The organism is Bradyrhizobium sp. MI1.3 (assembly GCF_055811695.1).
The window spans coordinates 1-55,646 of the sequence record NZ_JBVVPQ010000027.1; the positions used below are offsets into that span (position 1 = coordinate 1).

At 64.2% G+C, this 55,646-nt stretch carries 52 protein-coding genes, 3 tRNA genes and 2 pseudogenes (1 of these 57 running past the window's edge); 30 read left to right on the plus strand and 27 right to left on the minus strand.

Annotated elements, in window-relative coordinates; all coding sequences use genetic code 11:
* Nucleotides 1-111 precede the first annotated feature (111 nt).
* The 3 genes and pseudogenes from AC0L3A_RS20490 to AC0L3A_RS20500 all read left to right on the plus strand — a co-directional run.
* Nucleotides 112-453 (plus strand): annotated as a pseudogene (locus AC0L3A_RS20490) (SRPBCC family protein); the annotation flags it as partial.
* A 60-nt stretch (nt 454-513) separates the two neighbouring features.
* Nucleotides 514-1,809, plus strand: coding sequence for a spinster family MFS transporter (locus AC0L3A_RS20495; RefSeq protein ID WP_473255080.1), 1,296 nt, complete (start codon nt 514-516; stop codon nt 1,807-1,809).
* A gap of 141 nt (nt 1,810-1,950) precedes the next feature.
* Complete coding sequence (locus AC0L3A_RS20500) at nt 1,951-2,154, plus strand: hypothetical protein (RefSeq protein ID WP_026232877.1); 204 nt, start codon at nt 1,951-1,953, stop codon at nt 2,152-2,154.
* A 91-nt stretch (nt 2,155-2,245) separates the two neighbouring features.
* On the opposite strand, the gene AC0L3A_RS20505 is transcribed toward AC0L3A_RS20500, so the two are convergent.
* Together AC0L3A_RS20505 and AC0L3A_RS20510 are read right to left on the minus strand one after the other, a co-directional pair.
* Nucleotides 2,246-3,079 carry an FkbM family methyltransferase gene (locus tag AC0L3A_RS20505; RefSeq protein ID WP_219682218.1) on the minus strand — a complete coding sequence of 278 codons (834 nt, stop codon included), beginning with the start codon at nt 3,077-3,079 and terminating at the stop codon, nt 2,246-2,248.
* A gap of 201 nt (nt 3,080-3,280) precedes the next feature.
* A tRNA-Asp gene (locus tag AC0L3A_RS20510) sits at nt 3,281-3,357 on the minus strand.
* Between the two features lie 234 nt (nt 3,358-3,591).
* On the opposite strand from AC0L3A_RS20510, the gene AC0L3A_RS20515 reads away from it, so the two are divergent.
* From AC0L3A_RS20515 to AC0L3A_RS20525, 3 genes are all read left to right on the plus strand, one after another.
* On the plus strand, nt 3,592-3,921 hold the full coding sequence (locus AC0L3A_RS20515) for an HU family DNA-binding protein (protein WP_007603525.1): 330 nt from the start codon (nt 3,592-3,594) through the stop codon (nt 3,919-3,921).
* Nucleotides 3,922-4,023: 102 nt separating this feature from the next.
* Nucleotides 4,024-5,274, plus strand: a complete 1,251-nt coding sequence (gene pepT, locus AC0L3A_RS20520) for a peptidase T (protein WP_473255081.1) — start codon at nt 4,024-4,026, stop codon at nt 5,272-5,274.
* A gap of 84 nt (nt 5,275-5,358) precedes the next feature.
* Nucleotides 5,359-6,174, plus strand: coding sequence for an alpha/beta fold hydrolase (locus tag AC0L3A_RS20525; protein WP_473255082.1), 816 nt, complete (start codon nt 5,359-5,361; stop codon nt 6,172-6,174).
* 22 nt (nt 6,175-6,196) lie between these two features.
* Here AC0L3A_RS20525 and AC0L3A_RS20530 read toward each other — a convergent pair whose 3' ends face one another.
* Entirely contained in the window at nt 6,197-7,090 is an 894-nt protein-coding gene (locus AC0L3A_RS20530; RefSeq protein ID WP_007603523.1) for a hypothetical protein, read from the minus strand.
* A gap of 352 nt (nt 7,091-7,442) precedes the next feature.
* Between AC0L3A_RS20530 and AC0L3A_RS20535 the strand changes: the two genes are divergently transcribed.
* The 6 genes from AC0L3A_RS20535 (at nt 7,443) to AC0L3A_RS20560 (ending at nt 14,642) form a co-directional block, all read left to right on the plus strand.
* Complete coding sequence (locus AC0L3A_RS20535) at nt 7,443-7,667, plus strand: protein-tyrosine phosphatase family protein (RefSeq protein ID WP_219682221.1); 225 nt, start codon at nt 7,443-7,445, stop codon at nt 7,665-7,667.
* A gap of 120 nt (nt 7,668-7,787) precedes the next feature.
* Entirely contained in the window at nt 7,788-8,150 is a 363-nt protein-coding gene (locus tag AC0L3A_RS20540) for a hypothetical protein (protein ID WP_219682222.1), read from the plus strand.
* 55 nt (nt 8,151-8,205) lie between these two features.
* Nucleotides 8,206-9,480 (plus strand): divalent metal ion exporter subunit IhpA, encoded by a 1,275-nt coding sequence (gene ihpA / locus AC0L3A_RS20545; protein ID WP_473255083.1) that lies wholly within the window; start codon nt 8,206-8,208, stop codon nt 9,478-9,480.
* The gene (gene ihpB, locus AC0L3A_RS20550; protein WP_473255084.1) at nt 9,477-10,466 is read left to right on the plus strand and encodes a divalent metal ion exporter adaptor subunit IhpB; all 990 of its coding nucleotides are present in this window, start codon (nt 9,477-9,479) and stop codon (nt 10,464-10,466) included. Before ihpA ends, ihpB begins: the two co-directional genes overlap by 4 nt.
* The gene (locus AC0L3A_RS20555; RefSeq protein WP_473255085.1) at nt 10,459-13,677 is read left to right on the plus strand and encodes an efflux RND transporter permease subunit; all 3,219 of its coding nucleotides are present in this window, start codon (nt 10,459-10,461) and stop codon (nt 13,675-13,677) included. Before ihpB ends, AC0L3A_RS20555 begins: the two co-directional genes overlap by 8 nt.
* Nucleotides 13,678-13,679: 2 nt before the next feature.
* Nucleotides 13,680-14,642: a cation diffusion facilitator family transporter gene (locus tag AC0L3A_RS20560; RefSeq protein WP_354128708.1), complete on the plus strand. Its 963-nt coding sequence runs from the start codon at nt 13,680-13,682 to the stop codon at nt 14,640-14,642.
* Between the two features lie 121 nt (nt 14,643-14,763).
* Here the strand turns inward: AC0L3A_RS20560 and AC0L3A_RS20565 are convergent, their stop codons facing one another.
* The gene (locus tag AC0L3A_RS20565) at nt 14,764-15,624 is read right to left on the minus strand and encodes a class I SAM-dependent methyltransferase (protein ID WP_354128709.1); all 861 of its coding nucleotides are present in this window, start codon (nt 15,622-15,624) and stop codon (nt 14,764-14,766) included.
* A gap of 128 nt (nt 15,625-15,752) precedes the next feature.
* On the opposite strand from AC0L3A_RS20565, the gene AC0L3A_RS20570 reads away from it, so the two are divergent.
* A tRNA-Val gene (locus AC0L3A_RS20570) sits at nt 15,753-15,829 on the plus strand.
* 8 nt (nt 15,830-15,837) lie between these two features.
* Here the strand turns inward: AC0L3A_RS20570 and AC0L3A_RS20575 are convergent.
* From AC0L3A_RS20575 to AC0L3A_RS20600, 6 genes are all read right to left on the minus strand, one after another.
* Nucleotides 15,838-16,242, minus strand: coding sequence for a GFA family protein (locus AC0L3A_RS20575; RefSeq protein ID WP_219682260.1), 405 nt, complete (start codon nt 16,240-16,242; stop codon nt 15,838-15,840).
* A gap of 73 nt (nt 16,243-16,315) precedes the next feature.
* Entirely contained in the window at nt 16,316-18,739 is a 2,424-nt protein-coding gene (gene lon, locus AC0L3A_RS20580; protein WP_007603504.1) for an endopeptidase La, read from the minus strand.
* 323 nt (nt 18,740-19,062) lie between these two features.
* A complete protein-coding gene (clpX, locus tag AC0L3A_RS20585) occupies nt 19,063-20,334 on the minus strand; it encodes an ATP-dependent Clp protease ATP-binding subunit ClpX (protein WP_007603503.1) in 1,272 nt (423 codons plus the stop codon).
* Nucleotides 20,335-20,775: 441 nt separating this feature from the next.
* A complete protein-coding gene (locus AC0L3A_RS20590; protein ID WP_007603501.1) occupies nt 20,776-21,411 on the minus strand; it encodes an ATP-dependent Clp protease proteolytic subunit in 636 nt (211 codons plus the stop codon).
* A gap of 318 nt (nt 21,412-21,729) precedes the next feature.
* On the minus strand, nt 21,730-23,091 hold the full coding sequence (gene tig, locus AC0L3A_RS20595) for a trigger factor (RefSeq protein WP_219682229.1): 1,362 nt from the start codon (nt 23,089-23,091) through the stop codon (nt 21,730-21,732).
* Between the two features lie 173 nt (nt 23,092-23,264).
* Nucleotides 23,265-23,349: transfer RNA gene (locus AC0L3A_RS20600), tRNA-Leu, on the minus strand.
* A gap of 152 nt (nt 23,350-23,501) precedes the next feature.
* Here AC0L3A_RS20600 and AC0L3A_RS20605 point away from each other — a divergent pair.
* Complete coding sequence (locus tag AC0L3A_RS20605; RefSeq protein ID WP_354128908.1) at nt 23,502-24,818, plus strand: multicopper oxidase family protein; 1,317 nt, start codon at nt 23,502-23,504, stop codon at nt 24,816-24,818.
* A 10-nt stretch (nt 24,819-24,828) separates the two neighbouring features.
* On the opposite strand, the gene AC0L3A_RS20610 is transcribed toward AC0L3A_RS20605, so the two are convergent.
* The 4 genes and pseudogenes from AC0L3A_RS20610 to AC0L3A_RS20625 form a co-directional block, all read right to left on the minus strand.
* Nucleotides 24,829-25,116: an addiction module antidote protein gene (locus AC0L3A_RS20610; RefSeq protein WP_007603498.1), complete on the minus strand. Its 288-nt coding sequence runs from the start codon at nt 25,114-25,116 to the stop codon at nt 24,829-24,831.
* Nucleotide 25,117: 1 nt separating this feature from the next.
* A pseudogene (locus tag AC0L3A_RS20615) lies at nt 25,118-25,402 on the minus strand (type II toxin-antitoxin system RelE/ParE family toxin); the annotation flags it as partial.
* A 32-nt stretch (nt 25,403-25,434) separates the two neighbouring features.
* Nucleotides 25,435-25,884 carry a GNAT family N-acetyltransferase gene (locus tag AC0L3A_RS20620; RefSeq protein WP_354128907.1) on the minus strand — a complete coding sequence of 150 codons (450 nt, stop codon included), beginning with the start codon at nt 25,882-25,884 and terminating at the stop codon, nt 25,435-25,437.
* On the minus strand, nt 25,884-27,383 hold the full coding sequence (locus AC0L3A_RS20625; RefSeq protein ID WP_354128906.1) for an NAD(P)H-hydrate dehydratase: 1,500 nt from the start codon (nt 27,381-27,383) through the stop codon (nt 25,884-25,886). The genes AC0L3A_RS20620 and AC0L3A_RS20625 overlap by 1 nt, the downstream gene beginning before the upstream one ends.
* A 381-nt stretch (nt 27,384-27,764) precedes the next feature.
* Here AC0L3A_RS20625 and AC0L3A_RS20630 point away from each other — a divergent pair, with 381 nt between their 5' ends.
* Both AC0L3A_RS20630 and glnA read left to right on the plus strand, forming a co-directional pair.
* Entirely contained in the window at nt 27,765-28,103 is a 339-nt protein-coding gene (locus tag AC0L3A_RS20630; RefSeq protein WP_007603495.1) for a P-II family nitrogen regulator, read from the plus strand.
* Nucleotides 28,104-28,252: 149 nt separating this feature from the next.
* Entirely contained in the window at nt 28,253-29,662 is a 1,410-nt protein-coding gene (gene glnA / locus AC0L3A_RS20635) for a type I glutamate--ammonia ligase (protein ID WP_007603494.1), read from the plus strand.
* 264 nt (nt 29,663-29,926) lie between these two features.
* On the opposite strand, the gene AC0L3A_RS20640 is transcribed toward glnA, so the two are convergent.
* Nucleotides 29,927-30,700: a gamma-glutamyl-gamma-aminobutyrate hydrolase family protein gene (locus AC0L3A_RS20640; protein WP_007603493.1), complete on the minus strand. Its 774-nt coding sequence runs from the start codon at nt 30,698-30,700 to the stop codon at nt 29,927-29,929.
* 256 nt (nt 30,701-30,956) lie between these two features.
* On the opposite strand from AC0L3A_RS20640, the gene AC0L3A_RS20645 reads away from it, so the two are divergent.
* Nucleotides 30,957-32,090, plus strand: a complete 1,134-nt coding sequence (locus AC0L3A_RS20645) for an AI-2E family transporter (protein ID WP_473255086.1) — start codon at nt 30,957-30,959, stop codon at nt 32,088-32,090.
* Between the two features lie 6 nt (nt 32,091-32,096).
* Here AC0L3A_RS20645 and AC0L3A_RS20650 read toward each other — a convergent pair whose 3' ends face one another.
* The 6 genes from AC0L3A_RS20650 to AC0L3A_RS20675 form a co-directional block, all read right to left on the minus strand.
* Nucleotides 32,097-32,393, minus strand: a complete 297-nt coding sequence (locus AC0L3A_RS20650; protein WP_007603488.1) for an antibiotic biosynthesis monooxygenase family protein — start codon at nt 32,391-32,393, stop codon at nt 32,097-32,099.
* Between the two features lie 101 nt (nt 32,394-32,494).
* Nucleotides 32,495-32,731 carry a hypothetical protein gene (locus tag AC0L3A_RS20655; RefSeq protein ID WP_007603487.1) on the minus strand — a complete coding sequence of 79 codons (237 nt, stop codon included), beginning with the start codon at nt 32,729-32,731 and terminating at the stop codon, nt 32,495-32,497.
* Between the two features lie 57 nt (nt 32,732-32,788).
* The gene (locus AC0L3A_RS20660; RefSeq protein WP_219682237.1) at nt 32,789-34,021 is read right to left on the minus strand and encodes a GGDEF domain-containing protein; all 1,233 of its coding nucleotides are present in this window, start codon (nt 34,019-34,021) and stop codon (nt 32,789-32,791) included.
* A 229-nt stretch (nt 34,022-34,250) separates the two neighbouring features.
* A complete protein-coding gene (gene rpsI, locus AC0L3A_RS20665; RefSeq protein ID WP_007603485.1) occupies nt 34,251-34,730 on the minus strand; it encodes a 30S ribosomal protein S9 in 480 nt (159 codons plus the stop codon).
* A gap of 1 nt (nt 34,731) precedes the next feature.
* Nucleotides 34,732-35,196: a 50S ribosomal protein L13 gene (gene rplM, locus AC0L3A_RS20670; RefSeq protein WP_007603484.1), complete on the minus strand. Its 465-nt coding sequence runs from the start codon at nt 35,194-35,196 to the stop codon at nt 34,732-34,734.
* 156 nt (nt 35,197-35,352) lie between these two features.
* Nucleotides 35,353-35,781 carry a PaaI family thioesterase gene (locus tag AC0L3A_RS20675; RefSeq protein ID WP_007603483.1) on the minus strand — a complete coding sequence of 143 codons (429 nt, stop codon included), beginning with the start codon at nt 35,779-35,781 and terminating at the stop codon, nt 35,353-35,355.
* A gap of 72 nt (nt 35,782-35,853) precedes the next feature.
* Between AC0L3A_RS20675 and AC0L3A_RS20680 the strand changes: the two genes are divergently transcribed.
* From AC0L3A_RS20680 to AC0L3A_RS20695, 4 genes are all read left to right on the plus strand, one after another.
* Complete coding sequence (locus AC0L3A_RS20680; protein WP_007603482.1) at nt 35,854-36,678, plus strand: enoyl-CoA hydratase; 825 nt, start codon at nt 35,854-35,856, stop codon at nt 36,676-36,678.
* A 122-nt stretch (nt 36,679-36,800) separates the two neighbouring features.
* Nucleotides 36,801-37,385, plus strand: a complete 585-nt coding sequence (locus AC0L3A_RS20685; RefSeq protein ID WP_219682238.1) for a CoA-binding protein — start codon at nt 36,801-36,803, stop codon at nt 37,383-37,385.
* Between the two features lie 138 nt (nt 37,386-37,523).
* Entirely contained in the window at nt 37,524-38,804 is a 1,281-nt protein-coding gene (locus AC0L3A_RS20690) for an O-acetylhomoserine aminocarboxypropyltransferase (RefSeq protein ID WP_219682239.1), read from the plus strand.
* 182 nt (nt 38,805-38,986) lie between these two features.
* Nucleotides 38,987-39,331 carry a hypothetical protein gene (locus AC0L3A_RS20695; RefSeq protein ID WP_007603479.1) on the plus strand — a complete coding sequence of 115 codons (345 nt, stop codon included), beginning with the start codon at nt 38,987-38,989 and terminating at the stop codon, nt 39,329-39,331.
* Between the two features lie 13 nt (nt 39,332-39,344).
* Here the strand turns inward: AC0L3A_RS20695 and AC0L3A_RS20700 are convergent, their stop codons facing one another.
* Nucleotides 39,345-40,427: a COX15/CtaA family protein gene (locus tag AC0L3A_RS20700; RefSeq protein ID WP_473255087.1), complete on the minus strand. Its 1,083-nt coding sequence runs from the start codon at nt 40,425-40,427 to the stop codon at nt 39,345-39,347.
* A gap of 93 nt (nt 40,428-40,520) precedes the next feature.
* On the opposite strand from AC0L3A_RS20700, the gene AC0L3A_RS20705 reads away from it, so the two are divergent.
* Complete coding sequence (locus AC0L3A_RS20705; protein WP_007603477.1) at nt 40,521-40,742, plus strand: DUF2842 domain-containing protein; 222 nt, start codon at nt 40,521-40,523, stop codon at nt 40,740-40,742.
* Nucleotides 40,743-40,763: 21 nt separating this feature from the next.
* Here the strand turns inward: AC0L3A_RS20705 and AC0L3A_RS20710 are convergent, their stop codons facing one another.
* On the minus strand, nt 40,764-41,807 hold the full coding sequence (locus tag AC0L3A_RS20710; protein WP_473255088.1) for a polysaccharide deacetylase family protein: 1,044 nt from the start codon (nt 41,805-41,807) through the stop codon (nt 40,764-40,766).
* A 123-nt stretch (nt 41,808-41,930) separates the two neighbouring features.
* On the opposite strand from AC0L3A_RS20710, the gene AC0L3A_RS20715 reads away from it, so the two are divergent.
* Entirely contained in the window at nt 41,931-43,112 is a 1,182-nt protein-coding gene (locus AC0L3A_RS20715; protein WP_007603475.1) for a GNAT family N-acetyltransferase, read from the plus strand.
* Between the two features lie 201 nt (nt 43,113-43,313).
* On the opposite strand, the gene AC0L3A_RS20720 is transcribed toward AC0L3A_RS20715, so the two are convergent.
* Nucleotides 43,314-45,584, minus strand: coding sequence for a GumC family protein (locus tag AC0L3A_RS20720; RefSeq protein ID WP_473255089.1), 2,271 nt, complete (start codon nt 45,582-45,584; stop codon nt 43,314-43,316).
* Nucleotides 45,585-45,787: 203 nt separating this feature from the next.
* Between AC0L3A_RS20720 and AC0L3A_RS20725 the strand changes: the two genes are divergently transcribed.
* The 3 genes from AC0L3A_RS20725 to AC0L3A_RS20735 all read left to right on the plus strand — a co-directional run bounded on the left by AC0L3A_RS20725 (nt 45,788) and on the right by AC0L3A_RS20735 (nt 50,009).
* Nucleotides 45,788-46,921, plus strand: a complete 1,134-nt coding sequence (locus AC0L3A_RS20725) for a glycosyltransferase family 4 protein (RefSeq protein WP_473255090.1) — start codon at nt 45,788-45,790, stop codon at nt 46,919-46,921.
* 120 nt (nt 46,922-47,041) lie between these two features.
* Nucleotides 47,042-48,592: an undecaprenyl-phosphate glucose phosphotransferase gene (locus tag AC0L3A_RS20730; protein WP_473255092.1), complete on the plus strand. Its 1,551-nt coding sequence runs from the start codon at nt 47,042-47,044 to the stop codon at nt 48,590-48,592.
* A gap of 160 nt (nt 48,593-48,752) precedes the next feature.
* Nucleotides 48,753-50,009, plus strand: a complete 1,257-nt coding sequence (locus AC0L3A_RS20735; protein WP_354128899.1) for an O-antigen ligase family protein — start codon at nt 48,753-48,755, stop codon at nt 50,007-50,009.
* On the opposite strand, the gene AC0L3A_RS20740 is transcribed toward AC0L3A_RS20735, so the two are convergent.
* On the minus strand, nt 49,978-50,454 hold the full coding sequence (locus tag AC0L3A_RS20740; RefSeq protein WP_473255119.1) for a MarR family winged helix-turn-helix transcriptional regulator: 477 nt from the start codon (nt 50,452-50,454) through the stop codon (nt 49,978-49,980). The two genes, AC0L3A_RS20735 and AC0L3A_RS20740, sit on opposite strands and share 32 nt — an antisense overlap.
* 146 nt (nt 50,455-50,600) lie before the next feature.
* On the opposite strand from AC0L3A_RS20740, the gene AC0L3A_RS20745 reads away from it, so the two are divergent.
* The 3 genes from AC0L3A_RS20745 to AC0L3A_RS20755 all read left to right on the plus strand — a co-directional run bounded on the left by AC0L3A_RS20745 (nt 50,601) and on the right by AC0L3A_RS20755 (nt 53,787).
* Entirely contained in the window at nt 50,601-51,797 is a 1,197-nt protein-coding gene (locus tag AC0L3A_RS20745) for an FAD-dependent monooxygenase (protein WP_473255094.1), read from the plus strand.
* Nucleotides 51,798-51,930: 133 nt separating this feature from the next.
* Complete coding sequence (locus AC0L3A_RS20750; protein WP_473255095.1) at nt 51,931-52,827, plus strand: SDR family oxidoreductase; 897 nt, start codon at nt 51,931-51,933, stop codon at nt 52,825-52,827.
* 3 nt (nt 52,828-52,830) lie between these two features.
* Nucleotides 52,831-53,787 (plus strand): quinone oxidoreductase family protein, encoded by a 957-nt coding sequence (locus AC0L3A_RS20755; RefSeq protein ID WP_219682246.1) that lies wholly within the window; start codon nt 52,831-52,833, stop codon nt 53,785-53,787.
* A gap of 67 nt (nt 53,788-53,854) precedes the next feature.
* Here the strand turns inward: AC0L3A_RS20755 and AC0L3A_RS20760 are convergent, their stop codons facing one another.
* Nucleotides 53,855-54,328, minus strand: coding sequence for a MarR family winged helix-turn-helix transcriptional regulator (locus AC0L3A_RS20760; protein ID WP_219682247.1), 474 nt, complete (start codon nt 54,326-54,328; stop codon nt 53,855-53,857).
* 117 nt (nt 54,329-54,445) lie between these two features.
* Between AC0L3A_RS20760 and AC0L3A_RS20765 the strand changes: the two genes are divergently transcribed.
* A complete protein-coding gene (locus tag AC0L3A_RS20765; protein WP_007603463.1) occupies nt 54,446-54,919 on the plus strand; it encodes a hypothetical protein in 474 nt (157 codons plus the stop codon).
* Here AC0L3A_RS20765 and AC0L3A_RS20770 read toward each other — a convergent pair.
* On the minus strand, nt 54,903-55,646 hold the 3' portion of the coding sequence (locus tag AC0L3A_RS20770) for a saccharopine dehydrogenase family protein (protein ID WP_473255097.1). Its footprint extends 432 nt past the window's final position; only the last 744 of its 1,176 coding nucleotides appear in the window; its start codon lies beyond the right edge, outside the window; the stop codon is at nt 54,903-54,905. The genes AC0L3A_RS20765 and AC0L3A_RS20770 overlap by 17 nt on opposite strands.

The following is a 55,646-nucleotide window of genomic DNA, read 5'->3' on the forward strand; positions in this document are numbered from 1 at the left end:
GGTTTTTTTACCCGCGCCCCGGGGGGGGGGCCCCCCCCGTGGGGGGGGGGCCCCACCCCGGGGGGGGGGTTTTGCCCCCGGGGCTTGTCTTGGGGGGGCCGGCGGCCTACCCACGACACCTCGTTCCGCATCTACGTCGCAGGCCGAGTCAGGAGCGCCGGCGACATCGGCCGCATGCGTTCGAAGTTCAACGGCAAATTCTGGTGGGACATGACCGAGGAAGAGCACCAGCAATTTCCGGGCGATTACGAAGCCCAGGTCGGCCAGGGACCGCAGACCATCCATTCCGAGGAGCATTTCGGCCAGAGCGACCGCGGCATCCTCATGATCCGGCGCATGCTGAGCGAGCAGCTCGAAGCGATGGAAGCAGGCCGCAATCCGATCGGAATCTCATTCGATGTGAACGCGCCTCCGGTCGAATTCGAAGCGGGGAATTACATCCGCGAAGGCTGACATGCCAGCTCCAATCAGGGCTGGACCGACAACGAGAACAACGACAAATTGGGGGAAGCGATGGTCGATGTGACGTCACAGATGTCGGTGCAAACGGCCGCCGCGGCAAAGCCCTCGGCGCGGCGCTATTACGTGCTAGGCCTGCTCACCATCATCTACGCGCTGAACTTCCTCGACCGCACGATCTTCAACGTCCTGATCGAGCCGATCAAGAAGGAGTTCCAGCTCAGCGACACCATGATGGGCCTGCTCGCGGGCTTCGGCTTCGCCCTGTTCTATTCCCTGCTCGGCATTCCCATCGCGCGCGTCGCCGACCGGCTCAACCGGCGCAACATCGTCGCCGCTGCGTTCGCGTTCTGGAGTGCGATGACGGCGTTGTGCGGCGCCGCTTCGAGCGTCACTTCGCTGGCGCTGGCGAGGATCGGCGTCGGCATCGGCGAATCCGCGGGCTCGCCCGCCTCGCAATCCATCGTCGCCGACCTCTTCGCCAAGAATGAGCGTCCGCGCGCTCTCGGCATCTACGCCGTCGGCACCTATCTCGGCGTCTTCCTCGGCTATTTCGTCGGCGGCTACGTCAACCAGCACTGTGGCTGGCGGATGGCGTTCTACGTCGCGGGCCTGCCCGGCATCCTGCTCGCCTTGATCCTGTGGCTGACGATCTCCGAGCCGAAGCGCGGCGCCATGCAGGAGAATTTCGTGCCTGAGCCGCTCGGGCCGACCCTGCGCTTTCTGGCTTCGCAACAGAGCTTCATCATCGTGCTGATCGGCTTCTGTCTCACCACATACACGAACTACGCGACCGCGGCCTGGATCCCGCCGTTTCTGGCGCGCGTGCACCATCTGTCGAGCGCCGAGATCGGCACCTATGCCGGCACCTTCAAGGGGCTCGCCGGCATGGCGGGCACCCTGCTCGGCGGCTTCGTGGTGGCGCAGATCAGCCGCCGCGACGACCGCTGGAAGCTGTGGGCCCCCGCCATCACCTCGGGCCTTGCCGGCCCGGCGTTTGCGCTGTGCATGCTGACGCAGGACTTTGCGATGATGGTGGCCACGCTGGCGCTGACCTCGTTCCTGGTCGGCTTCCATCTCGGGCCGATCTTCGCGATCGCGCAGACGGTGGCCAAGCCGAGCATGCGGGCGCTGGCCTCCGCCCTGATCGCGCTCACCGCCACCTGCTTCGGCCAGGGCGTCGGGCCGCTCGCGGTAGGCGTGGTCAACGATGCCCTGAAGGGCGCTTACGGCGCCGAGGCCGTGCGCTATTCCCTGCTTTCGGCGGCGGTCACGACCACGCTGGGGGCGCTCCTGTTCGTCTGGGCGGCGCGCTCGATCCGGGACGATATCGGCCGGGCGGCCGTCTGAGGCCGGTGCAGACCGCAAGCCCGGCGAAACCAACCGGGCGTATTCATGAAACCATTTTGCGGAACCCGCGAAACCATCCGGAAACAGACGGTCCTTACAAGAAGAGCCATAGACGGCGGCAAAGCCCGTCGGGAGGCTCAGATGAACCACTCCATTCACTCTGCTGATCGTGCGACCCACCTGAAGATCGTGGTGGTGGCGCTGGTGGCCGGCATCACGGTGGCCGGCTTCGGGATCGCAGCCCGCACCAATGCCGATTACAGCCAGACCGCCCAATCCGCCCACGTGATCAAGGCCGGCAAGCCGGTCGTGGTGACCAGCGCCGGGACGTCGGAGATCCGCTGAGGATCAAAAAGGTCCGGTTTGATACCGAACGGCCGCCTTCGGGCGGCCTCTTTGATTCAGGCGATGGGGTGATGCTCCGATATGGATCGGGTCAATAGCTGCCGCAGCAGTGCTTGAATTTGTCGCCTGAACCGCAGGGACAGGGATCATTGCGGCCGACACCGCTCTGCCCATAACGCAGCCGGTTGAGGGCCTTCCTGTTCTGCTCCAGGATCATCTTGCGGCGCGTCTCCTGCACGCCGATCACGGCAGCATTGTCGCCGGCGTCCCAGAACGCCTGCGGCTTCAGATGGGCGAGCTTGCCGCTGACATAGACCGGGTAGAACCAGCCGAGCGTTCCGTCGCGCAGGCGCTGCAGCGTCGTCAAATCGTAGAGGAAGAAACCTGCGTCCAGCAGCATCGCGTTGATGTCCTGGAAGTCGTCAACGTCAGTCTCGCAGACGACAACGCTGCAATTCTCGAGCACGTACCGCGCGCCCTTCAGTGCGGCCTGTTCCGCGCCCTGCACATCGAGCTTGAGCAGGAACGGCGGCTTGAGCGACAGCTCCTCGACCAGCGCATCAAGCGTCGTCGCCGGCACTTTCACCTTGCTGGTGGAGAGGTCGTTGACCCGCGACCAGTAGACGTCGCCGGCGGGGCGCAGCGATGACCAGTAGGGATGCACCGATTCCGTGATCTCGATCTCGCCCTCGTGGTCGGTGATGGCGCAAATGCGATAGTGCCCGCCAAGCACCTCCTTGATCGCCTTGAGGGAGTCCTCGTAGATCCTGTTAGCATCGACGTTCAGTGGCACCGCACCGCCGAGGCACGACTGATGGTTGAGCACGAAGTGCCCATCGGCGCAGCCCAGATCGATGACGGTGCCGTAGCGCACGCCCTTCGCGAACAAATTCTGCAACGTCGCGCTGAAATCGGCTGCCTGCATCAAATCGATCCGAACAATCCCGGATTGAGCGGTACCATGCGATCGACGGCGCGATCAATCCGGCGCCTGACGGCCGTGGCGCGGGCGAGAGATTTTGCGTGGGTCAAAGACCAAAAAGCACGCGGAAGTCGGGGCGCGCCGGACCCGGGATCGAAGCGAGATCAGGATTTGAAGGTAAGGGTATGAAAGGATTGCCAAAAATGGCGCGAGAGACGGGGCTCGAACCCGCGACCTCCGGCGTGACAGGCCGGCGCTCTAACCAACTGAGCTACTCCCGCGTGACACGCAAATGTCTGCGGAACGAGGGGGGACTTAAAGGCCGGACCTGTTGAAGTCAAGGATGTTGCATCCACAGCCGGAACGATCGGTTTTCCGCTGAGAGCGCGCACGAACGTGACCCTCGCCCGCGGGCCTGACGTGTCAGTCCAGCCCCGAATCGTCTACCCCTCCGGGAACTTGCGGGGTTTGGGGGCCGTCATCCCGACCACCGGCAGGAATCGAGGAGGCCAGACATGGCTAAGAAAGACTCGGCCAAGAAGGATTCGGCGAAGAAGGCAGCCGCGCCCGCCACCATCACGCTCAAGCACCTCGCCGCCGACATTGCGGAGAGCCAGGACCTGTCGAAGAAGCGCGCCGAGGCCGTTCTGACCGATATGGTCGACCTGATCACCAAGCATCTGAAGAAGGGCGACCGCGTCCGCATCGTCGGGCTCGGCATCCTCCAGGTCCGCAAGCGCGCCGCCCGCACCGGTCGCAATCCCGCCACGGGCGAGCCCATCCACATCAAGGCCAGCAAAAAGGTCGCCTTCCGCCCGGTCAAGGAGCTGAAAGAGGCGATCTGACCACTCACGTTTCGTTAAGCCTGATCAGCGTCGTCCGGCCGCAACGCGGCCCAGTTTTCTGGTATACCGCCTCTCTCCCCTCACCCGGCGGTTTGACCAGAAATGTCCTCCCTCACCTTTTCGCACACCGTGACCGAGCGCTTCCTGCGCTACGTCGCCATCGACACCCAGTCCGATCCGGAATCCCCGAGCTCGCCCTCGACGGAGAAACAGAAGGATCTCGGCCGTGTGCTCGCCGCCGAGCTCAGGGAAATGGGCGTCGAGGACGCTCATCTCGACGATTACGGCTACGTCTACGGAACGATCCCGGGCAACACACCCAAGAAGGTGCCGGTGATCTGCTTCTGCTCGCACATGGACACCTCGCCCGACGTCACCGGCAAGGACGTCAAACCGCAAATGGTGAAGAACTATCGCGGCGGCGATATCACCCTCCCAGGCGACACCAGCCAGGTGATCCGCTTCGCCGAGCATCCGGCGCTGAAGAACCAGATCGGCAACGACATCATCACCACCGACGGCACCACGCTGCTCGGCGCCGACAACAAGGCCGGCGTCGCCGAGATCATGGATGCCGCGCATTTCTTCATCAACAACCCGCAAGTGAAGCACGGCACCATCAAGATCCTGTTCACGCCTGACGAGGAGATCGGCCGCGGCGTCGACAATGTCGACATCAAGAAGCTGGGCGCCGAGTTCGGCTACACCATGGACGGCGAGAGTGCGGGCAGCGTCGAGGACGAGACCTTTTCGGCGGACGGTGCCACCATCACCATCAACGGCGTCAGTGCCCACCCCGGCTACGCCAAGGGCAAGATGGAGCATGCCATCAAGATCGCCGCCGCCATCGTCGAGCGCCTGCCCCGGGAAGGCTGCTCGCCCGAGACGACATCAGGCAAGCAGGGCTTTCTGCATCCGATCGGCATCGAGGGTGCGCTGGAGCAGGCGACGCTCTCCTTCATCGTGCGCGACTTCACCGAGGAAGGGCTGAAGGAAAAGGAGATCCTGCTCGAGAACATCGTCAAGGACGTGATGAAGGATTTTCCGCGCTCGACCTACACATTCGAAGTGCGGGAGCAGTACCGCAATATGAAGCAGGTGATCGATCGCCACCCGCACATTCTCGAATACGCCATCGAAGCGATCCGCCGCGCCGGCCTGCGCCCGATGCGCACCGCGATCCGCGGCGGCACCGACGGCTCCCGCCTCTCCTTCATGGGCCTGCCCTGCCCCAACATCTTCGCCGGCGAGCACGCATTTCACTCCCGGCTCGAATGGGTCAGCCGGCAGGACATGGAGAAGGCGGTGCAGACGATCGTCCACCTCGCCATGATCTGGGAGGAGAAGGCCTAGCGCCTCTCGTCAAAGCACCATGGCCGGGATCGCTCCCGGCTATCGGTTGGGCGCGACCCGTCGTCGGTCTTGGACATGCAATCGATGCAACACATTGTGTCTGGTCGCGCCAGGCTTGCAACCGAGGTTGCAGGCAGCGGCACTGCGACGGTCTTTCTTCATGCCAACGTGTGCGACCGTCGCATGTGGCGCGCCCAATTGAATGGAATGAGCGCCACTCACAAGACGGTCGCGTATGATCGACGGGGGTTCGGCGAAACTCGCGCCGAGCCGGAGGACTTTTCCGCACTCGCAGACCTGGTCGCGGTGCTGGAGGCTACCGCAGACGACCAGCCCGCAATCCTCGTTGGCTGCTCCCTCGGCGGCCGCATCGCGCTCGACGCCGCCCTCCGGCATCCGTCGCGTGTTCGGGCCCTCGTTCTGATCGCGCCGAATGTCGCAGGCGCAGCCGATCCGGTCTACACCCCTGACATCGAGACGCTGATAATCCAATCGAGGCAGGCCGAGGCATCCGGCGATCTCGGTCGGTTGAACGCCATGAAGGCGCGCCTCTGGCTTGATGGACCGCTGGCGCCCGAAGGCCGCGTAGTCGGTGCCGCTCGCGATTTGCTCCTTGATATGACCGGCATAGCGCTCCGGTGCCCGCCATTCGGATCGGAGGTCGACATTCGCCCCTTCTTCCACCGGCTTCATGAAATCGCGGTACCAACCCTGGTTGTATGGGGCGACCTGGATTTCCCCTACGTCCAGGAACGCTGTCGCCAAGTCGTCGCGTCAGTCCCAGACGCAGAGAGCCACGAAATGCCGGGCGTGGCACATCTCCCTAACCTGGAGCGCCCGGCGGAAATCACAACTCTCATTGCCGAGTTTATCCGCCGGCGCGCCGGGACCGACAGGTAGACAGCAACAACGCCCGATCCGCTTACGGCACCGGCATCGCGCGCGGATTGCGATGGAAGCGGTTCGAGCTTGCCATCCAGTTCGGCAGCGGCTCGCCGTCGCGATGGCGACCGCCGGCCACCGCCGCAGCCCAGGCCACCGCAGCGCCGATCAGGGTTGCTGCCGCAACGGAGAAGGCGACGATGATGGAGTTACGCCGCGCCCGATTGATCGCCGTCCTTGAATCCGCGATCACGGCGTCGACCCGTCGTTCCGAGTCGGGTGCCGCGAGTCCCGTCAGCGCGGCCACCTGCTGCACGAGGTAGGCCCGATCATCGGTGCTGACGCCGCTGTGGCTCGATGACGTCATCAGGATGCGTCCTGCTTCGGCACGAGGTTCCCTGAGGTCGGTGTTGGGGGGCCGCCGCGCTACGCGAAACAGCTTATCCAGCTCGTAACTCAACAAGGGCTCGGCGGCGGAGGTATTGCTGGCCGAACTGCGCATCGGCGAGCGGTCAATCGCTGCTGCGCCGAGCATCGCGAGCAGAGCGGCACCAAGCAGCACGGCAAGCGCCCAGGACATCAGCCCATGCACGCCATCCCGTCGTTCGCCATCGTCTTCGATCGTCGCAATCGCCGGCGCTGGTCTTGCTGTACGGCCGGCGACATAGCCGCCAAAGCCGAAGCTGATAATCGCCTGGATGATCAAATAGAAGCCGGACAGCAGCGCAAGCGCCGCCGATGCATCGCGCCATGTCGGCGAGGCTGAACTGACGCCCAGGCCGACGGCGACTCCAAAGCCGACCAGGATGAACGACATTGCGCCGGCAGCCAAAGCGCCTGCGATGACCGAGCTCCACTGGATGGTGCGCCGGTCATCGGCAGCGACGCCGCCGCCTTCCATGATGTCTTCCCGTATGAGAGTTTCCATCGTCATCACCGCCCTCTCAACGCAGGCCGAAGAACGACAGGATCGCCATGATCACGACGATCAAGCCGATGAGATAAATCAATCCGTCCATGGTCCGTCCTCCTCAATGTCTCCTCGTCGCTAATCACAACGAATAAGGAAGGTTCCAAATTGGACCGAGCCTGCGGGAACGAACCGGCGCGATGCGGATTATTTGTCCAAGTCCCAAGGATGAAGTTTGTGAGCACGAAAGCCCCAGCCGGTCGGTCCCGGCTGGGGCTTTGTTTTTGGGCGGCGGTTCCTGTCCTATGTTAACGACGCCGGCTCTCCGATCATCAAGGATGCGATCGGGGCGGAACCTCTGGATTGGGAGAGCCGCGTGGATCGCAGAACCGCGTGCCTTCATCAGGCAGATGCATTCCGGGAAAAGGCAATCGCCGATCCCGAGCACCACGACCAGTGGATCGACGAAGCCATCAAATGGCTGGAACGCGCCATGGAAGCCGGCTGTCGCGCCGTCGTCACGGTCGAAGCCGGCGATGTGCCGAACGTGGCAGGCGGAGCGTCAGCCGATGCTCAGCTCAGCTTGATCACGCGCCAATGAGAAGAGCTGCCGTCTTCGCGACCGCTGCGGCAATTGTTCCAGGGACGTAACAATGTTGCGGGTCGACACTGTTCCCGCCCCCATGCTAGGCCGGACGCAGACCGCAACCAGAGTGAAATCGTGCTCGCGAACCGCCAGCCCTCAGGATCATGCCGGCCGCGCAACTGGCGCGGGCTGCTGTCTGTGCTGATCGCGGTTGTCTACCTGCTCGCGGGAGCGCTGCATGGCCTGCACGACATCGACGTCACCACGCCCGGTGGCGGCTCGGAGATCAGCGCGGTCCTTGACGGCTCCGCAGATCACAACGACCACAAGGCCATCGGCGGACATCATTGCCATGGCTGCTTCTCGGTGACGGTGGCGCAGCCGGCGCCACCGGCCGCATCGATCGGGCTCGTGTCCGTATCGCGCCCACAACGCGCACCCCGGCTCGCCGGAATTGTTCCCGACACCGACTCCCCGCCTCCCAAACATATGACCTGAATGAATGGGTCGGGCGCTCCGCGCCCATGAGGTTCATCCTTCACAGGTCGGTTTCATGTTTTACAGGGGAATGGCCGCGCGCCTGGCGTGCGCGGTAGCGTGTCTGATTGTCGGATTGGCGCTTGCGCCGTCTCACGCCCAGACTCTGACGATGCGGAGCGCACTCTCGCGCGCGCTGGCCACGAGCCCGCGACTGACCGCGGCGGAGCGCGATGTCGGCATCGCCACGGGCCAGCGCATCCAGGCCGGTGCGCTCCTCAATCCGGAGCTGAGCTACGAACAGGACAATTCGTTCGGGTCCGGCATCTATCGCGGCACGCGATCGGCGGAGACCACGCTTCAGATCAGCCAGGCCTTCGAGCTGTTCGGCAAACGCGACGCGCGGATTGCGGCGGGTGTCGCCGGCATCGAGGTGGCCGCGATCCAGCGCAAGGCCGTCAGGCTGGAGGTGCTGTCGGAGACCGCGATTGCCTTCCTTGGCGTACTCGGCGCGCAGCGGCGCATCCAGATCCTCGACGAGCAGATCACCGCCATCGATCGGCTGACGCCGCTCTTGCGCCGCCGCGTCGAGGCCGGCGCCTCCTCGCCGGCCGAGACCGGCCGTGCGGAAGTGGCATCCGCCCTGGTGAGGGCCGACCGCGAGCGCTTCAAGGCGACGCTGGCCAGCGCCCGGCGCGAGCTGGCGGTACTGATGGGCGACGCGGCACCGAAATTCGGCGAGGTCTCCGGACGGCTCGACACGATGGGACGGCCGCCGACATTCCAGTCCGTCGTCGCCGCGATCGATGCCAATCCGCAGCTGGTGCGCTGGACCGCGATCTATGCCCAGCGCAATGCCGAGCTGTTGCTGGCGCGGCTGCGGCCCTACCCCGACGTGCGGATCGCCGCCGGCTGGCGCCATTTCAACGAGACCAATGACGACGCGGCGCGCCTCACCGTCTCGGTGCCGATCCCCGTGTTCGACCAGAACCAGGGCAATATCCTCTCGGCGCAGGAGAGCCTTGCCAAGACCAAGGCCGAGCGCGAGGCCAACCGCAACACGCTGATCGTGGTCGCCGGCCGCGCCTACGACTCGCTCCAGGGCTCGCTGCGCGAGCTTGCGGTGCTGCGCGAGAGCGCCATTCCCAAGGCCACCGAAGCGTCTGACGCCATTGCTCAAGGCTACGGCCAGGGCCGTTTCAGTCTGCTCGAAGTGCTCGATGCGCAGGCCAGCGTCACCCAGGCGCGGCTGCGCGAGCAGGAGGCGCTGCAGAATTTCCACGCGGGGGTGGCGACCATCGAAGGCCTCGTCGGCAACCCCTTCACGCTGGCGCGGGAGAGCGCACGATGAAGACGTCCTCCACCATCCTCGTCGCATTCGTTGCCGCCGCGCTTGGCACCGCACTTGGCGCTTACGGCTATTCCCTGCTCGGCCCGGCCAGGGTCGAGCATGCCGAACACGCCGCAGACAAGAAGCCGGAGAAGCCGAACGACCATGTCGAGCAGGACGAGCACGGCGCCGACCGGATCCGCATCTCCGACATCAAGCTCGCAGCCGCCGGCGTAACGTTGGCGGAAGCCGCGAGCGTCACGCTGACCGACACGCTCGCCTTCAACGGCATCCTGCGCGCCAACCAGGAAGCCGTGGTGCAGGTGACGCCGCGCTTTCCCGGCGTCGCCAAATCGATCCAGAAGCGCATCGGCGATAGGGTCGGCAAAGACGATCTGCTCGCCGCAATCGAGAGCAACCAGAGCCTCACCGTCTACGAGCTCAAGGCGCCGCTTGCCGGCACCATCATCGAGCGGCAGATCTCGCTCGGCGAATACGCCTCCGAGCAGAAGCCGGCTTTCGTCGTCGCCGATCTCTCGACCATCTGGGTCGACCTGTCGATCTACCGGCAGGATCTGCGGCGCGTTCGCCTCAACGACGAGGTGCTGATCGATCCCGACGACGGCCGCGGCGAGATCAAGGGCACCATCTCCTACATGGCCCCGATCGGCTCGAGCGAGACCCAGACCGCGCTGGCGCGCGTGGTGCTGCCAAATCCCGACGGGCGCTTGCGTCCCGGCCTGTTCGTCACTGCACGGCTGATCCTCGCCGCGCGCGACGTCGCGGTCGCCGTGCGCAAAAGCGCGATCCAGACGCTGGAGAATAGGACCATCGTGTTCGTCCGCGAGGACGGCGACAAGATCGAGGCGCGCCCCGTGGAGCTTGGCGATTCCGATTCCCGCCATGTCGAGATCAGGGCCGGACTATCGGCCGGCGAGCATTACGTCGCGGAAAACAGCTTCGTCGTGAAGGCGGAGATGGGCAAGGGCGAGGCCGAGCATGATTGAGCGCCTCATCGCGGTCTCGCTGCAGCAGCGCTGGCTGGTCCTCTTGCTCGCATTCGGCGTCGTCGCTTTCGGCGCCTGGAATTTCCAGCGCCTGCCGATCGACGCCGTTCCTGACATCACCAACGTCCAGGTCCAGATCAACACCCGTGCCCCCGGCTATTCGCCGCTGGAAACCGAGCAGCGCATCACCTTCCCCGTCGAGACCGCGATGGGCGGGCTGCCCAAGCTCGACTACACCCGCTCGCTCTCGCGCTACGGCCTGAGCCAGGTGACGGTCGTCTTCAAGGACGGCACCGACATCTATTTTGCCCGCCAGCTCGTCGGCGAACGGATTCAGCAGGTAAAGGACCAGCTTCCGGCCGGCGTCGAGGTCGCGATGGGACCGGTCTCGACCGGGCTCGGCGAAATCTTCATGTACACCGTCGAGGCCAAGGCGGGCGCGAAGACGCAAGGCGGCCACGACTATTCGCTGACCGATTTGCGCACCGTGCAGGACTGGATCATCAAGCCGCAGCTTCGCAACGTGCCGGGGGTGATCGAGGTCAACACCATCGGCGGCTTCGAGCGGCAATTCCACGTGCTCCCCGATCCCGGCAAGCTGATGGCCTACCGGCTTGGCTTCCGCGACGTCATGACGGCGCTCGCCGCAAATAATGCCAACGTCGGCGCCGGTTATATCGAGCGCAACGGCGAGCAATATCTGGTTCGCTCGCCGGGCCAGGTCGGCAATGTCGGCGAAATCAGGGACATCGTCATCGGCTCGCGCGGCGGCAATCCCGTCAGGATCAGGGACATCGCGACCGTCACCGAAGGCCGCGATTTGCGCACGGGGGCCGCAACGCGCGATGGCGAGGAAACCGTGCTCGGCACCGCCATGCTGTTGATCGGCGAAAACAGCCGCACCGTGGCGCGCCGTGTCGCGGCCCGGCTCGAGGAGATCGCCAAATCGCTGCCCGACGGCGTCGTGACGCGGACCGTCTACGACCGCACTGATCTGGTCGAAGCCACCATCCGCACCGTCGAGAACAATTTGGTGGAAGGCGCGGCCCTGGTCGTGGCCGTGCTGTTCCTGATCCTCGGCAACATCCGCGCAGCGCTGGTAGTGGCCTGCGTCATTCCGCTGTCAATGGCCATGACGGTCACCGGCATGGTCGAGACCAGGGTCAGTGCGAACCTGATGAGTCTGGGCGCGATCGATTTCGGCATCATCGTCGACGGCGCCGTGATCATCGTGGAGAACTGCCTGCGCATGCTGGCCGAGGCTCAGCGCGAGAAAGGCGGCCTGCTCACGACCTCCGAACGGCTGCGTGCGATCCGGCGCGGGTCGAGCGAGGTGATCAAGCCGAGCCTGTTCGGTACGCTGATCATCGCGGTGGTCTACCTGCCGGTGCTGACGCTGACCGGCGTCGAAGGCAAGATGTTCACCCCGATGGCGCTGACGGTGCTGATGGCGCTGGGCGCCGCGGTGCTGTTCTCCATCACCTTCGTGCCGGCCGCGGTTGCCATCTTCGTCACCGGCAAGGTGTCGGAACACGAAAACCTGTTCATGCGGCTGGCGAAGCGCGCCTATCTCCCCCTGCTCCGGCTGGCGATCGACCATCGCCTCAGCGTCGCAATCATGGCCGCCATCATCGTGGTCGCAAGCTGCGTTGCCGCGGCGCGCATGGGCGGTGAGTTCATTCCGAGCCTGGACGAAGGCGACGTCGCACTGGCCTCGATCCGGATTCCCGGAACCAGCCTGACCCAGTCGCTGGACCTGCAAAAGGCGCTGGAAAAACGCATCAAGCAGATTCCGGAGGTGAAGGAGTTCTTCACCCGCATCGGCACCGCGGAGATCGCGACCGACCCGATGTCGCCGGCACAGACCGACGGCTACATCATGCTGAAGCCGCGCGCCGAATGGCCCGACCCCGGCAGGCCCAAAGCCGAGGTGATCGAGGCCATCGACCGTGCCGCCGACGACATCCCCGGCAGCGCCTATGAAATCTCCCAGCCGATCCAATTCCGTGTCAACGAGCTGATCTCCGGCGTGCGCAGCGACGTCGGCGTCAAGATCTTCGGCGACGACCTCGACATCCTGCAAGGCGCGGCAAAACAGGTGGAGGCCGCGATCCGCCGTATTCGCGGCGCCAGCGACGTCAAGATCGAGCAGGTCTCGGGCCTGCCGATCCTCACGGTTCGTCTCGACCGCCAGGCACTCGCCCGGTACGGGCTCAGCATCAGCGAGGTGCAGGGCATCGTCGAGATCGCGGTCGGCGGCAAGTCCGCCGGCAAGCTGTTCGAGGGCGACCGCCGCTTCGACATCGTCGTGCGCCTGCCGGAACATCTGCGCGGCAATCTCGAAGCCATCAGGGCGATCCCGATCCCTCTGCCGCCCGGTGAGGAAGCAACAATCGGTGCGCCGATCCGGACGGCACTGCCCGGCTCCCCCCTCGCCCAGATGCGCTATGTGCCGCTGTCGTCGGTCGCAACCGTCGATGCGACGCCCGGCCCGAACCAGATCAGCCGCGAGAACGGCAAGCGGCGCATCGTCGTCACCGCCAATGTCCGCGCGCGCGACCTCGGCTCCTTCGTCACCGAGGCCGAGGCGGCCGTCGCGGAGAAGGTCAAACTGCCGCCGGGCTACTGGATCGGCTGGGGCGGACAGTTCGAGCAATTGGTCTCCGCCACCAAGCGGCTTACGCTGGTGGTGCCGGTGGCGCTGCTGCTGGTGTTTTTGCTGCTGTTCATGGGCATGGGATCGGCGGCGGATGCGGCGCTCGTTTTCTCCGGCGTGCCGCTGGCACTGACCGGCGGCGTCATGGCGCTGCTGCTGCGCGGCATTCCCCTATCCATCAGCGCTGGCGTCGGTTTCATCGCGCTGTCGGGCGTGGCCGTGCTCAACGGCCTCGTCATCATCGCCTTCATCGAGCGGCTGCGCAGCGAGGGGCACCCCGTTGTTGACGCGGTGCGCGAGGGCGCGCTGACACGCCTGCGTCCGGTGCTGATGACGGCGCTGGTGGCGTCGCTCGGCTTCGTGCCGATGGCCCTTGCCACCGGGGCCGGGGCCGAGGTGCAGCGGCCACTTGCGACCGTGGTGATCGGCGGCATCATCTCCTCGACCGTGCTGACACTGCTGGTGCTGCCGGCGCTCTACGTGCTGTTCCGCCGTGACGGGGCTGCCGAAACGCTTACAATGGCGCCTGATTTGGCAGCGTCCGGGGAGCGCTAGAGGTGGGCAACCACGACCATCACGGTCATCATCACCATGATCACAGCCACGGCCATGATCACGATCATGGTGGCCACGCCCATGTCCATGCGCCCGCCAGTTTCGGCAAGGCGTTCGCGATCGGCATCTCGCTCAACACCGCGCTGGTCGTGGCCGAGGCCGTCTACGGCTATATCGGCAACTCCACCGCCCTGCTTGCAGATGCCGGCCATAATCTTTCCGACGTGCTCGGCCTGGTCGTGGCCTGGTGCGCGTCGATCGCGGCGCGGCGCGCGCCCAGCGGCCGCTTCACCTATGGCCTGCGTGCCTCCACGATTCTGGCAGCGCTGGCGAACGCGGTGTTCCTGCTGGTCGCAACCGGCGCGATCGGCTGGGAAGCGTTTTTACGCCTGCGTGAGCCGGAGCCTGTCGCCGGCGTCACCGTGATGGTGGTCGCCGGCATCGGCATCCTCATCAACGGTTTCACCGCCATGCTGTTCGCGCGCGGACGCAAGGACGATATCAACATCGAAGGCGCCTACCTGCATATGGCGGCCGACGCCGCGGTCTCGCTCGGCGTCGTCATCTCGGCGGCGCTGATCATCTGGACCGGCTGGCTCTGGCTCGATCCCGTCACCAGCCTCGTCATCTGCGCCACCATCCTCTGGAGCACCACCAGCCTGCTCCGCGGCTCGATCGACATGTCGATGGCGGCTGCGCCCAGGGGCACCGACATCGCCGCGATCAGGGTGTTCCTGCTGGCACGTCCCGGTGTGTCCGCGATCCACGATCTTCACGTCTGGCCGATCTCGACCACCGAGACGGCTCTGACCTGCCACCTCGTCATGCCCAGCGGCGCCGGCGATGCGTTCCTGATGGAGACGGCGCGGATGCTGAAGCGCTCCCACCGGATCGGCCACACCACCCTTCAGGTCGAGACTCATCCCGACAATGGCTGCGCCCTGGCGCCGGATGATGTGGTGTAGGATTCGCCAGCCCACCACTCGTCATTGCGAGCGCAGCGAAGCAATCCAGACTGCCTCCGCGGACACATCTGGATTGCTTCGTCGCAAGAGCTCCTCGCAATGACGGTGGAGAGAGGCGCGCCTACGCCGCCTTCGCCGTCACGATCCAGATCGCGCCCTGGAGCGCGACGCTCTGTCCCTTCAGGAACGGCGCGAGCATCTCGCGGATCGAGGCTTTTGCCGCGGCATATGTCTCCGGAGGATGGCCCTGCAGCGCGCGGCTGGCGGGGCCGATCTGGAGCGAGCCCTCGACCGCGGCATCGAGCCCGCCGCCGATCGCGACATCCATCGCGAGATTGTGCGGCTCCATCGCGACGTCGACGAAGCCCGCGCCTGTCAGGATGCGCGTCACGCGCTCCTCGGAGGCAAAGGCGAACGGGCCCGGCTCTTCCGGCCCGACCGGCGGCATCTTGGGCACGTGTTTGTAGACCGCCATCAGCGGCGCCATCATCCACGGATTTTCCTTCGGCTCGCGCCAGCAGGCAAACGCCAATCGCCCCGTCGGCTTCAGCGCACGGCGGAGGTTGGTGAAAGATGCGATGGGATCGGCGAAGAACATCACGCCGAACCGCGAGGCCAGTAGGTCAAAGCTCGCCGGCTCGAATGCATGCACCGTCGCATCCGCCAGCACGAAATCGAGCGGCAAGCCCTTTGGCGCAAACGCACGCGCCTGCGACAGCATCGGCTCGGAGACGTCGAGCCCAAGCGCGAAACCATTCGGGGTCACCGCTTTCGCGAACGCGAACGTCGTCGCGCCGGAGCCGCAACCGACATCGAGGACGCGCTCGCCCGGCTTCGGCCTGGCGCGGGCGATCAGCACGTCGGCAATGGGGCCGAGCAGGCTCTCCTGCGCCGCATGGCGATCGGCCCAGCGCTGCCCGCTGGGGCCATTCCAGTAGGCGATCTGGTCGGCGTTCTGCTCGTGTCCGCTCGGCTGTTCCATTGGGGCCTCTGTCGTTTTGTCGGTCGTGATACCACGCCGGAAGGTCATCAAGCGGTTCAAATGAGCACGGTTTGCGGTGCGGCCGCCTCTTGCTCCAACACCCGAGGGGGCGCTAAAGAGGCGCCGTGGGGCGGTTAGCTCAGCTGGTTAGAGCATCTCGTTTACACCGAGAGGGTCCGCGGTTCGAATCCGTGACCGCCCACCAGCCGGCCCTCAATCTCCCGGCCGTCCCGGCAGCAGTGGCACCGCGTCGATCCACACCGCCGCCGACTGGCACCAGATCTGCCTGACGGGCCGCAATTTGTCGCGCTGGCGAATGCTGCCCCAGCGGATGCCCCAATCGTCCTCCTGATCGCCCTCGCCGCTCGTGAATAGCGGGGAACCGCAGTCGCCACAGAAATGCTGGAAGCGCATCCGGCCATTATCGCCGCGCTTGCCGTAGATTCTGGGCGTGCCGGCGGTCAGCTTGACGTCCGCCTTGGTGCAGATCGCCGTCACCCGGAACGGCGATCCCGTAAGGGTCTGGCAGTCCCGGCAATGGCAGACCGACACCGTCTCGGGATCGATCTCCGCTTCAAAGGTGATCGCGCCGCAATGGCATTGCCCGTCGATGTGCATTGTCGTCATCCGCTGCCCCACAACAAAAACGGCGCCCGAAGGCGCCGTTTTATCATCTTTTCGAGCTGTGATCTCAGTGAGCGGTCAGGCCGCCGGCGGCTTCGTCGCCGTCCGGCTTCACCGTCACCTTGGTGTCCTCTTCCCAGACGATCGGCACCGGCTTCTTGACCAGCGCCTTGGCGACGACGTCGTCGAGGCGCGAGACCGGGATGATCTCCATGCCGCCCTTGATCGCATCGGAAATCTCCGTGAGATCCTTGGCGTTGTCCTCGGGGATCAGCACCGTCTTGATGCCGCCGCGGGCAGCAGCCAGCAGCTTCTCCTTCAGGCCGCCGATCGGCAGCACGCGGCCGCGCAGCGTGATCTCGCCGGTCATCGCAACATCATGGCGGACCGGGATGCCGGTCATGACCGAGATGATCGCGGTGGCCATCGCCACGCCCGCCGACGGACCGTCCTTCGGCGTCGCGCCTTCCGGCACGTGCACGTGGATGTCGCGCCGGTCGAACAGCGGCGGCTCGATGCCGTAGACGATCGCGCGCGAGCGGACATAGGACGCCGCCGCCGAGATCGATTCCTTCATCACGTCACGCAGATTGCCCGTAACCGTCATCTTGCCCTTGCCGGGCATCATGACGCCTTCGATTGTCAGCAGCTCGCCGCCGACATCGGTCCAGGCAAGGCCGGTGACGATACCGACCTGCGGCTCACTCTCGATCTCGCCGTAGCGGTACTTCGGCACGCCGAGCAGCTCTTCCAGAGTCTTCTCGGTGACCTTGACCGACTTCTTTTTGGAGATCATCAGCTCCTTCACCGCCTTGCGGGCGAGTGTGGAGAGCTCACGCTCCAAATTGCGCACGCCCGCTTCGCGGGTGTAGCGGCGGATCAGAAGCAGCAGCGCGTCGTCGTCGATCGAGAACTCCTTGGAATCCAGGCCGTGCTTGGACACCGCATTCGGGATCAGGTGCTTGCGCGCGATCTCGACCTTCTCGTTCTCGGTGTAGCCCGCGATCCGGATGATCTCCATGCGGTCCATCAGCGGCCCCGGAATATTGAGCGTATTCGCGGTGGTGATGAACATCACGTTGGACAGATCGTAGTCGACCTCGAGATAGTGGTCGTTGAAGGTCGCGTTCTGCTCGGGGTCGAGAACCTCGAGCAGCGCCGAGGACGGATCGCCGCGGAAATCGGCGCCCATCTTGTCGATCTCGTCCAGCAGGAACAGCGGATTGGACGACTTCGCCTTCCGCATCGACTGAATGATCTTGCCGGGCATCGAGCCGATATAGGTGCGGCGGTGACCGCGGATCTCGGCCTCGTCGCGCACGCCGCCGAGCGAGACGCGCACGAATTCGCGCCCCGTCGCCTTCGCGATCGACTTGCCGAGCGAGGTCTTGCCGACGCCGGGAGGACCGACGAGGCACAGAATCGGGCCCGTGAGCTTGTTGGCGCGCGACTGCACGGCCAGATACTCGACGATGCGGTCCTTGACCTTCTCCAACCCGTAGTGATCCGCATCCAGAACCGCCTGCGCGGCCTCCAGATCCTTCTTCACCTTGGACTTCTTGTTCCACGGGATCGACAGCAGCCAATCCAGATAGTTGCGCACGACGGTCGCTTCCGCGGACATCGGCGACATCTGGCGCAGCTTCTTCAATTCATGCTGCGCCTTCTCGCGCGCTTCCTTGGAGAGCTTGGTCTTGGAGATCTTCTCTTCGAGATCGGCGAGCTCGTCGCGACCGTCGTCGTCGCCGAGTTCCTTCTGGATCGCCTTCATCTGCTCGTTGAGATAGTACTCGCGCTGGGTCTTCTCCATCTGGCGCTTGACGCGCGAGCGGATGCGCTTCTCGACCTGGAGCACCGAGATCTCGCTCTCCATCAGGCCCAGCACCTTCTCGAGGCGCTGCGTGACCGACAGCGTCTCCAGGATGCCCTGGCGATCCGCGATCTTGACAGCGAGATGCGAGGCGACGGTGTCGGCGAGCTTGGCGAAATCGGTGATCGCCTGCACGACGCCGACGACCTCGGCCGAGATCTTCTTGTTGAGCTTCACATAGCTCTCGAAGTCGGACACGACCGAGCGCGCCATGGCCTCGGCCTCGACCGACTTCGCGTCGGTGTCGGCGAGCGCAATCGCGGTCGCTTCGTAATAGTCGGCACGATCGGTGTACTTCTGCACGCGCGCACGCTCGAGCCCTTCGACCAGCACCTTCACGGTGCCGTCGGGAAGCTTCAAGAGCTGAAGCACGCTGGCAAGCGTACCGGTCTCGTAAATGGAATCGGGTGCCGGATCATCGTCGGACGCGTTCTTCTGGGTCGCGAGCATGATCAGCGCGTCGTTCTTCATCACCTCTTCGAGCGCGCGGATCGACTTCTCGCGGCCGACGAAGAGCGGAACGATCATGTGCGGGAAGACGACGATGTCGCGCAGCGGCAGCACGGGATAGGCGTGCGTTTCGCCATGAACGATGGTTGGCCTGGGTTTTGGATTGGTCATGGCCTTTTCCTTTTGCTTTGCCCCCTTGCACGCAGCCCGCCATGCTCATGCGCAACCGCCACAAGGTGCCGAGGTGATCCGCAAAACCGGTCGGTCCTTCTGAGGTTGGACCGGCCTGCCGGATCGGAACTGAGGCGAATCTTGAAGAGAATTTTTGCTCGCCGCCGACATTAGGTGGCTATCGACCCGGGGGGTGTCAAGTCATTGAAAGACGCGCGCCATCAGGCGCTTACGCACGCGAACAAGCGACACAACACCGGCTGCGGAGATATTTTCCGCAGCCCCTTGCTTGATGAGACGATTGGAGCGTTCCAGCGCCGAAATCAGGCGCTGGCGTTCTCGACGGCGCGATCGGACCGATCGGCGTAGATGTAGAGCGGGCGCGCCGTTCCTTCCACGACTTCGCGGGAAATCACGACTTCTTCCACACCTTCGAGGCCCGGCAGGTCGAACATGGTCTCGAGCAGGATCGCCTCGAGGATCGAACGCAGCCCGCGCGCACCGGTCTTGCGCTCGATCGCCCTGCGGGCCACCGCGCCAAGCGCCTCGTCGGCGAAGGTCAGCTCGATGTTCTCCATCTCGAACAGCCGCTGGTACTGCTTCACCAGCGCGTTCTTCGGCTCGACCAGGATCTTCTTGAGCGAAGCCTCGTCCAGATCCTCCAGCGTCGCCACGACGGGCAGACGGCCGACGAATTCCGGGATCAGGCCATACTTCAGGAGATCCTCCGGCTCGACGTGACGGAAGATTTCGCCGGTGCGGCGGTCTTCCGGCGCGAGCACCTGGGCGGCGAAACCGATCGAGGTCGACCGTCCGCGTGCCGAGATGATCTTTTCGAGGCCCGAGAACGCACCACCGCAGATGAACAGGATATTGGTGGTGTCCACCTGCAGGAACTCCTGCTGCGGATGCTTGCGGCCGCCCTGCGGCGGGACCGAAGCCACCGTGCCTTCCATGATCTTGAGCAGTGCCTGCTGCACGCCCTCACCCGACACGTCCCGCGTGATCGAGGGATTGTCGGACTTGCGGCTGATCTTGTCGATTTCGTCGATATAGACGATGCCGCGCTGGGCACGCTCGACATTGTAGTCGGCGGCCTGGAGCAGCTTCAGGATGATGTTCTCGACGTCCTCGCCGACATAGCCGGCTTCGGTCAGCGTCGTCGCATCCGCCATCGTGAACGGCACGTCCAGGATGCGGGCGAGCGTCTGCGCGAGCAGCGTCTTGCCCGAACCGGTCGGACCGATCAGCAGGATGTTCGACTTCGCAAGCTCGACGTCGTTGTGCTTGGTCTGGTGGTTGAGGCGCTTGTAGTGATTGTGCACCGCGACCGAGAGGACCTTCTTCGCATGGTTCTGTCCGATTACGTAATCGTCCAGCACCTTGCAGATTTCCTTCGGCGTCGGAATCCCGTCGCGCGACTTCACCAGCGAGGATTTGTTCTCCTCGCGAATGATGTCCATGCAGAGCTCGACGCACTCGTCGCAAATGAAGACCGTGGGACCCGCGATCAGTTTGCGAACTTCGTGCTGGCTCTTGCCGCAGAACGAGCAATACAGCGTGTTCTTGGAGTCGCTCGTGCCGACCTTACTCATTCATGTCTCCGTCCGCGGTTCGATCCCGTCCGCTCGATCGCCCTATTCCGGCACGACAGCCGGTACAGTCCTTCAAATAGAGCAAATTCCGTACCAAAAAAGACCCTACGCGTTGCATGCCGTGCGAATCACGGTCACTCGATTCTCCGCGATCATAGCCGATCAGTCGTAGCGAACCATGCTGTCACCCGACTATCAAGAATTCGCTAATCGGGGAGCGCCGGCTACCCGTGACAATACCGTGATTTCCGGTCTTGGCACGGGCGAAGTGATCGAAATCACCCCGGCGTTGCTGGATTGCCACGAAAAACAAGCACGAAAGCGGAACTTTCTGCCTGTCGCAGGGCGCAAAACTGCGTTTTGCGACGCGCGCACGTGTCCTTAACGTGAACGCTCCCTGACGGTGCCGGCGATCCCAGAGGGATTGCCGGCACCGTAGTGCTACGGAGTCTTCGGCGCCGCGGTTTCCTCGGCGCGCTTGTCGATGACCCTGTCGACCAAACCGAACTCCTTGGCGTCGCTCGCAGTAAGGAACTTGTCGCGTTCCAGCGCGTCCTCGATCGCCTTGTAGGTCTGGCCGGTGTGCTTCACGTAGATCTCGTTGAGCCGCTTCTTCAGGTTCAGGATTTCCTGTGCGTGCAGCATGATGTCGGTGGCCTGGCCCTGGAAGCCGCCGGAAGGTTGATGCACCATGATGCGCGCGTTCGGCAGCGAGAAGCGCATGTCCTTCTCGCCGGCGCAGAGCAGCAGCGAGCCCATCGAGGCGGCCTGGCCCGTGCACAGCGTCGAGACCGGCGGACGAATGAACTGCATGGTGTCGTAGATCGCGAGGCCCGACGTCACCACGCCGCCCGGCGAGTTGATGTACATCGAGATTTCCTTCTTCGGATTTTCCGCCTCAAGGAACAACAGCTGCGCGACGATCAGCGTCGACATGCCGTCCTCGACCGGCCCGGTCAGGAAGATGATGCGCTCTTTCAGAAGGCGCGAGAAAATGTCGTAGGCGCGCTCGCCACGGTTGGTCTGCTCGACCACCATGGGCACGAGGTTCATGTAGGTTTCAACCGGATCGCGCATGAGTCACCTAGGGTTTTGAAGAGGCGGACATCGCCAGGCCCGGCTGCCAGTCGGGGCTGGATCTGCCGGAAGGCCGATGGACGTCCCGTGATGCAGGAACTTGGTAGAAGAACTTGGTAGAAGCAGAAGGCGTAGCGACAGATATAGCCCAATTCGCGCCTGACAAGTGCGGAGCGAATTAAGGCTTAATCCGTGAGGCAGTTGAAGCTGATTCGTACAAAGAGGCCCAGCCGGCCACCTGGCTAGCTCGACCTCTTCGCTGATCATCCTTAATGCAAGGCTATCCCAAAGGCTCTCCTAAAGGCTCTTCTGGAGCCCTCAGGCGGCGGTCTTTTCCGCCTCGTCGTCCTTGTAGAGATCGTCGCGCGAGACCTTCTTCTCAGTCACCTTGGCAAGCTCGAGGATGAAGTCGACGACCTTGTCCTCATAGATCGGTGCACGAAGCTGGGCCAACGCTTGGGCGTTGCTGCGGTAATAGTCCCAGACCTCCTTCTCGCGGCCCGGCATCGAGCGCGCCCGCTCGATCACGGCGCGGCCGACCTCGTCGTCGGTCACGGAGATCTTGTTCTTCTCGCCGATCTCGGAGAGCACGAGCCCCAGCCGCACGCGGCGGTCGGCGATCTTACGGTACTCTTCCTTGGCGGCGTCTTCAGTGGTGTCCTCGTCGGCGAAGGTTTTGCCGGCGGAGTCCATCTCGGCCTTCACCGAGTTCCACATCAGATTGAACTCTTCGTCGACCAGCGAGGGCGGAGCCTCGAAGCGATGGGCCTCGTCGAGGCGGTCGAGCAGCGCGCGCTTGACGCGCTGGCGCGTCGCGGTCGCGAACTCGGCGACCAGCCGCTCGCGCGCCGCTTCCTTCAGCTTGTCCAGCGATTCGAGGCCGAGCGTCTTGGCGAACTCGTCGTCGATCGCGAGATCCTGCGGCGCCTCGATCAGCGTCGCGGTGGTCTCGAACTCGGCCGGCTGGCCGGCGAGCTTATCGTTCATGTAGTTCTTGGGGAACGCCACCTTCAGCGTGCGGGTCTCGCCCGCGCCGATCCCGATGAGCTGCTCTTCGAAGCCGGGGATGAAGGTGTTGGATCCGATCACCACCTGGATGCCCTCGCCGGCGCCGCCCTCGAAGGGCTCGCCGTTGATGGTGCCCTTGAAGGCGACGGTGACGCGATCGCCCGACTCGGCCTTGGCGCCCTCGCCCTTCGCGGCATAGCCGCGGTTCGAATCGGCGATGCGCTTGATCGCCTCGTCGACGTCGGCGTCGGTGACTTCGGCGACGGGCTTCTCGACCTCGAAGGTCTTGAAGTCGGCGAGCGCGATCGACGGCACCACCTCGATCGCAACCGTATAGGTCAGGTCGGTTTTGCCGTTGAGCAGCTCCTCGACCTCGGCCTGCTCGGTCGGCATGGTGATCTTGGGTTCGGTCGCAAGGCGGAAGCCGCGCTCGGAGAACAGCTGCGTGTTGGTGTCACGAATGGTCTGGTCGATGGTCTCGGCCATCACCGAGCGGCCATAGACCTTCTTGAGGTGCGTGACCGGCACCTTGCCGGGACGGAAGCCGTTGATGCGAACCTTGTCCTTGAGGTCGACGAGCTTGGCACCGGCCTTGGCGTCGAGATCAGACGCGGGAACGCTGATCTTGAACTCGCGCTTCAAACCTTCCGAGAGGGTTTCTGTGACCTGCATGGTGTCCAATCTTCTTCTCGTTCGGTCCCGGCGCGCATGCGTCGGGACGCTGTCATTAATCGATCCGGCGCGAGGCGAACGCCTCAACGCCGGTGGTTCATCGGACCGGCTTCCGGCGGACAAACATCCGCGCGGGAGCAGATCGCGTAATCCGTGCAAACGCTGAAAGCGCTTGGTGCGGGCGGAGGGACTCGAACCCCCACAACTTTCGTCACTGGAACCTAAATCCAGCGCGTCTACCAGTTCCGCCACGCCCGCGTAAATTTGCATCAAGACCGGCCGCGATGCCGCGGGCGGCGGGCTTATAGCATGTGCCCGCCTGTTCGCAGCAAAAAAATGGCCCGATAGAGGCAGCCTTCAACTAGGCACGACGGCTGGACTTATCCAGCACGGCGTGGTCGGGATCGGCCATGAGAACGCGGATTTTCGACCCGACGAGGCGCGAGGTTTTGGCCGGGCTTGGAGCGGGACTGGGCGCCTCTGCGGCCGGTCTGATGGCGGGCGGCGCAGTCCCGGCCATGACCGCCCAACTCGCCCTTCAGGCAAGGCCGGCGACGTTGGCTCTGAGGCCGGGTCAGCCGGCTACACCGATCTGGGAGCTGGCCGCCGTAAGCCACCTCGGGGATGTCCGTCTCAAACGTGGCGACCGCTGCGAGGTGGTCTTTCGCAACGGCCTGCCCGTCCCGCTTGCACCAGTCTGGTACGGCCTCAATGGCCCGGACGCGGCCGACCCGCTTCGAGGACGCGCCCCGACGGCCCCGGACGCGACGGAAACATCAATTATTTCAGTGCCAAACGCAGGAACCCTGCTGGCCGACTTTCGCCTGTTCGAGGACAGCCTGAAGCAGCCCGCGCGCCCGCTTCCGATCATCGCCACCGAGACCAACGCGGTCGCCGCCGATCGCGACGTGGTCCTCTTGATCGAGGAATGGCGGCTGCGGCCGGATGGGACCGCGCTTCTCCCGGGCCGGGACCCGAAGGACACGTCCCCGCTCTATACAATCAACGGAACGACTTCATTCGAACTCTCAGCTTCGGCGAATGAGCGGCTGCGGCTGCGCTTTATCAACGGCTCGCAACGTTCTGTTCTGGCGATCAAATTGGAAAGTCACGAGGTCCAGGTGCTGGCCCTGGACGGACAGCCGGCTGAGCCGTTCCCGGCTCGCAACGGCGCCCTGGTGCTGGCTCCCGGCGCACGCGCCGACGCCTTCGTGGATGCGGCCACATCGGCCCCATTCCTGCTGCATGACGGCAATGAGGCGCGCCAGGTCGGCCGCCTGACGGTCTCCGGCAAGCTTGAGCGGCGCGCGCCGCTGTTGCCGCCGCAGCCGCTCCCTCCGAATGACCTGCCCGAGCGACTCGATCTGAAAGGCGCCCTGCGGTTCGATGTCGCGCTCGGGGCAGCCGACGCCGGGTGGGTACGGCCCGCAAATTTCTCGACGTCCTCCGCCCCCGCTTTTCGCACCAAGGCCGGCCGCACCGTCGTGCTGGCGCTCAAGAACCCCGCACCCGTCGCCATCGTCGTCCATCTGCACGGCCACCATTTCCGCCTGCTCGACAAGCTCGACGACGGCTGGAAGCCCTATTGGCTCGACACGCTCGCGATCGAACCCGGCCAGACTCAGCGCATCGCGTTCGCTGCGGCCTCCCCCGGGCGATGGCTGATCGAAACCGTCGTAACCGAATGGGCCGCCCCGCGGCTGGTGCGCTGGTACGGGGTGGAGTGAGGGGCTCCGACTAGGCGTGCGGCTTGGCTGTGAGTTCGATCCCGAGCGCCTTCATCACCGCAATAGTCGTTTTCAGCGTCGGATTGCCGTTGGTGCTGAACGAGCGATAGAGCTGCTCGCGAGAAAGACCAGTCTCTTTGGCGATCTGCGTCATCCCCTTGGCGCGGGCGACGACCCCAAGTGCATGGGCGATATAGGCCGCATCCTCGGTCTTGAACGCCTCTTCCATGAACACGGCAATGGCCTCGTCGGACTGCAGGTCTTCGGCCGGGTCATAGGTCGTCAGCTTCTCGCCCATCTCATTCGCTCCACATCTCGGCAAGGCGCTTCGCCGCCTTGATGTCTTTCACCTGCGTGCTCTTGTCGCCCCCGCACAGCAAAACGATGATCGCGTTGCCCCGCTTCCGAAAATAGATGCGATATCCGGGCCCGTGATGAATACGCAGCTCGCTCACACCGTCGCCCACCGGTTCGACGTCGCCTGCGTGTCCATGAGCCAACCGATCCAATCGCGAAGCAATCAGCGCTCTGGCACGCTCATCCTTGAGACGTGATCGCCACTTCCGAAACGTCTCAGTCTGCTTTCAATCACATGTAGTTTTTAGACTACAATTGTTCACAAATGAAGTGGCCTACGCATCCAGAGGTACCGAGCGTCGGGTTCTTTCTCCTCGTTTCGGGTCCCGTTGGTCTGCTCGATCAACGTAAACTGGCGCGCTTCATAGAAGCGCCTTGCGCGCGCATTGCACTGGAAGGTCCAGAGCTCCAGCCGTTCGTTGGCATGCTTGGCGACGTCGAGAAGTTCGGCGCCAGTCCCCCGCCCTTGAACAGCAGGAAGCACGTAAAGCTGCTCGATCCAGCCGTCACGGAAAGCGATGATCCCGCTCAGTACATCGCCGTTGAAGCGTCCCCACACGCGGCACGTCGCGAACACATGCTCGCGGTAGAACCAGCGGTCCTCGTCCGGCGTATGCAGCCCAGCGAGCCAGGGCATCGCATGGTCGAATGCAGCCCGGTGAACCTGCGCCGCCGCGCCCATATCAGTGAGCGCGAGCTGCCTGAGCATCAATATTCAATCCCCAGCGCATTATAGATCCGCCGGTGCACGGCCGGCAGCGTCTCGGTGAGATCCTCTGCTATCAGGCCCGGTCCCGCCTCGCTCGCCGCTTCGCCATGCATCCACACAGCGATGCTGGCGGCTTCGAATGCCGGCACGCCTTGCGCCAGCAGCCCTGCGATGATGCCGGCGAGCACGTCTCCGGCGCCCGCGGTGGCGAGCCAGGGCGGCGCGTTGGCGGCGATGGTGGCGCGGCCGTCGGGCGCGGCAATCGTGGTGTCCGCGCCCTTCAGCAGCACGACCGCGCCGGAGCGCTCGGCGGCGGCGCGCACGCGCTCGATCTTCGAGCGCCCCGGATGTTTATTGCTGAGGTCGGAGAACAGCCGCGGGAACTCGCCCTCGTGCGGCGTCAGCACTACCGCCTTGTCCTGCGACGTCTTGATCGATTCGAACAGGCGCTCGGGATTGGCGGCAAAGCTCGTCAGCGCATCCGCGTCGAGCACCAGGCGCCGCTGCGCGTTAAGCGCCGTGTGGACGAGATCGCAGGTGCGCTCGCCGACCCCCGCGCCGGGGCCGATCATGCAGGTGTTGTAGCGCTTGTCACCGAGCAGCTCGCCGAACTCGATGGCGGTATCGACGGGGCGAACCATCACCGCGGTGAGCGCAGCTGCATTGATCGCCAGCGCATCACGCGGCGTAGCCAGAGTCACCAGGCCCGCGCCGGCGCGGAGCGCCCCGCGCGCGGCGAGACGCGCCGCACCGGTCGCGGCCGCATCGCCCGAGACCGCCAGCACATGGCCTCGCGCGTATTTGTGGCCGTCGATGCGCGGCACCGGAAAGGCGGTGCCCCAGAAGTCCGGATCGTTCTCGAAAATCTGCGGCGCGATCTCGTCCAGCACCTGCGCCTCGATGCCGATGTCGGCGACGCGGACGTGGCCGCAATGCATGCGCCCCGGCAGCAGCAGATGCGCCGGCTTCTTGCGGAAGAAGGTGACGGTCTCGGTGGCGTTCACCGCCACGCCCAGCACGGCCGCGCTGGTGCCGTTGATGCCGCTTGGCAGATCGACCGCGAGCACCGGCGCACCGTTGGCGTTGATCGCCTCGATCATCTCACGTGCCTCGCCGTCGACCGGACGGCTGAGGCCCGCGCCGAACAGCGCATCGATGATCAGCGCCGGTCGCCCGATCGCCTGCGGGTTGAACGGGAGCACCGGGTGTTTCCAGCCCCGTGCCGCCGAGGCCGCATCGCCCTGGAGCTGGTCGCGCTCGCACATCAGGATGACCGAGACCTCGCGGCCTTGCGCGGCGAGCTCGGCGGCTGCGACAAAACCGTCCCCACCGTTGTTGCCGGGGCCGGCCACGATCAGGATCGGCCCCTCCTCCACCAGCGCGTTGGCGGCCTCGGCGACCGCCTGGCCAGCACTGAGCATCAGCTTGAAGCCGGGGGTGCCTGCCGCAATGCTGAGCTGGTCGGCACGCTGCATTTCGGCGTTGGTCAGAACTTCCATGCCACTTCCCTGTCCAAAAGCCTTTTCAAGAGGCACGTTCTGCGTCGGGCGATCCGACGGAACAACGATCTGCACAAATATTGGACCGCTTGCCTATTCCGTAGTCTGCGGTATTTTGTGCGGGTCGGCGCCACCTATCGGAGCTGCACGTTAAAAGGCTGATAACGCTCCAATAATCAGGGCATTTGCAACTTGGCATAGACCCTGCTTTCGCGGAAGTCGCTTCGGTTCGTCGTGCTCACTGGCATTTATCAGGGTGTGGCCGGCCGTTGTTGCCGGACTGGTCAGGGATCCCGGCATAGCGAAGACAAGATCGTGCGTTAAGAAAAGCGCATCCTGACGAAGACGTTGCTATTTGTTCGAAAGGCCGGGAGGCGCGCAGTGAAGAAGATCGAAGCCATCATCAAGCCATTCAAGCTCGACGAGGTGAAGGAAGCGCTTCAGGAAGTCGGCCTTCAGGGCATCACCGTCACCGAAGCCAAGGGCTTCGGCCGGCAGAAGGGTCACGCCGAGCTGTACCGCGGCGCAGAATACATCGTCGACTTCCTGCCCAAGGTGAAGATCGAGATCGTGATCGGCGACGATCTGGTCGAGCGCGCCATCGACGCAATCCGCCGCGCAGCGCAAACCGGGCGCATCGGCGATGGCAAGATTTTCGTCTCCAACATCGAAGAGGCGATCCGCATCCGAACCGGCGAATCCGGGCTGGACGCTATCTGAGCCGGGTGCTATCCCGCATTTTGCGACATTCTGACAAGAAATAGGCTGCTTCGGCGGCCTCATTTTGTTTGTGCCTCGCGCGCCTCAAGAAGCGTGAACACGGTCGCTTGAAGCTTGGAAACCGACCCGCAGAGCCAAAAGGGGTATGCATGAAGACCGCCAAAGACGTCCTGAAATCGATCAAGGACAACGACGTCAAATACGTCGACCTGCGCTTCACCGATCCGCGCGGCAAGTGGCAGCACGTCACCTTCGACATCAGCATGATCGATGAAGACATTTTCGCCGAAGGAACGATGTTCGACGGCTCCTCGATCGCCGGCTGGAAGGCGATCAACGAGTCCGACATGTGCCTGATGCCCGATCCGGTGACCGCGACGATCGATCCGTTCTTCGCCGAGACCACCATGGTCATCACCTGCGACGTGCTTGAGCCGACCACCGGCGAGCCCTACAACCGCGACCCCCGCGGCATCGCCAAGAAGGCCGAGGCGATGGTGAAGTCGATGGGCGTCGGCGACACCGTGTTCGTCGGCCCCGAAGCCGAGTTCTTCGTGTTCGACGACGTGCGCTTCTCCGCCAACCCCTACAGCACCGGCTTCCGTCTCGACTCCTCGGAGCTGCCGACCAACTCCGACACCGAATATGAAGGCGGCAACCTCGGCCACCGCGTCCGTACCAAGGGCGGCTACTTCCCGGTGCCTCCGCAGGATTCCGTGCAGGACATGCGCTCGGAGATGCTCGGCGCCATGGCCAAGATGGGCGTCAAGGTCGAGAAGCACCATCACGAAGTCGCCTCCGCCCAGCACGAGCTCGGCATGAAGTTCGACACGCTGACCTTGATGGCCGACCACATGCAGATCTACAAATACTGCATCCACCAGGTCGCGCACATCTACGGCAAGACCGCCACCTTCATGCCGAAGCCGGTCTTCGGCGACAACGGCTCGGGCATGCACGTGCACCAGTCGATCTGGAAGGACGGCAAGCCGGTGTTCGCCGGCAACAAATACGCCGACCTGTCGGAGACCTGCCTCCATTACATCGGCGGCATCATCAAGCACGCCAAGGCGATCAACGCCTTCACCAACCCGTCGACCAACTCCTACAAGCGTCTGGTCCCGGGCTACGAGGCTCCCGTGCTGCTCGCCTATTCCGCGCGCAACCGCTCGGCCTCCTGCCGCATCCCCTACACCGCTTCGCCGAAGGCCAAGCGCGTCGAGGTGCGTTTCCCAGATCCGCTCGCCAATCCCTATCTCGGCTTCGCCGCGATGCTGATGGCCGGCCTCGACGGTATCAAGAACAAGATCGATCCGGGTCCGGCAATGGACAAGGACCTCTACGATCTGCCGAAGGAAGAGCTGAAGCAGATCCCGACCGTGTGCGGCAGCTTGCGCGAGGCGCTGGAAAACCTCGACAAGGACCGCGGCTTCCTCAAGAACGGCGGCGTGTTCGACGACGACTTCATCGACGCTTACATCGAGCTGAAGATGACCGAAGTCGCCCGCTTCGAAATGACCCCGCATCCGGTCGAGTTCGAAATGTACTATTCGGGCTAAACGGCCCGAACGACCGCGACACACGAAAGGCGCCCCTCGGGGCGCCTTTTTTGTTTGTGGTCCTCGACTTTCGTTCTGTGTCTGACTCCACTTCGTTCTCAAAGAACGAATCGGAATCGAGAAAACCGGCGCGCACCATTTCTTGATAACTGGTTTATTACGCCCGAGAGATCGAGGCCGCCTTCACGCCGTCACCCGACAGCGACTGGATTTGCTTCGCTGCGCTCACGATGACGATGGTTATGGGCCTCGGCGCGCTCGCAGCTACGCCGCCGCGCGCTGCTTCGCCACCATGGCTTCGCCAAAAGCCTCGAACAGTTTTCGATTGATCGGATTGTGCTGCGGGTCGTATTCGGCGTGCCATTGCACCCCGAGCGCAAAGGCCTTGGCTTCCGCGATGCGGATTGCCTCGATGGTGCCGTCCTCGGCGATGCCCTCGATCAGCACGCGCTTGCCGGGATCGAGGATGCCCTGGCCGTGCAGCGAATTGACCCTGATCTTGTTACAGCCGAGCAATTCTGCGAACGCGCCGCCCGGCGTCAGATCGACGTCGTGACGATCGGCGAACACCACGGTCGGATCGGGATGGATCTCGCCGTTCTCGAGCCTCGGCATGCGGTGGTTCATGCGGCCCGGGATTTCGCGGATCTCGGGATGCAGCGAGCCGCCGAAGGCGACGTTCATCTCCTGGAGGCCCCGGCAGATGCCGAACAGCGGGATGCCGCGGGCAACGCAGGCGACCGAGAGCGCCAGCGCCACCTCGTCGCGGTGGATGTCGTAGGGCTCGTGCGCCTCACACGGATCGACGTTGAAACGGGTTGGGTGGACATTGGCGCGAGCACCGGTGAGCACGATGCCGTCGACAGTGTCGAGCAGCGCGCCGATATCGGTGATATCGGGCGAGCCCGCGAACATCACCGGCAGGCCGCCGGACACCTCGGCCACGGCGCGCAGATTACGCTCGCCGACCATCTGGACCTGAAATCGATTTTCAACGCGATGGGCGTTCCCGATCACGCCGACGACCGGCTTTCTCATCTCCCGTTCAGACCTTTCGCCGAAGACGATTCTCCAAACATGCCCCTGGGATGGAACAAATTCAACAGAAGGGTACGCGGGACGGCAATGCTATTTTCGCGCAAATGGCCGGGCGGAGGATGGGCATGGCCCCCTCTCTCGCCGGCGTCCGTGGCCCGCAGGGCCAAGGACGCGTCAATCGCGCCAGAGCCTGGCTTGATCCGAGGCGGGATTTCGCGAAAGAGTGCCCGCCTGCCGCCTTCGCATAGGAGCCGATGTGACCATTCCCGCAGATGAACGGCCCCGGACCCGCACCGATCTGGCCTGGGCGATCTCGGTCGGGGGCATCGGAATCGTGCTGTTCGCGGCAATGCTGGTCTTCACCTGGTATTTTGCAGCTACCCTGCTCCTGATCTTCACCGGAATGCTGCTCGGCGTCGGCCTCAACGCGCTGACCAACGCGCTTGGCCGCCGCGTGCACCTGCCCCACGCGGTCCGGCTCGCGATCGTCTGTGCCGCGCTGGCGGTAATGCTCGCAGGCGTTGCTTATCTCGGCGGCGCCACCATTGCCGAGCAGGCCTCGCTGCTGAGCAAGACAATCAAGTCGCAGATCACCAACGTCCGGTCCTTCCTCGAAAACCATGGGATCGACACCAGCTTCTTCGATATCGGCAACGCCGCACCCGCTGCCTCCACCGATGCGACGCCGACGCCCGCCCCGACCCCGGGCTCGCACGGCGGATTGCCGGGCGCAGGCGCGCTGGCCTCGAGCGGCGGGGCGATCGTGAGCCAGACTTTCAAGCTGCTGCTCGGCACCATCAGCGCGGTCGGCAACATCTTCATCGTGCTGTTCCTGGGGCTCGCCTTCGCCGCCCAGCCCGCGGTCTATCATGACGGCCTGTTGTTTCTCGCGCCGGCCAGGCATCGCGCCCGCATCACCCTGATCATCGACGGTATCGGCGAGACGCTGGAGCGCTGGCTGATCGCGCAGATCATCGTGATGCTTGCGGTCGGCGTGGTGACCTGGATCGGGCTCGTCCTCATCGGCATTCCCGGCTCGTTCATCCTGGGGATTCAGGCAGGCCTGCTCGCCTTCATTCCGACGGTGGGCGCCATCATAGCCGGCGTCGTGGTCGTGCTGGCGAGCCTCGCCTCAGGATGGATTCCGGCGCTGTCGGCCTTTCTCCTCTTCATGGGCGTGCACGCCATGGAGAGCTATGTGCTGACGCCGATCCTTCAGCGGCAGGCACTGGACATTCCGCCGGCCACGCTGTTCGCGTTCCAGATCCTGCTCGGCGTCGTGTTCGGAATCTGGGGCCTGGCGCTGGCGCTGCCGCTGGTCGCCATCGCCAAGGTGATGATCGACCATTTCAAGACGTATGAAGCGCCGCCTCTGGCGGAGGCGGCCTGAGCCGCCTCAGGTGGTGAGCACGGTTTCGGTGTGCTCGACCTCGGGGGGTGCCGCAAAATACTGGCCGACGAGGCCGCGCCATTCGGTGAAATTCTCGGAGCCGCGGAAATCGACGGTATGGCTCTCGAGCGTCTCCCACTTCACCATCAGACGATAGCGCTGCGGCTTCTCGATCGACTTGTGCAGCTCGAAACCGTGAAAACCCTTGGAGCGGCCGAAAGCGGCCTTGGCCTTGGCGACGGCGGCCTCAAAGTCCTTCTCGCTGCCCGGCTTGACGTCGATTTGCGCGATCTCGGTGATCATCTGTTTCCACCCATTTTGTTTGATGGGCGTGTCTACCGCAGCCCGCGACAAAGAAAAAGGCGCCGAAACGGCGCCCCGCCCGGTCCAGAAATGCAGATCACTCAGGCAAGCAGCAAAACGGTGCCCGCCACTGTCAGCGCACAACCGGCGAACAGCGCGAGCGGCCAGTAATTGCGGCCTTGCGTGTAACGCCCCTGGGCGCGGCGCTCGGTGATCAGCGCGCTCTCGTATTCGTCCGCGGTCGAAAACAGGCAGGCGAAGCCGCCGCGTGCCGAAGTCGCCGCGGCTTCGAGCGACATCAGGGCGGTCTGCGGATTCTGTCGACGGATCGATTCCATGACCGCAATGGTAGGGATCGAATGGTAAACAGGGGATTACCGCGAGGCCTCCTTTGCCTAGGCCGTCGCCGGTTGTGTCTTGGATTGCGTGTTGGGCACGCCGATCCGAGCGGCGCTCTGGCGGCGCCAGTTCTCCAGCGACAGGGGCAGCTCCTCCGCCGATTCGACGCGGTTTCGGCCGCCGCGCTTGGCCTGGTAGAGCGCGGTGTCGGCCGAGGCCAGCAGCACTTCGAGCTCGGTGCCGGCCGGACCGCCGGCGACGCCGATGCTGACGGTGGTGTCGACCGGGCCCTCGTCGACGACGACGCCGGAGGTCTCGAAGGCCTCACGCACGCGCTCGGCGACCAGCACGCCCTCCTCCAGCGAGCAGGGCAGCAGAGCGGCGAACTCCTCGCCGCCGATGCGACCCGACATGTCGCTGATGCGCAGATTGCTGACGACGACGGTCGAGAACAGTTTCAGCATCTCGTCGCCGGCGGGATGGCCGAAGCGGTCGTTGATCGACTTGAAATGATCGATGTCGAAGATCATCACGGTCACGGGACGGCCGGCCTTGGCCTCGCGCTCGATCACGCGTCCGCAGGCTTCCGAGAAGCCGCGGCGGTTGAGCATGCCGGTCAGGGGATCGGTGGAGGCGGCGGTCCGGTGCGCGGTGACGGTGCGCTCGGACACCAGCATGAAGATCACGAACACGGTGCCGACGGCATAGAGCACGAGCTCGACCGCGAACACAGTGACCCAGATGCTGGTGGAGAAGCCGGCATCGTTCGGGCGCAGGAAACTGCCGAGCAGGATCGGCAGCATCAAGACACAGCCGTGCATTACCGGAACCACGAAGGCCGGCCAGCGCCGTTGCAGGCTCTTGCGCCGCTCGACCCAGAGCTCGCTCGCGGTCAGCGCCGCATAGACCGAGACGATGCCGGCGCCGACGATCATGCGCAGCATGGACGCGGTGGGATCGAGCAGTGTGGCGGCAGCGGCCCAGGCGAGCGCGCCGACCAGGAGTCCCGGCCAGTTCGGCTTGCGGCCGTGGAAGACGCGCGCCGCATTCCACACCATGCCGCAGGCGACGAAGCCGACCGCGTTCAGCGCAAGGTAAAGATGCGGCCCCAGTCTGTCGCCGGCCGCCGTCCAGAGCGCGACCGATGCGGCGCCGAGCAGATACGCGGTGCCCCACCATTTCAGCGCAGGGCTGTTCTCCTGCCTTCCGAAAAATACCATCATGGCGCCGAGCAGTGCGGCGACCATGGTCGCGACCAAATAGAGCGTGATGCTATCGAGCGACATCATGTCGGCCCCCTCTTAGACATAGCAGTTACGCGATCGGCTCAGCCGATTTGCGCGCCCTTCCAAATGCGACGCTATGTCTCGCGGGTTCCATTCAGGTTTTCATGCGGGCCCAAGTTTTCAGGAAACACGCCATCAATTTGCATACAAACGAACAGCAAAAAGGGCGCTGAAATCAGCGCCCTTTTGCATCTCATTGAAGCCGCTTTCGCGGCGAATGCGACCGAAGCGATTAACGCTTCGAGAACTGGAAGGACCGGCGGGCCTTGGCCTTGCCGTACTTCTTGCGCTCGACCACGCGGGAGTCGCGGGTGAGGAAGCCGCCCTTCTTGAGCACGGTGCGCAGCTCCGGCTCGAAATAGGTCAGCGCCTTCGAGATGCCGTGACGGACGGCACCGGCCTGGCCGGACAGACCGCCGCCGGCGACGGTGCAGATCACGTCATACTGGCCGGACCGCGCGGCCACGGAGAACGGCTGCTCGATCATCATGCGCAGCACGGGACGGGCGAAATAGACCTCGACCTCGCGCGCGTTGACCGTGACCTTGCCGGCGCCCGGCTTGATCCAGACGCGGGCGACCGCGTCCTTGCGCTTGCCGGTGGCGTAGGCGCGGTTGAACTTGTCGACCTTCTTCTCGTGCTTGGGCGCGTCGGGCGCGGCCGCCGTCTTGAGCTGCGAGAGCTGGTCGAGCGACTGAATGGATTCGGCCATGTTATGCGGCCCTCGTGTTCTTGCGGTTCAACTTGGCGATGTCGATCTTCTCGGGCGTCTGGGCCTCGTGCGGATGATCGGCGCCGCCATAGACGCGGAGGTTGCCCATCTGGACCCGACCGAGCGGACCACGCGGGATCATGCGCTCGACGGCCTTCTCGAGCACGCGCTCGGGATGCTTGCCCTCGAGGATCTGGCGCGCGGTGCGCTCCTTGATGTGGCCGACGTAACCGGTGTGCTTGTAATAGGTCTTCTGCTCGCGCTTGCGGCCGGTGAGAACCGCATACTGCGCGTTGATGATGATGATGTTGTCGCCGCAATCAACGTGCGGGGTGTAGGTCGGGAGGTGCTTGCCGCGCAGGCGCATGGCGACGATGGTGGCGAGACGGCCGACGACCAGACCCTTGGCGTCGATCAATACCCACTTCTTCGTCACCTCAGCCGGCTTTGCCGAAAAGGTTTTCATGTCAGAGTTTCCGTGGACGGGAGCATCGGCGCGAACACCGCACCGGACTGGCGGTTTTCTAGAGAACAGGGGCGCTGCGGTCAATGCCCAAAGGCGTAATTTACGTGTTTAATATCAGTGACTTAGAATTAAGGTATTAAGGTACCCGCAAAAAGCTCAAACGTTTGGAATGGAATAAGTCGAGGTGACATGCGCAATCGGATCGGGCGAGGTACCGGACAACAGCTTCACCTCGCCGACCGCGAGGCGCTTGCCGAGCTTGAGCAGCCGCGCCTCCGCCAGCACGTCCTGCCCGGGCTGCCCCTTGCGCAGGAAGTTGATGTTGAGATTGGTGGTCACGGCGAGCCCGATCGGCCCGATCGCGGACAACAGCACCACGTACATCGCGAAGTCGGCGAGCGCCATCAATGTCGGGCCGGACACGGTTCCGCCTGGCCGCAGCATCTTTTCGCTGTAGCGCTGACGCAAAAGGCAGGCCTGACCGTCCGCGCTCTCGATCGTGATGTCGTCGCCGCTGAAGGCCTGGGGAAACTCGTTGCGGAGGAACTGCTCGAGCTCCGCCACGCTCATTTTCGCTAACGCCATGCTACCCCTCACCCTCGCTTCACGTCCCCTGTTACATTAAGTTATCTGCGTCATCCAACCGGAAACGCTTTGATGTCCGTCCAGGCCGCCCGCGCCCCTTCCCCGCAACCACCTATCCTGCTGCGCGAGACCGTGGGCCCCATCGCGGTCCTGACCCTCAACCGCCCGGCCGCCCGCAACAGCCTGTCGGCGACGATGATCGCAAGCCTGCACGCCGCGCTCAACGAGATCCGCGACGACAAGGCCATCCGCGGCGTCGTAATCGCGGCCAACGGTCCCGCCTTCTCCGCCGGCCACGACATGAAGGAGCTGACCGCGCGCCGCGCCGACCCGGATCGCGGCCGTGCCTTCTTCGCCGAGATGATGACCGCCTGCAGCGCGATGATGCAGGCGATCGTGCACCTGCCCAAGCCCGTGGTCGCATCCGTCCAGGGCATCGCGACCGCCGCGGGCTGTCAGCTCGTGGCAAGCTGCGATCTCGCGATCGCCTCGGAAGCAGCACACTTCGCTACCCCCGGCGTCGACATCGGCCTGTTCTGCTCGACGCCGATGGTGGCGCTGTCGCGCAACGTGCCGCGCAAGCAGGCGATGGAGATGTTGCTGACGGGCGAGCCGATCCCGGCCGTACGCGCCCGCGAGATCGGCCTCGTCAATCGTGTCGTCGCCGCCGGCACCGAGCGCGCCGCCGCCATTGCGCTCGCCGAACAGGTCGCGCTGAAATCCGCCTATACCGTCAAGCTCGGCAAGGAGGCGTTCTACCGCCAGGCCGAGATGAGTCTTGCAGACGCCTATCGCTATGCGGCAGAGGTGATGACCGAGAACATGATGGCGCGAGACGCCGAGGAAGGCATCGGCGCCTTCATCGAGAAGCGTACGCCGACATGGCGGGATGAATAGTCAACTCCTCATCCTGAGGAGCCGCGGAACGCGGCGTCTCGAAGGATAGAGGCCCGACTGCGGCTTCATGGTTCGAGACGCGCGTGCCGCGCTCCTCACCATGAGGTCAGAGAAAGAAGAAGATGAACCACGACGCCTATCCCGACAATTACATCCGGGGCATCCTCAACAACGTGAAATCGATCGCGATGGTCGGTGCCTCGCCGGCCAACGTGCGGCCGAGCTATTTCGCGTTCAAATATCTGGCCCAGCGCGGCTACGACATGATTCCGGTTAATCCCGGCCATGTCGGAAAGGAGCTGCTCGGAAAACCCTTCGTCGCCTCGCTGTCCGACATTGACCGTCCCGTCGACATGATCGACATTTTCCGCAACTCCAGTCACATCATGCCGGTGGTCGAGGAAGCCCTCACGCTTGATCCGCTGCCGATGGTGATCTGGATGCAGTTGGGGGCGCGCGACGATGCGGCGGCGCTGAAGGCGGAATCGGTTGGTATCAAGGTGGTGATGAACCGCTGCCCCAAGATCGAATATGGCCGCCTGTCCTCGGAGATCTCCTGGATGGGCGTCAATTCGCGCACGCTGAGCTCCAAGCGCGCGCCGGCGCCGACGCAGGGCATGCGGCTATCCCTCAATCGGATGAGTGTTGGCGGCGGCGAAACCGCGGCCTCGGACCGCGCCGCCAAAAACAAGACTGAGCAAAGCTGACGCAGTTGCGAAGGTTTCATTTCGCGAACGCGACAATGCGTAGCACGATCGTTCCGATGTGAAGCCCCGCCTTGACGGCAGCCGCGGCGCCAATCAGCATGCCGCGCGATTTCAGACCACGAGAACAGGACGCCCTCAATGAGCGATCGCCTTCCGGGATTTTCGACCCTCGCCGTGCATGCCGGTGCACAGCCCGATCCCACCACCGGTGCGCGCGCGACTCCGATCTATCAAACGACGTCATTCGTCTTCAACGACGCCGACCATGCCGCCTCGCTGTTCGGCCTGCAGGCGTTCGGCAACATCTATACCCGCATCGGCAATCCCACCAATGCGGTGCTGGAAGAGCGCGTCGCGGCCCTCGAAGGCGGCACTGCCGCGCTTGCGGTGGCCTCGGGCCATGCCGCGCAGGTCGTGGTGCTGCAGCAATTGCTCCAGCCCGGCGACGAGTTCATCGCCGCGCGAAAGCTCTATGGCGGCTCGATCAACCAGTTCACGCACGCGTTCAAGAGCTTCGGCTGGAACGTGGTGTGGGCCGATCCCGACGACATCGCGAGCTTCGAGCGCGCGGTCACGCCGCGCACGAAAGCAATCTTCATCGAGTCCATCGCCAATCCCGCCGGCAGCATCACCGACATCGAGGCGATCTCGACGGTGGCGCGCAAGGCAGGCGTCCCGCTGATCGTCGACAACACGCTGGCCTCGCCCTATCTGATCCGTCCCATCGATCATGGTGCCGACATCGTCGTGCACTCGCTGACGAAGTTTCTCGGCGGCCACGGCAATTCGATCGGCGGCATCATCGTCGATGCCGGCACCTTCGACTGGTCGACCGGCGGCAAATATCCGATGCTCTCCGAGCCGCGGCCCGAATATCACGGCATCCGGCTGCAGGAGACGTTTGGCAATTTCGCCTTCGCGATCGCCTGCCGCGTACTCGGCCTGCGCGACCTCGGACCCGCGCTGTCGCCGTTCAACGCCTTCATGATCCTCACCGGCATCGAGACATTGCCGCTGCGCATGCAGAAGCACTGCGACAATGCCAAAGCGGTCGCCGAATTCCTCGCCGGCCATCCGGCGGTGGCCGCGGTGAACTATGCGGGGCTTGCAAGCGACAAGTACAACCAGCTCGCGCGCAAATACGCACCGAAGGGCGCCGGCGCCGTGTTCACCTTCAGCCTGAAGGGCGGCTACGATGCCGGCGTCAGCCTGGTGTCGAAGTTGCAGCTGTTCTCGCATCTGGCCAATGTCGGTGACACCCGCTCGCTCGTCATCCATCCGGCCTCGACCACGCACAGCCAGCTCGACGACGCTGCCAAGATCAAGTCCGGCGCCGGCCCCGACGTGGTGCGGCTTTCGATCGGCATCGAGGACAAGGAAGATTTGATCGCCGATCTGGAACAGGCGCTGGGTACGTAGCATCACCGTCATTCCGGGGCGCGCGACAGCGCGAACCCGGAATCTCGACGTCGCATCATAAGCTCTAGATTCCGGGTTCGGTGCTTCGCACCGCCCCGGAATGACGATCGCCGTTAACAGTCATTAACCATATCTGCCGCATACATCGTCACTGGATCGCCCCTTTTGATTCGGAGCCGACGATGCTGCGCTGGATGGTGCCTGCCCTTGCGGCGATGCTGACGGTCTCAGCTGCGATTGCCGCCGATTTGCCGGCCACGCCGAGGCGGCGGGCCGCCGCTCCTCCGCAGGAGCCGCCGCAGGTCTATGTCGAGACCGATCCGGATGCGCTGATCTCGCCGGCCTACGGCATCGGCAGCTACATCCGCAATTTGCCGGGTACACCACTGCTGCCGGGCTCGCACACGCTGCCGGGCTATTACGGACGCCCCTGGGACTACGATTACCAGGGCTCGTATTACGGCGGGAAGCAGGTCGATTATTTCTGGCGCCTGCCCTACTCGTGCGGCATCTACGGCTATTGCTGAAGAGCAGATCCGATCAGCCAGCCTGACCGACGGGAACCGCGCGCGGCTGCGCTTCGGTTGAATGCCGTGGAGCGAGCCGCTCCATCTGCGTCACCGCAAGCGTCAGCACCACGATCGCGACCGCCTGATGTGCGAGCGCGAGATCAATCGGCACCTGGTTGAGCAGCGTGAGGATGCCGAGCAATGCTTGCAGGCTTATCGCGCCCAGCAGCAAGAGCGCGCCGCGCGCCGCGGATCCCGCGCGTGAACGCACCGCATCGAACGCGTGCAACGCCGCCAGCGCCAACAGCGCATAGGCCGTCATGCGGTGCTCGAACTGCACCGTCAGCACATTGTCGAACATGTTGCGCCACCACGGCGTCTCGAACCACAGCCGCTCCCCTGAGGGAATGAACGCACCGTCGATCTGCGGCCAGGTGTTGTAGGCGCGACCGGCGCGCAGGCCGGCAACCAGCGCACCGAAATAGATCTGGATAAAGGTCACGACGAGGAGCAAGCCGCTCGTGAAGCGCAGCGGCGACGACGCCGCAATTTGCGGCCGTTCTGCGAGCCGCCGCACCGTCCAGACGATGCCGGCGAAGATGATGAGCGCGAGCACAAGATGCGTCGCCAGCCGATATTGCGACACCTCGACGCGTTCAGACAGCCCCGAGGCCACCATCCACCAGCCGACCGCGCCCTGGAGCCCGCCGAGCCCGAACAACAGCCACAGCCGCCGCTTCAAATCACCGGACAGGCCGCCGCGCCAGAGGAAGAACAGGAACGGCAACAGATAGGCGACGCCGATGAAACGGCCGAGCAACCGGTGGCTCCATTCCCACCAGAAGATCTCCTTGAACTCGGACAGGCTCATGCCGGCTTTGAGCTCGCGATATTGCGGGATCTTCTTGTAGGCCTCGAAGGCCGCCGTCCACTGCGTTTCCGAGAGTGGCGGCACGCTGCCCGTGACCGGCTTCCATTCGACGATCGAGAGCCCGGATTCCGTCAGCCGCGTCGCACCGCCGACCAGCACCATCAGCGCAATCAGCGCAGCCACGGAGATCAGCCACCAGCGCACGGCGCGATGCGGCTCGGACGGGGCGGAAATCGTCTTCATTCGAGGCAAAACCAGAGCTTGAACGGGACTGCGTGCCCCTTATAGTCCCCCGCTCCCGCAGCGCAAGTTACGCGAAAGCCGCGACATTCCGTCATGACGATCCGCACCCGCAAGTTCCTCGGCACCATCCTGCTCCTGGTGCTCGCCACCGTCTGGGCGCTGCTCGGCATGGCGCTCGCGCAGATGCCGTGGATCGCCGAGTCCGGCTGGCGGCAGGCAATCTACTACGTGGTGGTCGGCATGGGCTGGGTGCTGCCGGCGATGCCGATCGTGAGCTGGATGCAGCGGCCCGACCGGGCCAAGTCGAGCTCGTAGCGCTTCCAGTTCGTAGCGCTTTTAGGGTGTCGCAGTGCCCGTCGGCTTCACCGGCGCAAAGGCCGTGCCCGACACCAGCACCCGCATCATGCGCAGCGAGCGCACCCGGCCATCCCAGCAAATGCGCGGCAACGCGCGCAGATTGGTGCGGCCCTCCGCGTCCACGACGCCCGGGATCGTCGTCACAGCACTGGCAAAGCCGGCCTCCTCCGCCATGATGACATGGCTGCGCCGGAACGAGGCGCGATCGCCGAACGGAAAGGCGAGATGCCGGATGTCGCGAGCGAAGGCCGCCTCCGCCACCGCCTTGCCCATCGTCATCTCGCGCAGCGCGGCCGCATCCTTCATGTTGGCGAGAACGGGATAGTTCACGGTCGCGCTGCCGATCGTCACCAGCGGATCGGCCGCAAGCCTCGCCAGATCCTCCCAATTCATCGATGCCTCGCGTGAGAGCGCGGCAAGGTCGACCCGGTAGCGCGTGCAGAGATCTGCGATCGCAGCCGACACATCCGCCGGCGGCAGCGAGTGCAGCCAGGCCTCGACGAACGAAAACAGCGCCTGCTTCCCGGCGTTATCAGCGACAGTGAAGCGCTGCTCCTTCTCGCCCATCATCAGGCTGACACGGCTCTCGCGCGCGATCACCTGTTCGAGGCCGAGCCACCAGGCCTCGCCGACGCCATCGGGAAACGCCGTGGGCACGTAGATCGTGAAGGGCACGGCGTGGCGCGCCAGCACCGGATAGGCAAAGTCGATCAGATCCTTGCCGGCGCCGTCGAAAGTGAGCGCCACGAAGCGGCGGTGTTCCGACAGCGTCACCGCGCGCCGGCAGACCTCGTCCATGCCGACAAAATCATACTTCCACCGCTTCAGCGCGCGAATGGCGCGATCGAGGAAATGCGGCGTGATCTCGTTCTCGCGCGACGGCTGAAACCCGCCGCGCCGCCGCGGCCGCACATGCGCAAAGCGCAGGATGGAACCGGCACCACGACTGCGCAGCGCAGCCTGGCCTGTGAACCAGGTCAGCTCAAGGCGCAGCCGTTCCAGCCATCTGTCGTCGGATGCCAATGTCCCACCTCGCGCCCGTCGGCGACCGTTCCCCCTCTTATAGTCATTACCCTTTGTTGACATTTCTTTGCAAAGGTCGGCCACAGGCCGAATTACGCATATTTTTTCTCGACAGGTTCGCGAATGACCATGGCTGCGGCGATGCAAAGCCGGACGGCGGAATTGCCAGCGCGGTCGAAAGCGGGCCGTATCGCGCATGTCGATATCGTGACCGATCTCGGCGCGGCCGAGGCCGTCTGGCGCGCCTTCGAGCAACCCGGTCACCTCTTCACGCCCTATCAGCGGTTTGATCTGCTCAGTCCCTGGCAGCGTCTGGTCGGGGAGCACGAACGCGCCCGCCCTTTCATCGTCATTGCCCGCGACGCCGAGCATCAGCCGCTGCTGCTGCTGCCGCTCTCGCTGCGCCAGAACCACGGCGTGCGCACGGCCTGCTTCATGGGCGGCAAGCATACGACCTTCAACATGGGCCTGTGGAACGCCGAATTTGCAGCGCAGGTCGGCATCGGCGATCTCGACGCGCTGTTTGCGCCGCTTGGCGAGCATGCCGACGTGCTCGCATTGACGCAGCAGCCTCTGCGCTGGAACGACCAGCAGAACCCGTTCGCGCATTTGCCGCGCCAGAGCGCGATCAACGGCTGCCCGCTGCTCACGATGGAACCGGGCGGCCCCCCGGCATCGCGGATCAGCAACTCCTTCCGCCGCCGCCTCAAGAGCAAGGAGAAGAAGCTCCAGGCGCTCGCCGGCTATCGCTATCATTTGGCGACCACCGACGCGGACATCACCCGCCTGCTCGACTGGTTCTTCCGCGTCAAGCCGGCGCGGATGGCCGAGCAGAAGCTTCCCAATGTCTTCGCCGAACCCGGCGTCGAGCAATTCGTCCGCAGCGCCTGCCTTGCGTCACGCGGTGACGGCCGCGTCATCGACATCCATGCGCTCGAATGCGACGACGAGGTGATTGCGATCTTCGCCGGCGTCGCCGACGGCCAGCGCTTCTCGATGATGTTCAACACCTACACGATGTCCGAGCACGCCCGCTACAGCCCCGGGCTGATCCTGATGCGCTACATCATCGACCGCTGCGCCGAGCGCGGCCACCGCTCGCTCGACCTCGGCATCGGCTCGGACGAGTACAAGCGGATGTTCTGCAAGGACGACCAGGACATCTTCGACAGTTTTGTTCCGCTAACGTCACGTGGAAAACTCGCGGCAATGGCGATGTCCTCGCTGAGCCACGGCAAGCGGCTGGTGAAACAGAACCAGATGCTGTTCGACCTGGCGCAGCGGCTGCGGCGAGCGTTCGGGTAAGAAATTCTGCGGTTGGGAAACGCTCCCCTGCGGCCCATCCTTCGAGACGCCCGCCTCTGGCGGGCCCTCAGGACGAGGACAGAGTTCGCGGCAGCAGCTTCAACGGATTCCGATTTAGCCAAGCCTCATCCTGAGGAGACCGCGAAGCGGTCGTCTCGAAGGACGAGGCGCTCGCTCGGTCCCCACGGAGAGGCAAGGACATCACGCCGCCACGACCCGCGGCGCATCCCTCGCATCCGACGGCTGCACCGGCCTGCTCAGCATCGTCACTTCGCTGAAGCCGACGGCGCTGAGCTGCTCGCGCATCAGCGCGCGCGCATCCGGCGCCATCGACGCGTCGGGCACCACGACGGCGCGGGCATTCGCCGTCAGGAGCTCAGCCGGAAGATCGGAGGCACTGCCGGCATCGAGCAGCACGTGGTCGTAGGCGCGCAGCAGCGCGTCGATCGCGAGCGTCACGCGCGGCGACTGCAACAGGCTGCGATCGAAGCCGGGACGGCCGGCCATGACCAGATGCAGCCGCGAAAGCTTGTCCCGGGTGATGATCTGCGCGAACGACGCCTCGCCCTGCATCAGTTCGGCAAGACCGGGGGCCGAGGCATCGACGGACACGGCGGCCATGGTCGGCGAGGACGCGGCAAGATCGACCACGACGACCCGCGCATCGCGCGCCAGGTGCCGGGCCAAGGTCAGCGTCGACAGCGTGATGGCTTCGCCGCTGGCAGTGCCGAGTACCGTAACCTTTTTCGCCATGGCTCCGGCGGCGCGGAGGCTGTCGGCCAGATGCTCGATCTCCGCGAATGCGGTGACATCGGCATCGGTCGTCATCTCCGGCTGGAGCGGCGCGGGTTCTGCCATGACTGGATCGACGACCGGATCGGCGAAGGGCTCGACGACCGCTGGTTGGACGATTTGTTCCTGGCGAGCCGACGCCCGCGCTGGCGCGAACACCGCGACCGCCCGGGGCGCAGTCTGGCGCAACAACTCTCCGGTGACGACGACGCCGGACGAAAGCAGCAGTGTCGCGATCGTCGCGATCAGCACGATCGGCAGCTTCTTCGGATAGGCCGGCGTGTTCGAGACGATGGCGCGCGAGATGATGCGGCCATCCGTCGGCGCGGTGTCGATGGTCTCGCGGGTGTTGGCTTCACGGTATTTCGCGAGATAGGTTTCGAGCAGGTCGCGCTGTGCCTTGGCCTCACGCTCGAGGGCGCGGAGCTGCACGTCCTGGCCGTTGGTGGCCGTCGCCTGCTTCTTGAGCTGCTCGAGGCTTGCGGACAATTCCTGGACGCGCCCGCTGGCGGCCCGCGCATCGTTTTCGAGCGTGCGGGCGAGCTTGGCGGCCTCGTCGCGGATCTGGGTGTCCAGGTCGGCGAGCTGCGCCTTCAATTCCTTGATGCGTGGATGGTTGCCGAGCAACGTCGAGGATTGCTCGGCCAGCTGGGCCCGCAACGCCACGCGCTGCTGCGAAGGCGTGCGCATCGATTCCGAGTTCAGCACTTCCGACGATTCGATCGGCTTGCCGCTCTGAATCATCTCGCGGATCAGGCGCGCCTTGGACTCGGCATCGGCCTTGAGCGCGCGCGCATTGTTGAGCTGGGTGTTGACCTCGCCCATCTGCTGGTTCGACAAGGTCGTGTTGTTGGTGCCGACGAACAGGCTCGACTTGGAGCGGAAGTCCTCGGCCTTCGCTTCGGCCTCGGAGACGTTCCGTCGCAGCTCGTCGATCCTGCCGGCATACCACTGGCTGGCGTTTCGGGCCTGATCCTGACGCGCATCCTGCTGGAGCACGAGATAGCCGTCGGCGATCGAATTGGCGACGCGCACGGCGAGATCGGGATCGGCAGACTGGAATTCGATCACGATCACGCGTGACTTGTCGACGGCGTAGGCCTGGAGGCGCTCGTAATAGGCGTCCAGCACGCGCTCTTCGGGCGTCATCGAGAACGGATCGCGGCCGATGCCGATCAGCGCCGCAAGCGACTTCAGTGGCGAAATGCCTTGCAGCACCGGATCGAACTCGGGCCGCTCCGCAAGCTTGTTCTTCTTGATGATCTCGCGCGCGAGATCGCGCGACAGCACGAGCTGCACCTGGCTGGTGACGGCTTCGGCGTCGAGCGCCTGCCGTTCCTCGGCGCGATCGCTGTTGGGGCGCAGAAACACGTTCTCGCGGCCGTCGATCAGGATGCGGGATTCGGACTTGTAGCGCGGCGTGATGAGATTGACGATCGCGACCGATGCGACGAGCGCCAGCACCGTCGGCACGATGATCCAGCTGCGCTTGCGCGCCAATGCCGCGCCGAGTGCGTGCAGGTCGATGTCGCCGGATTCGATTGGCGCCGGCCTCGGTGCGATGGGCGCAGGCTTTGCTTCAATCCGGGGCTCGAGCTCGGCCCGCTTGGCTGCGGCCTTCGCGACAGCCCGCTCGACCACCGCCTTGTCCTTGCCGGCACGCCAGAACGCTAAACGCATCGAACACTCCCGCAGGCGCAACGCCACGAACCTACCTCAACCAGGGCGATTACACTCCATTAAGGTTGCCGCTGGGTTAATCGTGGCGTGCGGCAGCTCGCGCGTGCACGTCCGTCACCGTTTGTTAACCACGAGGGCTCTTAATCCGTCTCGATATTTCGTCAGATTGTTCGAGCATTCGCCGTCGAGCGCTGGTTTTGATCATGCCCCCCTCTCCCGACCAGCCGCTTCGCATCCTGCACGCCGTGCGCGCTCCGGTCGGCGGCATCTTCCGCCACATCCTCGACGTCGCCAACGGCCAGGTCGATCGTGGCCATCATGTCGGCATCCTCGCCGACAGTCTCACCGGCGGTGAACGCGCCGACAAGGCCCTTGCCGAACTCGCACCGCGGCTGAAACTCGGTGTGCACCGGATGGCGATCCGCCGCGAACCCTCGCCCGACGATGTCCTGGTCTGGTTCCGCTTGCGGCGCCTGATCGCCACGCTCAAGCCCGACGTGATGCATGGCCACGGCGCCAAGGCCGGCGCTTTCATCCGAATGCGGCGGCGATCCGACGACACCATCCGCGTCTACACCCCGCATGGCGGCTCATTGCATTATCCCCTCAACACCTTCAAGGGCGAGTTTTACGCGCGGCTCGAGCGTGCGCTGATGGACGCGACCGACCTGTTCCTGTTCGAAAGCGCGTTTGCCCGCGACACCTATCAGCGCATCGTCGGCAAGCCGAAGGGCGTGGTGCATTGCGTCTTCAATGGCGTGACGCCGGAGGAATTCGAACCTGTCGTCATGGCCGACGACGCCACCGACCTCGCTTATGTCGGTGAGTTCAGGCACATCAAGGGCGCCGATCTGCTGGTCGAAGCGGTGGCGCGCCTGCACGAGGGCGGCAAGAAGGTCACACTGACGCTCGGCGGCGATGGTGAGGAGACCGCGGCGCTGAAAGCGCAAGTCGAGCGGCTCGGCCTCTCCAGCGCCATCCGCTTCATCGGTCACGTCAAGGCACGCTACGGCTTCTCCAAGGGGCGGCTGCTGGTCGTTCCCTCGCGTGGCGATTCCATGCCCTATGTCGTGATCGAGGCCGGTGCCGCCGGCATTCCGATGATCGCGTCCAAGATCGGCGGCATTCCCGAGATTTTCGGCGCGGAGAACCCAGCGCTGTTTGCGCCGAGCAACGCGGAGGCCATGGCGGAAGCGATTGCGGCCGCGCTCGATAATCCGCTGGGAACAGCGCAGCGCGCCTCGTCGCTTCGCGAGCGCATCTCCGCGCATTTCTCCCAGCAGGCGATGGTCGAGGGCGTGCTCGCGGGCTATCGCGACGCATTTACCAATCACTAACCATTCTTAAGACCCGCTTTAGAGAATCTTCCGATTTGTCCGATAATCCAAGGCCCAGGGGATGCTCGCCCGGGGCGCAAGGACGCGGCCCGCGGGTTTTTGGAATGGACGTGGACTCCCGTGGAACCGCTCAACGCACGCTCGATGCTCGATGCCGCGACCAGCGCCGCGGCGAAGCCGGCTGACCAGCCCTTTGTGGAGCGCCGCCAGCGGCTCTCGCTCGCCGCGCTTGACGTCGTCAACCAGAAGGTCGCCCGCGCCTATTCGCCGATCGTGATCACCGGCTTCGTACGCCTCGCCGATTTCGCGCTGCTGAGCCTCGTCGGCATCGTACTCTATCTCGGCTATGTCATGCCGCACGCCGGCTCCTTCAGTTGGATCTATCCCGCGCAGATCATCGCCGTCGCGATCTCCGCCGTGGTCTGCTTCCAGGCCGCCGACATCTATCAGGTGCAGCTGTTCCGTGGTCAGCTCCGGCAGATGACTCGGATGATCTCGTCCTGGTCGTTCGTCTTCCTGCTGTTCATCGGCATCTCCTTCTTCGCCAAGTTCGGCAGCGAAATATCGCGGCTGTGGCTTGCCGCCTTTTACGTCCTCGGGCTTGCCGCGCTCCTCTGCGAGCGTCTGGTGCTGCGCTCGCTGGTGCGCGCCTGGGGGCGCGAGGGCCGGCTCGACCGACGCACTATCATCGTCGGCTCCGACCGCAACGGCGAACAATTGGTCGAGGCCCTGAAAGGGCAGGAGGATTCCGACATCCACGTGCTCGGCGTGTTCGACGACCGCAACGACAGCCGCGCGCTCGACACCTGTGCCGGCGCGCGCAAGCTCGGCAAGGTCGACGACATCGTCGAGTTCGCCCGCCGCACCCGCGTCGATCTCGTGCTGTTCGCGCTGCCGATCTCCGCCGAGACGCGCATCCTGGAGATGCTGAAGAAACTCTGGGTGCTGCCGGTGGATATCCGCCTCTCCGCGCACACCAACAAGCTGCGCTTCCGCCCCCGCTCCTATTCCTATATCGGCGAGGTACCGACGCTCGACGTGTTCGAGGCGCCGATCACCGACTGGGACCTGGTGATGAAATGGCTGTTCGACCGCGTGGTCGGCACCCTCGCGCTGCTCGTGGCCTTGCCGGTGATGGGATTGGTGGCGATGGCCGTGAAGCTCGACAGCCCCGGCCCCGTGCTGTTCCGACAAAAGCGCTTCGGCTTCAACAACGAGCGCATCGACGTCTACAAGTTCCGCTCGATGTACCATCACCAGGCTGATCCGACGGCCTCGAAGGTCGTGACCAAGAACGACTCGCGCGTCACCCGCGTCGGCCGCTTCATCCGCAAGACCAGCCTCGACGAGTTGCCGCAGCTCTTCAACGTGGTCTTCTCCGGCGATCTCTCTTTGGTCGGCCCGCGTCCACATGCGGTGCAGGGCAAGCTGCAGAGCCGCCTGTTCGACGAAGCCGTCGACGGCTATTTCGCCCGCCATCGGGTCAAGCCCGGCATCACCGGCTGGGCCCAGATCAACGGCTGGCGCGGCGAGATCGACAATGAAGAGAAGATCCAGAAACGCGTCGAGTTCGATCTCTATTACATCGAGAACTGGTCGGTGCTGTTCGATCTTGTCATTCTGCTAAAGACGCCGATCTCGCTGCTGACCAAGAACGAGAACGCGTATTGAGTTTGTCGTGCCCGAGCTACGCTGTCATCGCCCGGCTTGACGGGGCGATCCAGTAATCACCGGCAGCGGAAACTGCCACCAACGGCTCGGAGTACTGGATGCCCCGCCTTCGCGGGGCATGACGGCGGAAGTTGTGTGGTAAGAATAGCGTGAGCATGTGATGGCGTATGCGGCAACAGCCGGGGAGATGAATGCAGCCGTTCGCGCTGCGCCCGGCGTGCTGGCGCTCCAGCGCGCGCTGGTATGGCTGGTCGGCGCCTCCGGCGCGATCGTCTTCATCGAGCCGAGCCCCTACGAGATCGTGACGCTGCTGGCCACCGTCACCTTCTTCGCCACCGGCCTGCGTCTGCGGCTCGCTTTGATGCCGCTGGTGCTGATGCTGATCCTGCTCAATGTCGGCTACACGATCAGCGCGATCCCGCTGTTCGAGCAGTCCGAGGTGGTAAGCTGGATTGCGACCTCCTGGTACATGGCGGTGACAGTCGTGTTCTTCGCCATGGTCACGTCGGAGGACACCGCGGCCCGGCTTGACATGCTCCGCCGCGGGCTCGTGGTCGGCGCGATGGTCGCCTCGCTCTCGGCCGTCGCCGGCTACTTCCACCTGGTTCCCGGCGGCGACGATCTCCTCACGCTGTATGGACGCGCGCGCGGCACCTTCAAGGATCCGAACGTGCTCGGCGCCTTCCTGATCCTGCCGGCACTGTTCTCGCTGCAGAGCGTGGTTTCCGACAAGGCCGGCAAGGCGTTTCGCAACGTCATCGCCTTCGGCATCATGTCGCTGGCGATCCTGCTCGCGTTCTCCCGCGCCGCCTGGGGCGGGCTGGTGCTGACATCCGCCTTCATGCTGGCGCTGATGGTGCTGACCAGCCGCACCAACGCGCAGCGCTCGCGCATCATCGTCATGGCGATCCTCGCCGCGGTGCTGGGCCTCGCGCTGATCGCGGTGTTGATGTCGTTCGATTCCACCGCCGAGATGTTCAAGCAGCGCGCGAGTTTCGACCAGAGCTATGACGAAGGCAGGTTCGGCCGGTTCGGCCGGCACATCCTGGGAGCGGAGATGGCGCTCGACCTGCCGTTCGGGATCGGCCCTCTGCAATTTCACCGCTTCTTCCCCGAGGACACCCACAACTCCTATCTCAACGCCTTCATGTCCGGCGGCTGGCTGTCCGGCATCTGCTATCCCGCGCTGGTCTTCACGACTGTCATCATGGGTGTCAGGCACATCTTCGTGCCTGTGCCGTGGCAGCGCGCTTATCTTGCGGTGTTCTCGGCCTTCGTCGGCACCGTCGGCGAAAGCTTCGTGATCGACACCGACCACTGGCGGCACTTCTGGATGATGCTGGGCGCGATGTGGGGCATGATCGCGGCTGCACAGGTCTACAAGGCTAGGGCTGGCGACGAAGCTTCTTCAGCTTGAGAGTGGGACGCTTTTCCGGCGGCGTATCGAGCAGGCCCTTAAGCGCCGCAGTCGCCGCCAGCACGCCCTTGTAGCCCTCATTGGCGAAGCGCAGCAGCAGGCGCAATTCCTGGTCGGAATAGCCGCCAAAAACCCTCTCCATCGCCTGCTGCATCGGCACGTAGAACTGGCCGAGTCTTTCTATCGCCTCCGGCACGACGGCAATGAAGACCTTGCGACGGTCGGCATCGTCGCGCTCACGACGGACCAGGCCCGCCTTCTCGAGCCGGTCGACCACGCCGGTGATGGCGCCGGTCGTGAGCCCCGTGACTTCGGCGAGCCGGCCGGCGGTGACACGGCCTTCCAGATACAGGATGTCCATGCATTCAAGGTCGGAATTGGCAATTCCGGCAACGTTCGCAACGGTCTGGCCATAGAGCACGCCCTGCGCGGACGATCTGCGCATCGCCTCCTCGAGTTCCTGCAGCAGCGCAGCGCGCGCCTTCGTCCTTGACAAGGCAGACCTCGTATCTTAGTCAATATATATCTTAGTCACTAAGATATTTAGCGACCATAATTCTCCTAGCACCACGGAAACGTCGGGAGCAAGCCATGTCCTATCCTCCCCGCAAGGCCCTGATCATCGGCGCCGGCATCGCCGGGCCCGTGGCAGCCATCCTGCTGCGCCGCGCCGGCATCGAGTCCGCGATCTACGAGGCCTGGCCCTATTCGAAAGGCATCGGCGGCGGCCTTCAGATCGCACCGAACGGCATGCAGGTCATGGACGAGATCGGCCTTTCGAACGAGCTGATCAGCCGCGGCTCGATCGCGGAGTCCTTCGACTTCTATTCGCAAAGCGGAGAGAGGCTCGGCTCGATCAACCGCGACATGGCGCGGCGTTTCGGCCAGCCCGCGGTCAATGTCTGCCGCGCCACGCTGAACGAGATGCTGATCGACAAGGCCTGGTGCGCCTGCGTTTCACTCTATTTCGAGAAGCGCCTGATCAAGATCGAGGATTGCGGCGACCAGCCGATCATCGCCTACTTCGCCGACGGCACCACGGCCGAAGGCGACTTCCTGATCGGCGCCGACGGCGTGCACTCAGTGACGCGCCGCCAAGTGGTGCCGGACGGGCCGCAACCGTTCGACACCGGGCTGATCGGCTTCGGCGGCTTCGTGCCGCACGCCGTCCTCGGTGGCCGACCGATCGGTCGGCACGTCGAGACCACGTTCGGGCAGAGCGGCTTCTTCGGCTATGGCTATTGCAGTCCCGATCCGAACGACGGCGTGATGTGGTGGAGCACGCAGCCGGCGCACGGCATGGACGCGGCGATGTTTCGCGCGCTCGACGATGCAACGCTGAAGCAACACCTGCGCGGCTTCCACCACGGCTGGCACGACCCGATCCCTGGCATCATCGATGCAGCCGAGAACATCGTGGTCACCGACACGCTCGACGTCGCCACCCTGCCGACCTGGTCGCGCAAGCGCTCGCTGCTGATCGGCGATGCCGCCCATGCGACCAGCCCGCATGCCGGTCAAGGCGCCTCGCTCGCGCTGGAAGATGCGATGCGCCTCGCCCGGTTGATGCAGCAAGGCCAGGAGCTCGGCGTCACCTTCCAGGCCTTCGAGGCCGAACGACGCCCTCGCACGGAAAAGATCGTCGCCATGGCCCGCCGCAACGGCAACAGCAAGCGCGAGTTCAGCGCCACCGGCGCGTGGATGCGAAATCAAATGATGAAGTGGCTGCTGCCCCTGGGCGCAAAGAGCATGGAGTTCATGTACGCGTACGACGCGCGGGCGGTGTAAGCGCATCAGGTCGAACCGTACTCGGCCGCGTCATGGACGGCGCAAGAAGAACCAGTCGCAGAGCGTTGAAACATAGTCATTATAACCAATGTCACATCCATAAGCTGCATAACCATATTGGAAAGACCATCCCATGATTGCAGTGACCGGTGCCACTGGCCAACTCGGCCGGCTTGTCATCCATTCCTTGTTGAAGGCTGTGCCAGCACAGCAGATTACAGCCGTCGTCCGAGATCCAGCCAAAGCAGAGGCCTTCAAGGCTGAAGGAGCTGCCGTCCGCCCAGGCGACTACGACGATCCCACGGGCCTGGAACGTGCTTTCGCCGGCGTAAGGAAGCTGTTGCTGATCTCGGCCGGCGAGCCCGGCAAGCGGGTTCGCCAGCATGAGAACGCGATCACCGCGGCGAAGGAATCTGCGGTTGAGCTAATCGCCTATACCAGCTTGCTGCATGCAGACATTTCGACACTGGAGCTTGCCGCCGATCATCGGGCGACCGAGACGCTGCTGAAGGCGAGCGGCGTGCCATATGTGTTGCTGCGCAACGGCTGGTACACCGAAAACTATCTCGGCGCGTTGCCAATGGCGCTTGCGCATGGTGCGTTTGTCGGCTGCGCCGGCGAAGCGCGCATCGCGTCGGCGAGCCGCCTCGACTACGCGGATGCCGCCGCCGCAGTCCTGACGTCGCGGGAGGATCAATCGGGCAAGGTTTACGAATTGGCGGGCGACGAGCCCTACACGCTTGCCGAACTGGCGGCCGAAGTTGCGCGCCAGACAGGCAAACCAATCGTCTACAGGAACATGTCGGAAGCAGGGTTTGGTGAGGCGCTCATTGGCGCGGACCTTCCCGAGCCGGTGGCGCGCATGCTCGTCGGGTTCGACATCGCAGCGGCAAAGGGCGATCTGTTCGACGATCGGCGCGACTTGAGCGACCTTATTGGTCGTCCGACGACGCCGTTGCGCGCGGCGGTCTCCGATGCACTTGCAGCGGTGGCCCTCCAAGCGCCACCGCCTGTCGCCGTGAAGGGATAGTCAATGCGAGCTGCAATTGTTCATTCGTTTGGTTCTTCACCGACCTTTGGCGAGTTTGCAGAGCCTTGCGCGGAGGCTGGCGAAACGGTCATCGACGTTCTCGCCGCGCCGCTGAGCCCGATCGTGAAAAGTCTCGCCGCGGGCAAGCACTACACGAGCAATACCAGTTCGGGCAGCGCTGGCTTCGTGCCTGGTGTCGATGGGGTTGGGATGAATTCCACCGGTGAACGGGTGTATTTCATATTTCCCAAGTCCCCGTTCGGCTCCATGGCGGAGAAGTCGCTGGTCGCATCGAGCGCGACCGTGCCTGTGCCCGATGGTATTGACGACGCGCGGGCGGCTGCCGTCGTAACCAGCGGGCTCTCTTCGTGGGTTGCTCTCACGCGCCGTGCGAAGTTCGTGCGGAGCGAGGCCGTGCTGATTAACGGTGCGACCGGGTCGGCGGGAAGCCTGGCGGTTCAGATCGCCTCCTATCTGGGCGCCAGCAGGATCATCGTGACCGGGCGAAATGCAACCAAGCTCGCCGCGTTCCCCAAGACGGTCGAGACAATCCGACTGGACGAAAATGTGGACGCTTCGCTGCAACGCGCGTTCTCCGAAAAGATCGATGTAGTTCTCGACTATCTCTGGGGGGAGCCCGCAACCAGAGTCATCGCTGCGGCAACGGACGGACGCGGATCTCGCAGTGGAGAACCTGCCATTCGTTACGTCCAGCTCGGCTCAATCGCTGGAGAAACAATCCCACTTTCGGCGCATGCGCTGCGCAGCTCTGGCCTGGAGATTCTTGGCAGCGGGATCGGCAGTCTCTCGATTTCGGAACTGATCTCGGGGGCCGGAGAACTTTTGGCGGCTCTGCCAGCCGGCGGTTTTGACACCCCGGTGAAGACGTTGCCCCTCACGGCGATAGCCGAGGCCTGGAACGACGCTGCGGATGACCACCGGATTGTCTTCCGACCATAGACCTGCTCAATCTTCGAATCCCCGATCATTCGGCTCCACGTGAGCGGACGTCGGCACGAGGATTCGCTCAGGCGCCTGTAGCACTCTCCTCGTCTTCAAGCTTCTTGCGCAGCGCCTTCATGAGGCGACCGGCGATCCTGAGGTCTTCCATCGGGAGACCTTGCACCAGGGAGTTGATTCTGGGGTCATACAGGCGGATGGCAGCGTCGTAAGTCTTCCGTCCCTTGTCCGTCAGCACCACAAGGTGCGCGCGACGGTGATGTGGATTGGGCTCGAACGTAACGAGCCCTTCCTGGGCCAGGTCATTGACGATGCGCTGAACGTTCTGGCGGTTCGCTCCGAGGTCGCGGGCGAGCCAGGCGACCGGCTGGGCGCGGTCCGCGGCTACGATTGCCCCCAGAATTTGCCAGCGCGCGCTGGTCAGGCCGAGCGGAGCGACCAGCCGGTCGCCCCACGTCACGGTCAGGTTGTTGACCCTGAACAGATCGAGAATGAGCTCAGTCAAAGCATCACCGGCCGGGGATCGCTTGGTAGCGCGCATATTGTTACCATGCCTTAGTTGACATCATAATGTCAATATGGTTCTCTGCAGCATAAATATCGACATCATCATGTCACATTGAACAGGCTGGCCGTCTTCGGTCAAGGGAACCCAATCATGATCAAGGTGATCCATCCCATTGCTGGCGCAATCGCGCTTCTGACCATCTCGACATTTTGGTTGTCGACCGCACTCAGCGAGCTTTTTGCATCCCAAGCCGTCATCACCGCCGTCAAGACCGCCATACCATGGGGCTTTCTTTTGCTGGTCCCGGCGCTGGCGGCGGCGGGGGGCACGGGCCTTACGCTGGCACGGGGTCGGCGAGCCGGCCTGGTCGGCGCCAAGATCAAGCGAATGCCGCTGATCGCCGGCAATGGCGTCCTGGTCCTCGTCCCCGCCGCACTGTTCCTCGCACATAAGGCGAGCGCCGCCGAGTTTGATGCAGTCTTCTATGCGGTGCAGGCTGTCGAGCTTGCCGCAGGAGCTGTGAACATCACCTTGCTCGTGCTCAACACGCGAGACGGCTTGAGGATGAAAGGTCGGTTTCGCCGCCTGGGAGAAGGGAAGGTGACAGCTACTTCTCCACCGTGAACGTCAGCCCTGCATTCTCCTGCAGCCGCTTGATCAGCCTGTGCTGCATCGCTGCTCCCGGAGTCCAGAGGCCGGCCTCTACGTTCGGCGTGTCGCGCAACAGGCAGATTGCGCATTCGGAGATGATCTTCGCCGTCGACGCATAACCCGGATCGAGATCGCCCTTGACTGCCGCGCGAACCTGACGGCCATCGGAAGCAATCGCGACATAGAGCAGGTCGTAATGACCGTTGTCGCGCTCCTCCTTTGAGGGGCCCTCGCCGGGCTTGAGCGCTTCAGGACCGGTCTTTTCGCTGTTAGCGGCCATGACGCGCTTGGCGTTGGCCTGCCCTTCCTCCCCCGCCCCCGTCAGCACCATTTCGTCGTAGACAAAATCCCGGCCATACGGGAATCCCATCAGCAAGTTGGAGCGATGGACATTGCGCGTGTTGAGGATCGCCATCGCGAACGGTGCGGACCAGGATTGCAGGTCCTCCTCGAAGATGGGCCTGTTGCCGCGCGGCTGTTTCGGTCCCTCGAAGCCCGGCGTGAAGGCAAATGGGTCTTTGAGGATCGACACCAGGCTGAGGTCCTGCGCCACCGCCTCAAAGGTGACCCTTGCACTTGCCGAAGTGCCGCCCGAGAATTTCCAGCTGAGGTCGCGGACGCGGCCCTTGACGCGCGGTGCCGGTGCGCCGAACGCGCGCTTGGCCTGCTCTTGCACGAAGAACGCACCGAGTTCGAACGG

What these genes read in the sequence shown, in the direction of transcription:
- AC0L3A_RS20680 (WP_007603482.1), top strand. Translation starts at nt 35,854, where the DNA reads ATGTCCGTCCAGGCCGCCCGCGCCCCTTCCCCGCAACCACCTATCCTG.
- AC0L3A_RS20750 (WP_473255095.1), top strand. Translation starts at nt 51,931, where the DNA reads ATGATTGCAGTGACCGGTGCCACTGGCCAACTCGGCCGGCTTGTCATC.
- AC0L3A_RS20605 (WP_354128908.1), top strand. Translation starts at nt 23,502, where the DNA reads ATGAGAACGCGGATTTTCGACCCGACGAGGCGCGAGGTTTTGGCCGGG.
- AC0L3A_RS20505 (WP_219682218.1), bottom strand. Translation starts at nt 3,079, where the DNA reads ATGCAGGCAGCCGATTTCAGCGCGACGTTGCAGAATTTGTTCGCGAAG.
- AC0L3A_RS20700 (WP_473255087.1), bottom strand. Translation starts at nt 40,427, where the DNA reads ATGAAGACGATTTCCGCCCCGTCCGAGCCGCATCGCGCCGTGCGCTGG.
- AC0L3A_RS20745 (WP_473255094.1), top strand. Translation starts at nt 50,601, where the DNA reads ATGTCCTATCCTCCCCGCAAGGCCCTGATCATCGGCGCCGGCATCGCC.
- glnA (WP_007603494.1), top strand. Translation starts at nt 28,253, where the DNA reads ATGAAGACCGCCAAAGACGTCCTGAAATCGATCAAGGACAACGACGTC.
- tig (WP_219682229.1), bottom strand. Translation starts at nt 23,091, where the DNA reads ATGCAGGTCACAGAAACCCTCTCGGAAGGTTTGAAGCGCGAGTTCAAG.
- AC0L3A_RS20620 (WP_354128907.1), bottom strand. Translation starts at nt 25,884, where the DNA reads ATGCTCAGGCAGCTCGCGCTCACTGATATGGGCGCGGCGGCGCAGGTT.
- AC0L3A_RS20610 (WP_007603498.1), bottom strand. Translation starts at nt 25,116, where the DNA reads ATGGGCGAGAAGCTGACGACCTATGACCCGGCCGAAGACCTGCAGTCC.
- AC0L3A_RS20525 (WP_473255082.1), top strand. Translation starts at nt 5,359, where the DNA reads ATGCAACACATTGTGTCTGGTCGCGCCAGGCTTGCAACCGAGGTTGCA.
- AC0L3A_RS20715 (WP_007603475.1), top strand. Translation starts at nt 41,931, where the DNA reads ATGACCATGGCTGCGGCGATGCAAAGCCGGACGGCGGAATTGCCAGCG.
- AC0L3A_RS20675 (WP_007603483.1), bottom strand. Translation starts at nt 35,781, where the DNA reads ATGGCGTTAGCGAAAATGAGCGTGGCGGAGCTCGAGCAGTTCCTCCGC.
- rpsI (WP_007603485.1), bottom strand. Translation starts at nt 34,730, where the DNA reads ATGGCCGAATCCATTCAGTCGCTCGACCAGCTCTCGCAGCTCAAGACG.
- ihpA (WP_473255083.1), top strand. Translation starts at nt 8,206, where the DNA reads ATGTTTTACAGGGGAATGGCCGCGCGCCTGGCGTGCGCGGTAGCGTGT.
- AC0L3A_RS20640 (WP_007603493.1), bottom strand. Translation starts at nt 30,700, where the DNA reads ATGAGAAAGCCGGTCGTCGGCGTGATCGGGAACGCCCATCGCGTTGAA.
- AC0L3A_RS20720 (WP_473255089.1), bottom strand. Translation starts at nt 45,584, where the DNA reads ATGCGTTTAGCGTTCTGGCGTGCCGGCAAGGACAAGGCGGTGGTCGAG.
- AC0L3A_RS20495 (WP_473255080.1), top strand. Translation starts at nt 514, where the DNA reads ATGGTCGATGTGACGTCACAGATGTCGGTGCAAACGGCCGCCGCGGCA.
- AC0L3A_RS20625 (WP_354128906.1), bottom strand. Translation starts at nt 27,383, where the DNA reads ATGGAAGTTCTGACCAACGCCGAAATGCAGCGTGCCGACCAGCTCAGC.
- AC0L3A_RS20705 (WP_007603477.1), top strand. Translation starts at nt 40,521, where the DNA reads ATGACGATCCGCACCCGCAAGTTCCTCGGCACCATCCTGCTCCTGGTG.
- AC0L3A_RS20590 (WP_007603501.1), bottom strand. Translation starts at nt 21,411, where the DNA reads ATGCGCGATCCGGTTGAAACCTACATGAACCTCGTGCCCATGGTGGTC.
- AC0L3A_RS20500 (WP_026232877.1), top strand. Translation starts at nt 1,951, where the DNA reads ATGAACCACTCCATTCACTCTGCTGATCGTGCGACCCACCTGAAGATC.
- AC0L3A_RS20565 (WP_354128709.1), bottom strand. Translation starts at nt 15,624, where the DNA reads ATGGAACAGCCGAGCGGACACGAGCAGAACGCCGACCAGATCGCCTAC.
- AC0L3A_RS20765 (WP_007603463.1), top strand. Translation starts at nt 54,446, where the DNA reads ATGATCAAGGTGATCCATCCCATTGCTGGCGCAATCGCGCTTCTGACC.
- AC0L3A_RS20695 (WP_007603479.1), top strand. Translation starts at nt 38,987, where the DNA reads ATGCTGCGCTGGATGGTGCCTGCCCTTGCGGCGATGCTGACGGTCTCA.
- clpX (WP_007603503.1), bottom strand. Translation starts at nt 20,334, where the DNA reads ATGAGTAAGGTCGGCACGAGCGACTCCAAGAACACGCTGTATTGCTCG.
- AC0L3A_RS20760 (WP_219682247.1), bottom strand. Translation starts at nt 54,328, where the DNA reads ATGCGCGCTACCAAGCGATCCCCGGCCGGTGATGCTTTGACTGAGCTC.
- AC0L3A_RS20555 (WP_473255085.1), top strand. Translation starts at nt 10,459, where the DNA reads ATGATTGAGCGCCTCATCGCGGTCTCGCTGCAGCAGCGCTGGCTGGTC.
- AC0L3A_RS20660 (WP_219682237.1), bottom strand. Translation starts at nt 34,021, where the DNA reads ATGATGTCGCTCGATAGCATCACGCTCTATTTGGTCGCGACCATGGTC.
- AC0L3A_RS20755 (WP_219682246.1), top strand. Translation starts at nt 52,831, where the DNA reads ATGCGAGCTGCAATTGTTCATTCGTTTGGTTCTTCACCGACCTTTGGC.
- ihpB (WP_473255084.1), top strand. Translation starts at nt 9,477, where the DNA reads ATGAAGACGTCCTCCACCATCCTCGTCGCATTCGTTGCCGCCGCGCTT.
- AC0L3A_RS20650 (WP_007603488.1), bottom strand. Translation starts at nt 32,393, where the DNA reads ATGATCACCGAGATCGCGCAAATCGACGTCAAGCCGGGCAGCGAGAAG.
- rplM (WP_007603484.1), bottom strand. Translation starts at nt 35,196, where the DNA reads ATGAAAACCTTTTCGGCAAAGCCGGCTGAGGTGACGAAGAAGTGGGTA.
- AC0L3A_RS20740 (WP_473255119.1), bottom strand. Translation starts at nt 50,454, where the DNA reads ATGCGCAGATCGTCCGCGCAGGGCGTGCTCTATGGCCAGACCGTTGCG.
- AC0L3A_RS20655 (WP_007603487.1), bottom strand. Translation starts at nt 32,731, where the DNA reads ATGGAATCGATCCGTCGACAGAATCCGCAGACCGCCCTGATGTCGCTC.
- AC0L3A_RS20530 (WP_007603523.1), bottom strand. Translation starts at nt 7,090, where the DNA reads ATGACGATGGAAACTCTCATACGGGAAGACATCATGGAAGGCGGCGGC.
- AC0L3A_RS20690 (WP_219682239.1), top strand. Translation starts at nt 37,524, where the DNA reads ATGAGCGATCGCCTTCCGGGATTTTCGACCCTCGCCGTGCATGCCGGT.
- AC0L3A_RS20515 (WP_007603525.1), top strand. Translation starts at nt 3,592, where the DNA reads ATGGCTAAGAAAGACTCGGCCAAGAAGGATTCGGCGAAGAAGGCAGCC.
- lon (WP_007603504.1), bottom strand. Translation starts at nt 18,739, where the DNA reads ATGACCAATCCAAAACCCAGGCCAACCATCGTTCATGGCGAAACGCAC.
- pepT (WP_473255081.1), top strand. Translation starts at nt 4,024, where the DNA reads ATGTCCTCCCTCACCTTTTCGCACACCGTGACCGAGCGCTTCCTGCGC.
- AC0L3A_RS20735 (WP_354128899.1), top strand. Translation starts at nt 48,753, where the DNA reads ATGGCGTATGCGGCAACAGCCGGGGAGATGAATGCAGCCGTTCGCGCT.
- AC0L3A_RS20685 (WP_219682238.1), top strand. Translation starts at nt 36,801, where the DNA reads ATGAACCACGACGCCTATCCCGACAATTACATCCGGGGCATCCTCAAC.
- AC0L3A_RS20725 (WP_473255090.1), top strand. Translation starts at nt 45,788, where the DNA reads ATGCCCCCCTCTCCCGACCAGCCGCTTCGCATCCTGCACGCCGTGCGC.
- AC0L3A_RS20575 (WP_219682260.1), bottom strand. Translation starts at nt 16,242, where the DNA reads ATGCACATCGACGGGCAATGCCATTGCGGCGCGATCACCTTTGAAGCG.